Source organism: Janthinobacterium lyxosi, from assembly GCF_051380665.1.
Classification (GTDB): Bacteria; Pseudomonadota; Gammaproteobacteria; order Burkholderiales; family Burkholderiaceae_D; genus Janthinobacterium.
The window spans coordinates 1-50301 of sequence record NZ_JBNYXM010000036.1; the positions used below are offsets into that span (position 1 = coordinate 1).

43 protein-coding genes and 1 pseudogene are annotated in these 50301 nt (G+C 60.1%); 16 read left to right on the forward strand and 28 right to left on the reverse strand.

The window, feature by feature from the left end:
* Positions 1–159: 159 nt before the first annotated feature.
* The 7 genes and pseudogenes from ACQ4WP_RS25090 to ACQ4WP_RS25120 form a co-directional block, all read right to left on the reverse strand.
* Entirely contained in the window at positions 160–1260 is a 1101-nt protein-coding gene (locus ACQ4WP_RS25090) for a hypothetical protein (protein ID WP_436525388.1), read from the reverse strand.
* A 98-nt stretch (positions 1261–1358) separates the two neighbouring features.
* Positions 1359–1760: a flagellin gene (locus ACQ4WP_RS25095; protein ID WP_436525466.1), complete on the reverse strand. Its 402-nt coding sequence runs from the start codon at positions 1758–1760 to the stop codon at positions 1359–1361.
* A 330-nt stretch (positions 1761–2090) separates the two neighbouring features.
* A pseudogene (locus ACQ4WP_RS25100) lies at positions 2091–2522 on the reverse strand (flagellin N-terminal helical domain-containing protein); the annotation flags it as partial.
* 113 nt (positions 2523–2635) lie between these two features.
* Positions 2636–5524, reverse strand: coding sequence for an O-linked N-acetylglucosamine transferase, SPINDLY family protein (locus tag ACQ4WP_RS25105; RefSeq protein ID WP_436525390.1), 2889 nt, complete (start codon positions 5522–5524; stop codon positions 2636–2638).
* Positions 5525–5936: 412 nt separating this feature from the next.
* Positions 5937–7034, reverse strand: coding sequence for a class I SAM-dependent methyltransferase (locus ACQ4WP_RS25110; RefSeq protein WP_436525392.1), 1098 nt, complete (start codon positions 7032–7034; stop codon positions 5937–5939).
* A gap of 55 nt (positions 7035–7089) precedes the next feature.
* Positions 7090–8205, reverse strand: coding sequence for a DegT/DnrJ/EryC1/StrS family aminotransferase (locus tag ACQ4WP_RS25115; protein WP_436525394.1), 1116 nt, complete (start codon positions 8203–8205; stop codon positions 7090–7092).
* Positions 8202–8441, reverse strand: coding sequence for a hypothetical protein (locus ACQ4WP_RS25120; RefSeq protein WP_436525396.1), 240 nt, complete (start codon positions 8439–8441; stop codon positions 8202–8204). The genes ACQ4WP_RS25115 and ACQ4WP_RS25120 overlap by 4 nt, the downstream gene beginning before the upstream one ends.
* A gap of 123 nt (positions 8442–8564) precedes the next feature.
* Here ACQ4WP_RS25120 and ACQ4WP_RS25125 point away from each other — a divergent pair, with 123 nt between their 5' ends.
* Positions 8565–9329, forward strand: a complete 765-nt coding sequence (locus ACQ4WP_RS25125; protein ID WP_436525398.1) for an SDR family NAD(P)-dependent oxidoreductase — start codon at positions 8565–8567, stop codon at positions 9327–9329.
* Between the two features lie 71 nt (positions 9330–9400).
* Here the strand turns inward: ACQ4WP_RS25125 and ACQ4WP_RS25130 are convergent, their stop codons facing one another.
* The 6 genes from ACQ4WP_RS25130 to ACQ4WP_RS25155 all read right to left on the reverse strand — a co-directional run bounded on the left by ACQ4WP_RS25130 (position 9401) and on the right by ACQ4WP_RS25155 (position 17439).
* Positions 9401–10078, reverse strand: a complete 678-nt coding sequence (locus ACQ4WP_RS25130) for a metallophosphoesterase family protein (RefSeq protein ID WP_436525400.1) — start codon at positions 10076–10078, stop codon at positions 9401–9403.
* Positions 10056–11033 carry an ATP-grasp domain-containing protein gene (locus ACQ4WP_RS25135; protein WP_436525402.1) on the reverse strand — a complete coding sequence of 326 codons (978 nt, stop codon included), beginning with the start codon at positions 11031–11033 and terminating at the stop codon, positions 10056–10058. The genes ACQ4WP_RS25130 and ACQ4WP_RS25135 overlap by 23 nt, the downstream gene beginning before the upstream one ends.
* Before the next feature lie 63 nt (positions 11034–11096).
* Complete coding sequence (locus tag ACQ4WP_RS25140) at positions 11097–11819, reverse strand: class I SAM-dependent methyltransferase (RefSeq protein WP_436525404.1); 723 nt, start codon at positions 11817–11819, stop codon at positions 11097–11099.
* 320 nt (positions 11820–12139) lie between these two features.
* On the reverse strand, positions 12140–12841 hold the full coding sequence (locus tag ACQ4WP_RS25145; protein WP_436525406.1) for a WbqC family protein: 702 nt from the start codon (positions 12839–12841) through the stop codon (positions 12140–12142).
* A 97-nt stretch (positions 12842–12938) separates the two neighbouring features.
* Positions 12939–15500, reverse strand: coding sequence for a tetratricopeptide repeat protein (locus tag ACQ4WP_RS25150; protein WP_436525408.1), 2562 nt, complete (start codon positions 15498–15500; stop codon positions 12939–12941).
* Positions 15501–15762: 262 nt separating this feature from the next.
* Positions 15763–17439 (reverse strand): electron transfer flavoprotein-ubiquinone oxidoreductase, encoded by a 1677-nt coding sequence (locus tag ACQ4WP_RS25155; protein WP_436525410.1) that lies wholly within the window; start codon positions 17437–17439, stop codon positions 15763–15765.
* A gap of 251 nt (positions 17440–17690) precedes the next feature.
* Here ACQ4WP_RS25155 and ACQ4WP_RS25160 point away from each other — a divergent pair, with 251 nt between their 5' ends.
* Complete coding sequence (locus ACQ4WP_RS25160; RefSeq protein ID WP_034752351.1) at positions 17691–18467, forward strand: SDR family oxidoreductase; 777 nt, start codon at positions 17691–17693, stop codon at positions 18465–18467.
* A gap of 22 nt (positions 18468–18489) precedes the next feature.
* Here ACQ4WP_RS25160 and ACQ4WP_RS25165 read toward each other — a convergent pair whose 3' ends face one another.
* Positions 18490–19056 (reverse strand): LuxR C-terminal-related transcriptional regulator, encoded by a 567-nt coding sequence (locus ACQ4WP_RS25165; protein ID WP_436525412.1) that lies wholly within the window; start codon positions 19054–19056, stop codon positions 18490–18492.
* Between the two features lie 147 nt (positions 19057–19203).
* Between ACQ4WP_RS25165 and ACQ4WP_RS25170 the strand changes: the two genes are divergently transcribed.
* Entirely contained in the window at positions 19204–19902 is a 699-nt protein-coding gene (locus ACQ4WP_RS25170; protein ID WP_436525414.1) for a CoA transferase subunit A, read from the forward strand.
* Positions 19903–19923: 21 nt separating this feature from the next.
* Positions 19924–20574 (forward strand): CoA transferase subunit B, encoded by a 651-nt coding sequence (locus ACQ4WP_RS25175; protein ID WP_436525416.1) that lies wholly within the window; start codon positions 19924–19926, stop codon positions 20572–20574.
* 50 nt (positions 20575–20624) lie between these two features.
* Here ACQ4WP_RS25175 and ACQ4WP_RS25180 read toward each other — a convergent pair whose 3' ends face one another.
* Both ACQ4WP_RS25180 and ACQ4WP_RS25185 read right to left on the reverse strand, forming a co-directional pair.
* Positions 20625–21035 carry a DoxX family protein gene (locus ACQ4WP_RS25180; RefSeq protein ID WP_436525418.1) on the reverse strand — a complete coding sequence of 137 codons (411 nt, stop codon included), beginning with the start codon at positions 21033–21035 and terminating at the stop codon, positions 20625–20627.
* A gap of 235 nt (positions 21036–21270) precedes the next feature.
* Positions 21271–22608: a dicarboxylate/amino acid:cation symporter gene (locus tag ACQ4WP_RS25185; protein ID WP_436525420.1), complete on the reverse strand. Its 1338-nt coding sequence runs from the start codon at positions 22606–22608 to the stop codon at positions 21271–21273.
* Positions 22609–22822: 214 nt separating this feature from the next.
* Between ACQ4WP_RS25185 and ACQ4WP_RS25190 the strand changes: the two genes are divergently transcribed.
* Genes ACQ4WP_RS25190 through ACQ4WP_RS25200 form a run of 3 tightly spaced genes read left to right on the forward strand, consistent with a single transcriptional unit; the run spans position 22823 to position 26401 of the window.
* Positions 22823–23704 carry an alpha/beta fold hydrolase gene (locus tag ACQ4WP_RS25190; RefSeq protein WP_436525422.1) on the forward strand — a complete coding sequence of 294 codons (882 nt, stop codon included), beginning with the start codon at positions 22823–22825 and terminating at the stop codon, positions 23702–23704.
* A gap of 53 nt (positions 23705–23757) precedes the next feature.
* Complete coding sequence (locus tag ACQ4WP_RS25195) at positions 23758–24108, forward strand: RidA family protein (RefSeq protein WP_426072924.1); 351 nt, start codon at positions 23758–23760, stop codon at positions 24106–24108.
* Positions 24109–24148: 40 nt separating this feature from the next.
* Positions 24149–26401 (forward strand): RelA/SpoT family protein, encoded by a 2253-nt coding sequence (locus ACQ4WP_RS25200; protein WP_436525424.1) that lies wholly within the window; start codon positions 24149–24151, stop codon positions 26399–26401.
* 35 nt (positions 26402–26436) lie between these two features.
* Here ACQ4WP_RS25200 and ACQ4WP_RS25205 read toward each other — a convergent pair whose 3' ends face one another.
* From ACQ4WP_RS25205 to ACQ4WP_RS25215, 3 genes are all read right to left on the reverse strand, one after another.
* A complete protein-coding gene (locus ACQ4WP_RS25205) occupies positions 26437–27387 on the reverse strand; it encodes a cation diffusion facilitator family transporter (RefSeq protein WP_436525426.1) in 951 nt (316 codons plus the stop codon).
* 131 nt (positions 27388–27518) lie between these two features.
* Positions 27519–28394, reverse strand: coding sequence for a pirin family protein (locus ACQ4WP_RS25210; protein ID WP_436525428.1), 876 nt, complete (start codon positions 28392–28394; stop codon positions 27519–27521).
* A gap of 57 nt (positions 28395–28451) precedes the next feature.
* Positions 28452–29051 (reverse strand): FMN-dependent NADH-azoreductase, encoded by a 600-nt coding sequence (locus ACQ4WP_RS25215; protein ID WP_436525430.1) that lies wholly within the window; start codon positions 29049–29051, stop codon positions 28452–28454.
* A gap of 124 nt (positions 29052–29175) precedes the next feature.
* Between ACQ4WP_RS25215 and ACQ4WP_RS25220 the strand changes: the two genes are divergently transcribed.
* Positions 29176–30081: a LysR family transcriptional regulator gene (locus tag ACQ4WP_RS25220; protein WP_436525432.1), complete on the forward strand. Its 906-nt coding sequence runs from the start codon at positions 29176–29178 to the stop codon at positions 30079–30081.
* Positions 30082–30233: 152 nt separating this feature from the next.
* Here ACQ4WP_RS25220 and asd read toward each other — a convergent pair whose 3' ends face one another.
* Positions 30234–31082, reverse strand: a complete 849-nt coding sequence (gene asd / locus ACQ4WP_RS25225; RefSeq protein ID WP_436525434.1) for an archaetidylserine decarboxylase — start codon at positions 31080–31082, stop codon at positions 30234–30236.
* A gap of 373 nt (positions 31083–31455) precedes the next feature.
* On the opposite strand from asd, the gene ACQ4WP_RS25230 reads away from it, so the two are divergent.
* From ACQ4WP_RS25230 to ACQ4WP_RS25250, 5 genes are all read left to right on the forward strand, one after another.
* Positions 31456–33537, forward strand: a complete 2082-nt coding sequence (locus tag ACQ4WP_RS25230) for a TonB-dependent receptor plug domain-containing protein (RefSeq protein ID WP_436525436.1) — start codon at positions 31456–31458, stop codon at positions 33535–33537.
* 118 nt (positions 33538–33655) lie between these two features.
* Positions 33656–34894, forward strand: coding sequence for a DEAD/DEAH box helicase (locus ACQ4WP_RS25235; protein ID WP_436525438.1), 1239 nt, complete (start codon positions 33656–33658; stop codon positions 34892–34894).
* Positions 34895–34947: 53 nt separating this feature from the next.
* Positions 34948–35565, forward strand: coding sequence for an LON peptidase substrate-binding domain-containing protein (locus tag ACQ4WP_RS25240; protein ID WP_436525440.1), 618 nt, complete (start codon positions 34948–34950; stop codon positions 35563–35565).
* 141 nt (positions 35566–35706) lie between these two features.
* A complete protein-coding gene (locus tag ACQ4WP_RS25245; RefSeq protein ID WP_436525442.1) occupies positions 35707–36450 on the forward strand; it encodes a DNA-binding protein in 744 nt (247 codons plus the stop codon).
* Positions 36451–36676: 226 nt separating this feature from the next.
* Positions 36677–37624 carry a cupin-like domain-containing protein gene (locus ACQ4WP_RS25250; protein ID WP_436525444.1) on the forward strand — a complete coding sequence of 316 codons (948 nt, stop codon included), beginning with the start codon at positions 36677–36679 and terminating at the stop codon, positions 37622–37624.
* A gap of 26 nt (positions 37625–37650) precedes the next feature.
* On the opposite strand, the gene ACQ4WP_RS25255 is transcribed toward ACQ4WP_RS25250, so the two are convergent.
* The 4 genes from ACQ4WP_RS25255 to trpS all read right to left on the reverse strand — a co-directional run bounded on the left by ACQ4WP_RS25255 (position 37651) and on the right by trpS (position 42454).
* Positions 37651–38382 (reverse strand): class I SAM-dependent methyltransferase, encoded by a 732-nt coding sequence (locus ACQ4WP_RS25255; RefSeq protein WP_436525446.1) that lies wholly within the window; start codon positions 38380–38382, stop codon positions 37651–37653.
* Positions 38379–39632, reverse strand: coding sequence for a voltage-gated chloride channel family protein (locus ACQ4WP_RS25260; protein ID WP_436525448.1), 1254 nt, complete (start codon positions 39630–39632; stop codon positions 38379–38381). The genes ACQ4WP_RS25255 and ACQ4WP_RS25260 overlap by 4 nt, the downstream gene beginning before the upstream one ends.
* Positions 39633–39668: 36 nt before the next feature.
* Positions 39669–41258: a pyridoxal-dependent decarboxylase gene (locus ACQ4WP_RS25265; RefSeq protein WP_436525450.1), complete on the reverse strand. Its 1590-nt coding sequence runs from the start codon at positions 41256–41258 to the stop codon at positions 39669–39671.
* A gap of 119 nt (positions 41259–41377) precedes the next feature.
* Positions 41378–42454 (reverse strand): tryptophan--tRNA ligase, encoded by a 1077-nt coding sequence (gene trpS / locus ACQ4WP_RS25270; protein WP_243420194.1) that lies wholly within the window; start codon positions 42452–42454, stop codon positions 41378–41380.
* A gap of 317 nt (positions 42455–42771) precedes the next feature.
* Between trpS and ACQ4WP_RS25275 the strand changes: the two genes are divergently transcribed.
* Positions 42772–44709, forward strand: a complete 1938-nt coding sequence (locus ACQ4WP_RS25275) for a CocE/NonD family hydrolase (RefSeq protein ID WP_436525452.1) — start codon at positions 42772–42774, stop codon at positions 44707–44709.
* On the opposite strand, the gene ACQ4WP_RS25280 is transcribed toward ACQ4WP_RS25275, so the two are convergent.
* The 4 genes from ACQ4WP_RS25280 to ACQ4WP_RS25295 form a co-directional block, all read right to left on the reverse strand.
* Positions 44706–45563, reverse strand: coding sequence for an EamA family transporter (locus ACQ4WP_RS25280; RefSeq protein WP_436525454.1), 858 nt, complete (start codon positions 45561–45563; stop codon positions 44706–44708). The genes ACQ4WP_RS25275 and ACQ4WP_RS25280 overlap by 4 nt on opposite strands.
* 10 nt (positions 45564–45573) lie before the next feature.
* Positions 45574–46395 carry a substrate-binding periplasmic protein gene (locus ACQ4WP_RS25285; RefSeq protein ID WP_436525456.1) on the reverse strand — a complete coding sequence of 274 codons (822 nt, stop codon included), beginning with the start codon at positions 46393–46395 and terminating at the stop codon, positions 45574–45576.
* A 100-nt stretch (positions 46396–46495) separates the two neighbouring features.
* The gene (locus tag ACQ4WP_RS25290) at positions 46496–47779 is read right to left on the reverse strand and encodes a TCR/Tet family MFS transporter (RefSeq protein ID WP_436525458.1); all 1284 of its coding nucleotides are present in this window, start codon (positions 47777–47779) and stop codon (positions 46496–46498) included.
* 119 nt (positions 47780–47898) lie between these two features.
* Entirely contained in the window at positions 47899–48549 is a 651-nt protein-coding gene (locus ACQ4WP_RS25295; RefSeq protein ID WP_436525460.1) for an HD domain-containing protein, read from the reverse strand.
* A 333-nt stretch (positions 48550–48882) separates the two neighbouring features.
* Here ACQ4WP_RS25295 and ACQ4WP_RS25300 point away from each other — a divergent pair, with 333 nt between their 5' ends.
* Positions 48883–49374, forward strand: a complete 492-nt coding sequence (locus ACQ4WP_RS25300) for a chemotaxis protein CheW (RefSeq protein WP_436525462.1) — start codon at positions 48883–48885, stop codon at positions 49372–49374.
* 215 nt (positions 49375–49589) lie between these two features.
* On the forward strand, positions 49590–50301 hold a 712-nt coding region (locus ACQ4WP_RS25305), incomplete at its 3' end, for an MCP four helix bundle domain-containing protein (RefSeq protein WP_436525464.1).

Sequence of the window (50301 nt, forward strand, 5' to 3'; positions counted from 1 at the left end):
TAATTTGCCAGGAAATGGAGAGTGTCATCGAGCATAGCCATACAGGTTAACAGCTGGTCCGGGCGTTTACAAGCCCCAAAATAAAAATGCCGTCCAGTCTTAACTGAACGGCATTACGCATCGGGCGCAGTTTTTTTATGTTGCATCAATCCTGCCGCATCAATCCTGCTCGTCGATGGGCGGCAGCAGGTCGTGCTCCTGGCCGTCGGCCAGCAGCAGCACGGTGCGGCCTTGCGCCGTTTCTTCCTCATCGCCATAGTCGTAACCGAGCGGTGCCGCCACTTCCTTCGAGGCGATGATGGTTTCCTCTTCGGTTTCGGCCGGGGGAGTCGCGGGCGCATCGGGATCGGCCGCCACTTCTGCTTCCGGCTGCGTCAGCAGCAGTGCCACTTCGGCCATGGCGCGGAACAGGGCCAGCGATAGCGAGGCGGCACCCGCCTGCATCGGGTAATTGCCGTGCACGCGCTGCGCGTGCAGCTGACGGTTCAGGCGGCAGCGCACCACGCGCAGACCTGCGCGCCGCACGGCGTCGGCAATCTCGGGCAGGGCCAGGCGCAAGTGGCGCAGCGCGGCTTCTTCATCGGCCGCCAGTTCCAGCAGCACGCCGTCGCCCGCCGGCTCCATCTGGATCACCACCCGGCCGATGCCGAGGATGATCAGTTCGACGCGCAGCGCCACCTTGCCGCGCCGCCTGGGCGGCGCATCCTCGTCCTCGTCGCTGGCCAGCACGCGCAGCAGCAGGCGTTGGCCGCCCCAGCCATACACGGCAAAGCGCCATGCTTCGCTGTCGACGCTCAAGGGGGGGCGGGTGCCTTCGCGCAGCAGGGCAGGTTGCTGCTCGGCCATGAACAGATTGCCCGGCACGCGCTGGCCGCGCGCCTGTTCCTGCAGGGCGGCGTATTGCTCGCCATACGTCTTGACCATCACGCGCCACGAGGCGGCCAGCTGCGCCGCGTCGGGCGGCTGCCAGACCAGCTGGCGCGTGAAGAACAGTTGATTGACTTGCATCGCGCTGCTGTCGCGCGGCATGGCGCCGCCCGTACCATCGGCATTCGGTTTGATAAGGGATGCCAGGCTGTCCTTGCCTTTTTGCGCCAGTTGCGCGGGCAGGGTGCCGGCGTCGGGCGCGGGCGCCATGTAGGGCCCGATGGGCACCAGCGGCTGCACCACGCCCGGTGTCATCGGCGTAGCAGGGCTGACGTCGAAGCGCTGGGTAATCAGGGGCAGGGGATTGCCTGCGGACACACGCTCTATCGCCATTGCTGCTCCTCCCGCATGGGATGAATAAAAAAAAGCCAACTGCTTGCGCAGTTGGCTCTGGTCGGCCTGACCTGAGCCAGGTCAGGACGCGCTTACTATTATTGCAGCAGGGACATGACCATCGAGGACATGCTGTTGCTTTGTTTCAGCATGGCGGTACCAGCTTGCAGCAGCATTTGCGAAGCGGTCATGTTCGAGCTTTCGGTCGCGAAGTCGGTGTCCATGATGCGGCCCGAAGCAGCTTGCGTGTTGGTGCTGACGTTGGCCAGATTGGTGGCAACGTGGTCCAGACGGTTACCAGCGGCGCCCAGTGCCGAACGGGTCGTGCCGACGGCATCGATGGCGGTTTGCAGTTTGTCGATGCTGGTCGAAGCAGAGCCGGCGGCCGTCAGTTCGCTGCCTTTCAGTGCCGACGCCGCGCCGAACGAGTTGTACTCGGCCGTAGCGCCACGCAGTGCGGTGTGCAGTGCGCTCAGTTCAGTCGTCAGGTCCAGGCCCATTTTTTCGCTGGTCGAGGCACCGATCTGGAAGCTGATGACGTCGCCGAACTTGCCGGCGGTGCCACCGGTCGACGAGGCCAGAGTTGCTTCGGCGTAAGCTTGCGTGGTGTTTTTCGTTTTCAGAGCGTCAGCGCGTGTTGCCAAGCCTGTTTCCAGGTTGGCTTTTGCTAATGCCAGGGCTGCGATGGTGCCGGCGGTTGGCGTCGCATTCGCGGTAACTGCCGTATCATACACTGCCTGCAGGCCGGTGGCGGCTGTCGTGATTGCAGTATCGGCATTGGTGTAGGCGGTGCTGGCCGTACCAAAGGCGCCGGTAGCGGCGGTTGCATCGGCTCCAGTAGCCTTGGCATTCAACAGCTTGGCGCCACCGAACGAGGTATTGCCGACGATGTTGGTCAGCTCTGCCGTCAGGGTGTCGAACTCGGCTTGCATGGCTTTTTTGTCGTCAGCGGTCGACGATGCATCAGCAGCTTGCGTGGCCAAGTCTTTCATGCGGACCAGGATGTTGACGGTTTCGCCCAGCGCGCCGTCGGCGGTCTGGATCATCGAGGTGGCGTTCTGGGTGTTGCGCATGGCCATGGCCATACCGCTGGTTTGTGCTTTCAGGCGGGTTGCAATTTGCAAGCCGGCAGCGTCATCCATTGCCGAATTGATGCGGTAGCCGGTGCTCAGGCGCGTCATCGAGGTCGACAGCGATTGTTGGGTTTTCGAGATTGACGATTGGGCGGACAGGGCCGCTGCATTGGTGTGAAGGCTCAGCATGAAAGATACTCCAGTTAGTTTGTTTGGTTCGGAGCAGCAGTTTTTGCGCTCTCCCTAGTACAAGACGACCGTTGCCGTGAATAAATTAAATGCATATGAGAATTTTTTTTAAATTATTTTTCAAGTCCGTGAACCTTGCTCGCATCCGCCATGGACAATCGAACTAATTGTTGCTGTGCAATCTCGTTTGCCGGATCGATGGCAAGCGCCTGCTGGTAGCTCTGCGCCGCTTCCGCCAGCAGGCCCAGTGCCTGTTGCGCGCTGGCCATGTTGCAGTATGCCTCGGAGAACGTGGTATCGAGCATGATTGCCTGCTGATAGCTGTCGATGGCCAGGGTATGTTGTCCTGCCGCCTGCCATGCATTGCCCAGATTGCCGTGTGCCTGAGCGTCATGCGGCGCCAGTTCCACCGCTGTTTGCAGTGTACCCAGCGCGTCTTTCCCTTGTACCTGCAGAGCCGTGCCGAGCACGCTCCAGGCAAAGCCCGAACGGGGGTAGCGCGTCACCACTGCACGTGACGCCGCTTCGAGTTCGACATACTGGCCAGCCTGGTATAGAGCAAAAATATGCTCTGCCTCCACCTCCGATGGCTGCTCATCCTCACTGGTCGCCTGTATCTGTGCGTGTAGCGATCGCAGCGCGTCGTTATCACCACCACGCGTCATCGCCGCCGTCAGTACATCGAGCGCATCTTTTGCCTTCCCGTTGCGATGAAGGGCTTGTGTGTAGGACACGCAAAACTCTACTTCGGCTGGCGCTGCGGCATGGGCGGCCGCCAGATACAACAGTGCTTCGGCTGGATAGCCCAGCTGGCCGGCCAGTAAACCCATATTATGGTTGGCGATGGCATGGGCTGGTTCTTTGTGCAGTATCGCCATATACAACGTTTCGGCTTCGACCAGGCGGTTGGCCTGATGGTGTTCGATGGCCAGCAGCAGAGCGGTATCCACTTTTACCTCATGTAGCGATTGCATGCTGGCCGCGCGCTTGCTGAGTGAACTTTGTGTCGGATCAGCGTCAAACGAGACAGCAGGCAAACCAGCGCACCAACGTTGCCAGATCTGTCGCAGTGCGTTATCAAGGCCGGCGGCGATCAGGGCTGGCTGACCTAGTGCTGACTTGCTCATGCGCATGCGCATGCCGCTGCGCAGTGCGGCCAGATGATCGAGCTGACTGGCAAGAGCGATGCCCTTCTGAATAAACTCGGTTTGGTTCTGTGCGATAAAATCGTGCAATTCAGCATGGCCAAGAATAGTGGCGCCAACGCGGCCAGGCAGTGTATCGCCGGTCATGGTCAGTGTAGGCACGCCCATCCATAAAGCGTGCGAGGTAGTGGTTCCGCCAGCGTAAGGAAAGGTATCAAGGCAGACATCAACGAGCCGATGCAGCGCCAGATAGTCATGCATTTTGGTTTGCAGATAAAAGCTTAGCCGGTCGCTGGCGATACCTTCCTTTATGAACGCCTGGCGCAGACTGTCACACACCTGATCGCTAGGCATGCCACCGAGGACCATTCTGGCTTCAGGTACCGCCTTGAGCAAGTTGGCCCAGTGTTCGATAACGGCCGGGCTGATTTTGTTTGGGCGGTTAAAGCTGCCAAAAGTGATATGACCGTTGTGCAGGCATGGCGCGATGCTGACTGCGGGGGCATTCTGTGCCGGCATAAATGGCGCGCTGGCCGGCAAACGCAGCAATTTTTCCGTGAATTGCGCGTCGAACATGCCCGGGGGGGAGTAATAACGGTCCGTCAGGTAGTAATCCATTGCCTGCAAGCCTGAAGTCATGGGGTAGCCCATCCATGTCAGTTGTAACGGGGCAGGCTTGCGTGCAAAAACTGGTAGCCGGTTAAATGCGGTGTGACCAGAAAGATCGATCAGGATATCGATGCCATCGTCTTCAATCTGTTGTGCCATTACAGTATCGGATAAATGCTGTACATCATGCCAGTGTGGCATGGTTTCACGCAATTGAGCGGTCACCACATCGTTAATGTTATTGTTGCAGTAGATCACCAGTTCAAGCGTATTGGCGTGTCGCAAATGCTCCAATATTGGCTCGAGGAAATTCATCACTGCGTGGCTGTTCAAATCGGCCGAGACAAATCCGATGCGCAATTGCCGGTCTGGATCACGCTGGTTGCCATGTTGTGCCCAACTGCTACGCCAAGGTGCTTCGAACTGCTGCGCAAATGCCTGATGGGCGCGAAATTGGCCCTCTGCATCAATACCCGCCTTGTGGCTTTGGACGAACAACTTACTGCTGTGGATTTCTGCGAGGTTGGGATTGATTTTCAGTATTTGTTCGCAAGTAACGAGTGCTTCCTCCAGTAGTCCCAATTTGTTTTGCATAGCGGCCAGATTGATATATGCCGGCAGCAAGGCGGGATTGAGTTTGATTGTATCCTTGAAAATGGCCATGGCAGCGTCGTACCAGCCTAAATGCATCAGACAACTACCTGCGTTCAAATGCGCCAGATCGAATTCCGGTTTGGCAAGTAATGCATGATGATAGCTTTGCATTGCCTCTTGGAAGCGGTTTTGTGTCTGTAGCAGGGAGCCAATATTGTTGTAGGCCACTGCATTACCTGGTGAAAGGCGCAACATCTGGCGATGGGCAGCGAGCGCCAGATCAAGCTGGCCTGTTTCCTGATACGCCAGTCCCAGGTAATTGTAGATGGCGTGATTGTCGCTGTCATCAATCAAGGCCTTCTGCCACAGGTCAATTGCCTCGGTGTGGCGGTTTGTCTTGGCCAGTAATTCACCATAGGCGCATATGGTGTCGCTTGTGGGCGCAAGCTCAATGGCTCGGAGGAAGGCAGCTTCCGCCTCCTTATACTGCTCCAATATTGCCAAGTTGGTCGCCAGTTCATCATGCAAGGATGCTACGTCAGGACGATTCGCCAACGCCTTGCGGCAGCGCGCTATGGCGGCGCTGGCCGCCGCTTTCTGTTGCTCAGTTGCGGAAGGCGTGTGAACAGCCAGTTGGACGAAGGATTTTGACATAAATAGACGCGGGAATTGATTAGCGGCAATTGTAACGGCTGACGCCACAGGGTGGAAATCTTTCGTGGCATGGCAGATGCTTCATTGCTCGTTTGGTAATGGGCATGCTAGAGGTCAACACGAAGCTAGTGGCCGCAGCGCACCACTTCAGCTCTGATTGCTTCGTGCTGCTTGATCTCTGGTTGCCGTATCTTGGAAGAGAATCGCACTGTCGCCGGAGAGGTTGCTGGCATGGAAAATAGTAGGAGGCTGTATTGGTAACGATTGTAACCGGTAACGATTACTCAGAAAGCTATCATGCTTGAAGCACACGATGGATTGTCAGGCTTCTGGTTTTTGATAATCAGGTTGAACTGACGGGCGCCGCAGGTTGAATCCATTTGCGATGTATCCAGCCGTGCAAGCCTGTGCTTTAGCTTATCTGTAAAAAAAGTGCTGTACCCATTACGAAAGCCGAACTGATGCGTGAGTGATTTTTGGTCAAGAATTCATCACCTACCCGCTGCGGACCATCGCCATATGGCCAGACGTAATCGTCGATGATGATCCAGCCGCCCGGCAGCACATGACCGCTCCAGGCTTCGACATCGGCGCGCGCCGCTTCATAACTATGGTTGCCATCGATGTGTAGCACTGCAATGTTTCCACAATATTCGGTCGTGCCGAAGCTTTCCGTACTCACCGCGCGCTGCGCGTCATAATGCAGCGCCGCCTCGGTCGATGGCAGGCGCATGTAATTGATATCGCCATTGCTGTAAGGTAGCAAATTCATTTCAAACACGCGCAGCGTTTCATCGATGTCAAAATACTGGACCGAGTCGTCAACCAGGCCGCCGGCATCGTTTTGCACCATGTATTCTCTTTTCCATGGATCGATGCACAAGGTCTTGCCGATTCCGTACAAGCGCGCCAGTCGGGACAGCACAAAAGCGGACTTGCCATACGCGCTGCCGATTTCGACAATGTCGCCAGGCACGCTGTAGCGGCCTATTTCACACAGGGCGCCGATCTTTTCATCGTCGCACATGCCTGGAATGATATTGGCATGGCGGAACAGGGCGCTCAGTTGCACTTCCGGCATGGCTGGTTTTGCGCTCACGCAGGAGGCCAGCGACAGCGTTTGAGTCAACAATTGATGGCCCAGTTTGCTGGCCGTGCGGTAGCCCGTCAGCTCTTCCTGGGCCGGCGAAGCATTAATGAGCCCAATGCCAGGCGCGATCAGGGGCAGGGACTTGTTCAGATAGGCCCAGGCAACGGGATTCGGTGTGTAGATGCCGCCGATATCGCGCTGCTTGATCAGTTCGCCCAAGGCTTGGTCAAAGCCGACTTCCGTAATATAGGGCAGTACCTCCCATTGGGAATATCGGGTTTTGCTCACATCGTAAGCCAGCGACGAAGAGCCGATCACGGCCTGCCCGTTGCGCTGACATTGTTCAAGATACTCCAGCGAGCGCACCATGCCTGCTGGAAAGATAAGGACGGGTTTTCCTGCGGGGGAGAACTGGCTCATGGAAGTTTTTCGTACTAAAGGATGAGGGGGAGGGACATGACTGGGCGGCATGCCGTCAGGCTGTCCGTATCAATTGCACAATCTGTTCGAGCTGCGCTGTACTCAGGCCAGGATACATGGGCAGGCAGATGACCTGACTGGCCATGCGCGATGCGTTTGGCAGATTGGCGCTGGCTGCCGAAGGCATGCCGCGGTACATCGGGAAATCACTGATGAGCGGATAGAAATAGCGTCGCGCGTAGATATGATTTTCACGTAAAGTCATGAAGAGCTGATCTCGACTGAGTGGAAATTCCGGTTTGACCAGGATCGGGAAATAGGCATGATTAGGCGTGACGTCGGGAGCGGGGCATATACAGTCTATGCCGCGCACATGCGCCAGCTCGGCCCGGTAACGAGTGTCGATTTCCATGCGCCGCGCCAAGGCCATATCGATAGTTTTGAGCTGCAGCAGGCCAAAGGCGGCATTGATTTCGCTCATCTTGCCATTGATGCCTGGGGCCACGACAGTCACTTCATCGACAAAACCGAAGTTTTTCAAATGGTCGATGCGCTGCTTGCTCTTTGCGTCGGGCGAAATGATCGCGCCTCCCTCAAAGGTGTTGAACACTTTGGTGGCGTGGAAGCTTAGTACGGACAGGTCGCCGTGATTGAGGATGCTGCTACCCGAATGTTTGACGCCAAAGGCATGGGCAGCATCGTAAATGACTTTCAAGCCATAATTGTCAGCAATTTTCTGGATGCGTTTGACGTCGCAGGGATGGCCGTAGCAATGCACAGGCATGATCGCTGTCGTTTGCGGAGTAATGGCGGCTTCGATCTTGGCGGGATCGAGGTTGAAAGTCTGCGGATCAATGTCAACAAAGACTGGCTTGATGCCATTCCATAGCAGCGAGTGGGCCGTAGCCACAAACGAGTACGGCGTGGTGATGACTTCGCCAGATATGCGCAAGGACTGCAGTGCGGTCATCAATGCCAAGGTGCCATTGGCGAACAGCGAAATGTACGGTATCCCTAAATAGCTGGCCAGCGCCTGTTCCAGTTGCTGGTGAAATTGACCGCCGTTGGTAAGTATCTTGCTATCCCATATCTGCTGCAGATATGGCAGGAATTCCTCAAGCGGCGGCAAGGTCGGCTGGGTGACGTAAATGGGCATGGCATCGGGTTTCATGCCTGCGCCGTTTCATGGGCGCATTGCCACGTCTGTGCGATTGCCCCGCCGTGTAATGGGTTGTGGTTGGCAATGGCACTCTGCAGTTCCGTGTCGATGTTCACTGCTTCAGGACTGATCGTGCTCATGGTATAGAGGGAAAATGTGCCAAAGAGAATTGTAACTGCTCCACAAGGAAATAGAAAATTTCCTTGTGGAATTTTTTTGCGACGTTCATTCCGCAACAACGATATCATGGCGGCTTGCCACTAGCAGGCAAAACGCGAGAATTTAGCATTGCGAATGCATACCGCAAGCGCACCTAAGCTGATAAGCTGACGTTGGCCTTCTTCGTGAATAGCAGTCCTATGAAGGCCTTCATGAATTTTAACTTACGTTTGACAAATATGTCCCAAAAGTCTGTTGTTAAAGTTGTGCTGACTGGTCACACAAGTGGCATTGGTCAGGCGCTAGCGTCCGAGTTGCTCGGACGAGGCATGCATGTTCTTGGCATTGCGCGGCGGACGAACGTCGATTTGGGGCGTCGCTTTACAACGCACCTCAGCCAGGTTGCGGTCGATCTGGCCGACAGCCGGGCCGTGCTGGAGTGGCTTGCGCTCGATCCCTTGCGCCCCTTTGTGCTCGACGCCACGACCCTTATATTAGTTAATAACGCCGGCATGGTGACGCCTCTCGGTGGTCTGGCCATGCAAGATCCTGAGGATATTTCGCGTGCTGTGCAATTGAATGTCGCAACCCCCATGATGATCTCGGCGGCATTCGCCCTAGCTGCAGCCTGTGCAGACCGTCGCATCATGCATATTTCAAGTGGTGCGGGTTCGGTGGCGATCGATGGGTGGAGCGTGTATGGTGGATCCAAAGCTGCTCTCGACCATCATGCGCGGACATTGTCGATGGACACCGCAGCATCAATCCGTATCGCAAGCGTTGCTCCGGGGGTCGTCGATACAGACATGCAAAACCAATTGCGTTCAACTGCTGCAGAGCGATTCCCATCCTTGCCGTATTTCACTTCGCTGAAACAGGGCGGCCATCTTGCTTCGCCGAATGCTGTCGCCAGCAAGCTTGTTGACCTTATGCTGAGTGAAGAATTCGGGCAATCGCCCGTGACACGCTTGCCCTGAACACAGCTCGTATTAGCCTGCCGTTTGTCAGGCAGGCAGCGTTGCTGCTGGTCCCATAAGAGGCGCAGGCATTAGCTTTCCAGGCGTTTCAGCGTTTTTGATCCTGTCTTCAGGCCACCATAATAATAATCATTGAATCCAGCAGCTTCCATTAACCTGAATACGGGTTGCATGTCATATTCCACGCGGTGCAAGGTAAATTGTCCCTCATCATATGAGGCGAATGCGGCGCGGGGGTCACCATCTCTCGGTTGGCCCACGGAGCCTGGATTGCAGTATGTTTTGCCGTCGAAAATATCTTGCCGCTGCACGTGCGTGTGCCCGGAGACGAAGGTGCTGCCTTCGACTTGGGCAAAATACTCGGCACTGGGTTTAAGGTATTCATCGACAGGGTCGCCCCAGCCGCCATGCACCATGCGTACGTCACCTGCCTGTAACTGTACTGGCAAGCAGCGCAACCACTGCAGGTTTTCTGCGCTTATGACGGTGCGTTGATAGGCGAGGCAGTCATTCACACTTTTTGAACGCGGACAGAAGCCGCCTCCGGCCATGTACCAGTCGTGGTTGCCCATCACGGTGGGAATTTCGCGCGCGCGCAGTACATCACAACACTCATTAATCTGCGTGTAGTAGCCTACGACATCGCCGGCACAATAGATTTCACTGATACCCAAGCGGTCTATTTCTGATAAAACCGCCTTTAGTGCCTCAAAATTACCATGGATATCAGAGATGAACGCCATCTTCATAACAAATATGCTCCTCTATATAGCGGACTGCGCGTCCGCGCCGGATGCTAGGTTGCGTGGGTGTATTGCCGTCCAGGAAAAAATCGACAGCCATGGCGCTTTCGTTGTAGCCGAATGCCGTTCGTATGGATGTAGATGATGATATGCGCGGGTTGATTTCTAATAATTTGATCCCGTCAGAGCAAATCCTGAACTGGAAGTTTGTCGGGCCAAGTGGAGAAAAATGCTGACACAGGCCGGTGAGAGCTTCCTCGAATTGATCGCTGGCGACCACTTCCGCCCGATCGGTAAAGCCGTCCTTGGACAGTTTGCGACGCAAGGTCATCTTGGCGGAAACTCCGCCATTTCCGTCGCAAAAAGCCGATGTGGTGTACTCCTCGTCATCCGTGCCAATAATAGGTTGTGCCATCAGCACTGATCCGATGTCATGCCGATGTTGCTCGAAGGTCGCTTCGTCATTGACCCGCACGATGCCCTTGGAGCCAAAGCCATGCCGCGGTTTCAGCAAGAAGGGCAAGCCGAATTGCTTTTTCAAGGTGTCGAACGAATTTTCCATGCTGCTGGCAATCGTCCATGGCAGGCCTGCAGTACCTAAATTTTCATAAAAGGCCCATTTGTCCTGGCATAACCGGACGAGATCAGGCCTGTTCAGCGCAGCCCTTGCCCCATTGCGTTCAATTTCAGGGATATGGTTTATCCAGTGATAAAGGTCTATCTCTATGCCAGGAATGACCAGGTCAATCTCGTGTTTATCAATAAGACTGCTCAGCCAATCGATATAGTGTGGTGCAGTCGTGAGCGGTGCCGGTTCAAATATGTCGCAAAAATTCGCTGCCACCGAATCAATGTGAATCGAACTGCCGATCAGAAGCAATGGCTGCTGGCTTGTACGCAAAGACCGTAAAATCCCATAGCCGACGATGCCGCTGGCACCAGAAACCAGTATTTTTTTCATTGTAGTCGCTTTCTGTGCTGCGCTTCCATTGTTATGCCAACAGCCAGTGCATGATTCGCTGTATCAGGAAGTGGATATTTTTGCGAGTATGCCGCAGGACAGTTCCGGATAGTCGATACCTACCTCGCAGAGTGCCTGAACTATGCTGTCGGGTAAGTTCAAAGAAATCATCTGGCTGGAAGTAAAGGGCTTCAGATAAATTCCCTCCAGCTTATCGACACGGCAGCCTGCTTGCTCGACATCACGCGTCAGACTGCGTGCGCTGTAATATCGTTTGTGGCCAAGCAGAAAATCGTTTTCACTCAACGCTTCCATGTCTGGAAGCATGCCGGCGAGATGTCCCAACCTTCGGTTGAGTGCTTCCGCGTTTGGTACCGCCACGAACATTTTTCCGTCTGGAGCCAGGAATTGCTTGTAACGGCTGATGATTTCCAGCGGATCATCAACATGCTCGAGAATGAATCCCATGACAATCAAATCAAACTTTTCATCAGTGGAAAATGTTTCAAAATATGTTTCGATGATTTCGGCGCGACAGTCGGGAAAATTCTCTCTGAAGTTTTGGATGACTGCCGCCGATCCCTCCAGAACCTGATGACGAGAAAATGATGTGGAAAATATGCTGCTCGTATAACCGTGCCCCAGCCCCAGTTCAAGCAAGGAGGTCGCACCATTGCTATGGGCCAAAATGCGTTGTGGATACCACGTCAGTAATATTTTGTTATCGAAGTAATAGATGTTGCTATCTTGATAGGCCGCAACGTGTTCATCGAGTTTTCTTTGCATGATATTTTTCAGAGTTGAGGGAGGGGGGGGCAGTCGTTGTCGCATTCCTTACCTGCCACTTTTTTAAAAGCGGTAGATTGATTTTCAGCGCTGGTGCATCACCCTCCCGGTCAGCAGGAAAGCCTGACTCGGACCTCATTGCGCAACATGGCACTTGTCTTTTTCGGCATTTACCTTTGGTGTGCTGGGCAAGCATGGCGAATTTATATCTTCGGCTGAGCGGTAATTCGGTTGTTCCCGGCGTTGACTAAGCGGGAATTGTAACTGCTGTTGCCGTGAAATAGAAATTTCATGCAGCTATTTTCAGGCCAGTAATGAGCTTATAGCAAGTCGTTTTCCTTGAGTAGCCCTGCAATTGCTGCAGTTGAGTTGTGCATCAGCACGTCAACGATAGACAGGCCGGGGACGTGCGCATGCTTGCCCTGATGATAATTGCTTGGACGGGTCTGCAGGAACTGCAGCAGGATGTCCTTTTGTGCGAAATGTTCCCGTTGGTAAAGGGGTATGCCGCCGATCGGATTGATATAGTTGCTGGCATCTTCACGAACGCAAATGTCGATGATGCGGCTCTCGCCGGACAAGGCATGGTTGCCGTAGATGCGGGAGGTGGGTTGTAGTTCCGTTTGCAGTGACAGATAGCGCATGACCTGCTGCAGACTGTTGAGTAAGAAGCGGTCGAGATGCAGCGATGGGAAATGCAGTATTTCATCGAGCATGCTCATCACATGGCGATGATATGGTGCCCGGACATACGCCTGGCTTAGCGAGCGCAGCAATTTTTCGCGCCAGCTGATCTCGCCAAGCAGTGAGATGTCGCAGATGTGGCGGTTCTGGCTGGCACCGAGCAATGGAACCGTAAACAGGTGTGGCTGACCATGTATCAGTATGCGATTGCGATTGATCCAGCCACCCCGAATATAGTTGACGTCGTCGAGCACGACAAATTTATCCACCGCTGCTATCAGCTGGAAATAGCCGAGATAGGGCAGGAAATATGGCTGCATGATGGCAAGGGATTTCATGCTTCTCTGTAAAGTACGCAATATGGGATCATGATTTCAAACAAGCTTGAAAAGGGAAGTACATGCTTTGCAGTGCCAGAGCTGCTTGTAGGGAAGCTCAATTGTCAGCCACTTGGTCAACTTCCATTTGTTCATTGACTCCGAATGATATCGCCGGCAAATCCACGCACCAGCGTTTCCACATGGTGCGCAAGGCAACTTCAAGGCCTCTGGATATCATTGCTGGCTGACCGTTGGCCGAGTTTTTCATTCGCTCACGCATTCCCGCACGTAAATCCGAGAAGAGGGTGGGTTGACTGGCGAATAATTGGCCTTTCTCGAGGAATTCGACTTCGCCAAATGCAATAAATTCATGAAGTCCTGCGTGAGAAAGGATGGTGGAAGTCGCGTATCCAGGCAAGGTTGCTCCGACCATTGTCAAAGTAGGCACGCCCATCCACATGGCGTTCAAGCCTGTGGTGCCACTGGTGTAAGGGTAGGTGTCGAGGCAGATGTCGACCTGGCTGTGCAGCGCTAGATAATCGGGGATGGAGACATGGCCGTGAAAGGTCAGACGCGCGGAAGCTATGCCTTCACTGGCAAACCAGGAACGTAGCATGTTACAGGTCTGTTTGTCTGGCATCGCTGCGAGCAGCATTCGTGCATCGGGCACCATGCGCAATAATTTTGACCAGCGGGCGATGGTTGCCCGATTCAGCTTGCCAGCACGGTTGAAGCTGCCATAGGTGATGTAGCCGTTTTCAAGTGCTGGGGAGGTGCTGATCGGAGGTGACTCCGGGGGGGGGAGAAAAGGCGCTGCAGCTGGCAGGCGCACCAACTTCTCGGTGAATTGATCATCGAGCTTGCCGGGCGGTGAATAATAGCGATCAGTCAAATAGTAATCCATCGCCTGCAAACCGGTCGTACCTGGATAGCCGATCCAGCTGACCTGCAGCGGTGCGGGTTTGCGTGCGAACGCTGGCAGGCGATTGAAGCCGGTATGGCCCGACAGGTCGATCAGGATGTCGATCGCGTCGCTGGTGATGAGCTGGGCCAGCTCCGCGTGGGTCAGCTTTTCGACCTGGCGCCAGATGCTGGCCAGGCCGTGCAAATGCCGGCTGACATGGTCATCGTGGAAGCTATTGGCGTAAATCACAAGCTCCAGGCGCGGCGACAACGCCAGGTGTTCCAGAATAGGGGTGATGAAATGCGCGACCGCATGGTTGTACAGATCGGCAGACACGAAGCCGATACGCAGGCGCCGCTCTGGGTCGCGCGTGTTGCCATGTTGCGGCCAGGAGGCGCGCAACGGCGCCTCGAAATGTTCGGCATACTTCAGGTGTTCGGCAAACAGGGTGGCCGCGTCGATGTCCTGGCTATGCGTCAGGAAGAACAGCAGGTTGCTGTGCAATTCATCCCAGTCCGGATTGATCTTCAGTGCCTTGCGGCAATGCATGATGGCTTGGTCGATGCGGCCCAGGCGGGTCAATGCGGCACTGATATTGACATACGCCCTGCGGTGATGCGGATCGAGTTTGGCCACGGTTTCAAAACTGTTGACGGCTTCGTTCAGGCGGCCCATCTCCATCAGGCAAGTGCCCAGGTTGACATGCGCGGCGGTCGATTTTGGTCCCAGCTTCACGGCGCGCCGGCAGCTTTCCAGCGCGGCTTCCCGCTGTCCCATATCGTTCAGGGCGGCGGCGATATTGCTGTGGCTCACAGGATTGTTCGGTGCCAGCAGGGCCACTTGCCGGAAGGACGCCAGGGCCGCCTCCAGTTGGCCGTCTTCCTGCAGGGCCATGCCGAGGTTGTTGAGGGCGTCGATATTATTGGGTTCCAACAGTAGCGCCGCCTGGTAGATGGCGATGGCTGGCTCCTTGCGCCGGGTTTCACGCAACAGGTCGGCGTAATGCAGCATGGGTGCGGCGAGCGAGGCGTCGAGCGCGATCGATTGCCGGTACGCGCTCTCGGCCTCGGCCGTTGCGCCGAGCGCATGCAAGCTGCGCCCCAGGCCATGGTAGTGTGCCGCGTTTGCCGTCGGCAGCGCCGTGGCGCTGCGATAGCTGGCCGCCGCCTGCGCATTGCGATCCAGTCGGAACAGCACATTGCCCATGCCGCCATGCGCCATGGCGTTTTCAGGATCCATTTCCAGCGCTGCCGCATAACTTTGCAGTGCCGCATCCGGACGGTTCAGGGCGACGTGCACGTCACCCAGCTTGCGATGAATGTCGGCTGCGCCCGGTTCCAGTGTCAGCGCCTGGCGATAGCTCGACTGCGCCGACTGAAATTGTTGCTGCTCCACCAAGACATCACCCTTGCCACGATGCGCCATGGCCAGCGCGGGATCGATGTCCAGCGCGCCGCCATAGCATTCCCCGGCTTCCTTCAGGTGCCCTTGCGCTTGCAGCACGTCGCCCAGGCGGCTGAGCGCTTCGGCAAAGGCTGGCGCCAGTTCCAGGGCGCGCATGAAATACGGCATGGCCAGGTCGGGATGGCCGCCATCCATATGGGCATTGCCCAGGTGCAGATGGGCTTCGGCGTCGTCGGGTGCCAGTTCCAGCGTCTTTTGCAGGGCCGGCAAGGCGTCCTTGCCCTGCAGCCGCAAGGCCATGCCCAGCACGCTCCAGGCCAGCGCCGACATGGGGTAGGCGTCCACCATGGCGCGTGTCGCCTCCTCCATCTGGAGCTGCTCACCGCTTTCATACAGGCGAACGATGTGATCGATTTCCTGTTGACTCGGCTGTTGAACGTCGCTCGGCGGCGATGTTGCGGGATCGGTAGCGTGCATGAGAGGAGGGGAGAGTGTATGCCACCTTCGATTGTAACGGTTGGCAGTGCTTTATAGAAACATCTTCTTCAAAAAGTTCAGTTTGAAAAAAATGGCATGGACATCTTGCGACGTCCACGCCATTCTACATACCAGCGTGCCAGGAATCAGCAGTTTACATATTCGGATAATTCGGTCCGCCGCCGCCTTCCGGCGTCACCCACACGATGTTCTGCGTCGGGTCCTTGATGTCGCAGGTCTTGCAGTGCACGCAGTTCTGCGCATTGATCTGCAGGCGTTCGGCGCCGTCGTCGTTCTTCACGAACTCGTACACGCCGGCGGGACAGTAACGCGCTTCCGGACCCGCATACATGGCCAGGTTGACGTCGACGGGAACGCTGGCGTTCTTCAACGTCAGGTGGATGGGCTGGTCTTCCGCGTGGTTCGTGTTCGAGATGAAGACGGACGACATCTTGTCGAAGGTCAGCTTGCCATCGGGTTTCGGATACACGATCTTTTTCGACTGGGCCGCCGGTTTCAGGCATTCGTGGTCGCCATGCGTGTGGTGCAGGGTCCATGGCGCCTTGCCGCGGAAGAGGATCTGGTCGATGCCCGTCATCAGGCTGCCCAGGTACAGGCCCTTTGACAGCCAAGGCTTGACGTTGCGCGCCACGTGCAGCTCTTCATGCAGCCAGGATTGTTCAAACGCGACAGGGTAGCTGGACAGTTCGTCGTGCTGGCGCTGTTCGCCCAGTGCGCCGAAGGCCGCGTCCGCCGCCAGCATGCCGCTCTTGATGGCGGCGTGGCTACCCTTGATGCGGCTCATGTTCAAAAAGCCCGCATCGCAGCCGATCAGCGCGCCGCCGGCAAACACCAGTTTCGGCAACGATTGCAGGCCGCCGGCCGTGATCGCGCGCGCGCCGTACGAGATGCGCTTGCCGCCTTCGAAGAACTTGCGGATTTCCGGATGCGTTTTATAGCGCTGGAATTCCTCGTATGGCGACAGGTAGGGGTTTTCGTAGTTCAGTCCCACCACATAGCCGACCATGACCTGGTTGTTTTCCAGGTGGTACAGGAAGGAGCCGCCATAGGTCTTCGCGTCCAGCGGCCAGCCGGTCGAGTGAATCACCAGGCCCGGCTGGTGCAGGGCAGGGTCGATTTCCCACAATTCCTTGATGCCGATGCCGTACGATTGCGGATCCTTGCCGGCGTTGAGGTCGTATTTGGCCATCAATTGCTTGCCCAGGTGGCCGCGCGCGCCTTCGGCGAACAGGGTGTACTTGGCGTGCAACTCCATGCCCAGCTGGAAGTCGGGACCCGCTTCGCCATCGCGCTTGACACCCATATTGCCGGTCGCCACGCCTTTCACGGAGCCGTCGTCGTTGTAGAGGATTTCCGCGGCAGGGAAGCCGGGGAAGATTTCCACGCCCAGGTTTTCCGCCTGCTGGCCCATCCAGCGCACCACATTGCCCAGCGAGACGATGTAGTTGCCATGGTTTTCAAAGCAGGCCGGCACGGCGAAGTTCGGTGTCTTGTACGCTTTGGTTTCCGTCAGGAACAGGATGCGGTCTTCCGTCACTGCCGTGTTCAGGGGCGCGCCCAGTTCTTTCCAGTTCGGTATCAGTTCGCTCAACGCTTTCGGGTCCATGATGGCGCCGGACAGGATATGCGCGCCCAGTTCGCCGCCTTTTTCCAGCACGCAGACGGACACTTCCTGGCTCTTTTCAGCGGCCAGCTGCTTCAGGCGGATGGCCGCCGCCAAGCCTGCGGGGCCGCCGCCGACGATCACCACGTCATACTCCATGGTGTCGCGCGGTCCGTACTGTTTAACTAAGTTATTAGGCTGTGTCATGGTCTCGATTGTTAGTCACTAAATGGGTGGGTGAGGAATCTTCGGATAAATTTAAGCACGAGTGTGCTTGTTTTTGGCGAGGATTGCAACTTTGGCGCTATTTTGCGTGACATTGCCCCTCGCCGCAATCTAAATCCGGCCATTTTGTGTAATGATGGCGTTTACCTTTGCTCAAGTGTGACGCAGGGTATTTTGCCCCTGTGCCCTTGGCACGGTGTAAAGTGTTATCTAAAACAAAACAGGAGTAGCTCGTGGGCATAGAAGTCAATTTCGAGGGCAAGATTGCCCTGATTACCGGCGCATCGAGCGGCCTCGGCGCGCGCTTTGCGAAAGTGCTGGCCCAGGCGGGCGCACAGGTCGTGCTGGCGTCGCGCCGCACCGAACGCCTGAAGGAATTGCGCGCCGAAATCGAAGCCGATGGCGGCGCCGCGCACGTGGTGTCGCTCGATGTGACCGACTTCGCCAGCATCAAGTCGGCCATCGCGCATGCGGAAACGGAAGCGGGCCCCATCGATATTCTCGTCAATAATTCCGGTGTCTCCACCACGCAACGCCTGGTCGACGTTACGCCCGAAGATTACTCGTTCGTGATGGACACCAACCTGCGCGGATCATTCTTCGTGGCCCAGCAGACGGCCAAGCGCATGATCGCGCGCGCCAAGGGCGACCCGAAGAAACAGCACCGCATCATCAATATCGCCTCGATGGCGGGCTTGCAGGTGCTGCCGCAGATCGGCGTGTACTGCATGAGCAAGGCGGGCATGGTGCACATGACGCGCGCCATGGCCGTAGAGTGGGGCAAGTATGGCATCAACACGAACGCCATCTGCCCCGGCTATATTTCCACCGAGATCAACGAAGATTATTTCGCCACCGAGCAGGGCAAGAAGCTGATCGAAATGCTGCCGAACAAGCGCCCGGGCAAGCCGGAAGACCTCGATGGCTTGCTGCTGCTGCTGGCGGGCGAGGATTCGCACTTCATCAACGGCGCGATTATTTCGGCCGATGGCGGCATGAGCACGTTTTAATACGCCAGCTTGCGCTGCAGCCCTAGCGCTGCAGCTGCAGTCCTACCAGCTTGTGCACCAGCTCGGACGACGTCGATGCGGCGAATTTTCGCATCAGCTTGGCGCGGTGCATTTCCACTGTGCGGGGGCTGAGGTCAATCTGGCGGGCAATGACCTTGCTGGTCTTGCCTTCCACTAGCAGCGCGGCTATCTCGCGCTCGCGCGGGGTCAACTGGGCCGTCACGGGGCGTTTCTCGCTGACATCCTCGAACGTCCAGATGCCGGCCCCCAGTGGCTGGCCCGGCAGCATGGCGTGGCCCGTTACATGGCACCAGAACAATTCGCCATTGCTGCGGCGCATGATGCGCTCGTCCGAATAGCGGCCTTTGGCATTCATGATGGGGATGATGCGGTCACCCGTGCGCAGGAATTCGTCGTGCGTGGGGTAGAGTACTTCGAACGACTGATCGTCCATCTGGGCGCGCGCATAGCCGAACATGGCTGCCAGCGCTTCGTTGCAGCTGCGCATGATACGGTTTTCCGACATGCACATGCCCACGGGCGCGTGCAGGAAGATGCTTTCATAGTCGATGGCTGACGCGGCGTTCATCTGATACGTATCACTCTCACAGGGGGATTGCTGGCACGGCGCCGGTAGTTCTACGGTATTGTACTTTCCACTCGCGTATTTTATGCTGAGTCGCTGCCTGAGTCATGGACTCAAGATCAAAGCTTAACAAAAGATAGAGGGACACCCATGAATAAAGTTTATCCTGACGCCGCCTCGGCGCTGGCCGGTATCGTCCAAGATGGCCAGACCATCGCCGTTGGCGGCTTTGGCCTGTGCGGCATTCCCGAAGCACTGATCAAAGCCTTGCGCGATTCGGGCGTGACGGGTCTGACGGCCATTTCCAACAACGCCGGCGTGGACGGCTTCGGCCTGGGCCAGCTGCTGACCACGCGCCAGATCAAGAAAATGATCGCTTCCTATGTGGGCGAAAACAAGGAATTCGCGCGCCAGTACCTGGCCGGCGAGCTGGAACTGGAATTCACGCCGCAAGGCACCCTGGCCGAGAAGCTGCGCGCCGGCGGCGCCGGTATTCCCGCCTTCTTCACCAAGACGGGCGTGGGCACCATCGTTGCCGACGGTAAGGAACTGCGCGAATTCGACGGCGAACAATACGTGATGGAGCGCAGCCTGGTGGCCGACGTATCGTTGGTGAAAGCCTACATGGCCGACCGCGCGGGCAATTTGGTTTACCGCAAGACGGCGCGCAATTTCAACCCGAACGTGGCCATGGCCGGCAAGATCACCATCGTCGAGGTGGAAAAACTGGTCGAAGTGGGCGAGATCGATCCGGACCAGGTGCATACGCCGAGCATCTTCGTGCACCGCATCGTGGTCAACGCGAACCCGGAAAAACGCATCGAGCAGCGCACCGTGCGCGCCGACTAAATAAAAGATTGGGAGATGATTATGGCTTGGACACGTGATGAAATGGCCGCGCGCGCGGCAAAGGAATTGCAGGATGGCTTTTATGTGAACCTGGGCATCGGCTTGCCGACCCTGGTGGCCAACTATGTGCCGGACAATATCGAAGTGTTCCTGCAGTCGGAAAACGGGCTATTGGGCATCGGCCCGTTCCCTGTCGATGCGGAAGTCGACGCCGACCTGATCAACGCTGGCAAGCAGACGGTGACGGCCTTGCCCGGTGCCGCCTACTTCAGCTCGGCTGACTCGTTTGGCATGATCCGCGGCGGCAAGATCAACCTGGCTATCCTGGGCGCCATGCAAGTGTCGGAAAAGGGCGACCTGGCGAACTGGATGATTCCAGGCAAGATGGTCAAGGGCATGGGCGGCGCGATGGATCTCGTCGCTGGCGTCAAACGCGTCGTCGTACTGATGGAGCACGTGGCCACGGCCAAGGACGGCACGACGTCGCATAAATTGCTGAAACAGTGCGACCTGCCGCTGACGGGCGTGGGCGTGGTGGACGTCATCATCAGCGACCTGGGCGTCATCGACGTGACGGAAAACGGCTTGAAGCTGGTGGAACTGGCGCCGGGCGTGACCAAGGAACAGGTGCAGGCAGCCACGGGTGCTGAGCTGGATGTTTCCGCCGTATAAACGGATTGTGGTCTGGAATAGAAGGGCGGACAGCGATGTCCGCCCTTTTTTCATGCGCCGGCCTTGCCGCGCAATGCATCCAGGCTGTAGGCGCCGGCGCCCGCAGCGGCGAAGTACAGGAAGGTGAAGCAGTACATGACGGCCATTTCGCCGCCGTTCAGGATCGGCAGGAAACCGCTTGGTGCATGCGCCATGAAGTAGGCGGCCGCCATCTGGCCCGACAGGATGAAGGCGACGGGGCGCGTGAACAGGCCGAGCAGCAGCAGGGTGCCGCCCACCAGCTCGATGACACCAGCCGCGCCCATCACGGACAACAGTTGCAGGCCATCGAACATGGCCACGTGCGGCGCGCCGAACAGTTTTGCGGTGCCATGTTGCAGGAAGAGAAAACCGAGGATGATGCGAAGCAGGCCCAGCAGGCGTGGGCTCCAGGTGGCGTAGAAGGCGGGCGAGAGGGACATGAGGTACTCCATTCAAAGTGTGGATGGTTCGGTGTCAGGCTTGCATTAACGCAATGTCATTATGCGCGAGCCTGGCGGCGAACAGGTGACAGCACTGTAATGCTTTTTGATTCATTGATCATCATGATAAATATTGATGCATGATTTACTGTGTGTTGATGATGCGATAAAACTCGCGCGCAATGCAAAAAGCCCCGCAGATTGCTCTGCGGGGCTTTTCAATGGAGAGTGCGGCTTACTTGACGATACTCACTGCCGGGGCAACATACGCGTCGTCCGTCGGGTGGGTGGGATGGGCCAGCTCGCTGTGCAGCTTGTCCATGTCCAGTTCTTTTTCCCATTTCGACACGACGATGGTGGCCACGCCGTTGCCGACGAAGTTGGTCAGCGCGCGGCATTCGCTCATGAAGCGGTCGATGCCCAGGATCAGCGCCATGCCGGCCACGGGAATCGTCGGCACCACGGCCAGGGTCGCGGCCAGAGTGATGAAGCCGGCGCCCGTGATGCCGGACGCGCCTTTCGAGGTCAGCATCGCCACGCCCAGGATGGTCAGTTCCTGCCAGATGGTCAGTTCCGTGTTGGTCGCTTGCGCTACGAACAGAGCGGCCATGGTCATGTAGATATTGGTGCCATCCAGGTTGAACGAGTAGCCGGTAGGCACGACCAGGCCGACCACCGGTTTCGAGCAGCCCAGGCGTTCAAGTTTCTTCATCAGGGCCGGCAGGGCCGATTCCGACGAGCTGGTGCCCAGCACGATCAGCAGTTCTTCCTTGATGTACAGCAAGAAGCGGCCGATGGAGAAGCCCGTGTACTTGGCGATCAGGCCCAGCACGACGAAGACGAACAGGAAGCAGGTCAGGTAGAACGAGCCCATCAGTTTGGCCAGCGGGATCAGCGAAGCCAGGCCGTATTTACCGATGGTAAAGGCCATCGCGCCGAACGCGCCGATGGGAGCGACTTTCATGATGATGTTGACCATGCCAAAGATGGCATGCGACAGGTCGTCGATCAGCTTGGTGACCGGACGGCCGCGCTCGCCCAGCAGGGACAACGAAAAGCCGAACAGGATGGCGATCAGCAGCACTTGCAGGATGTCGCCCTTGGCGAAGGCGTCAACGAAGGTCTTCGGGATAATGTTCATCAGGAAGTCGACGGTGGTCAAGCCTTCGGCGTGCGTGTATTGCGCGATCGACTTGGCGTCGAGGTGGGCCGGATCGGCGTTGAAGCCGGCGCCCGGTTTCAGGATATTGGCAACCAGCAAGCCGATGGCCAGCGCGAAGGTGGAGACCACTTCGAAGTACAGCAGCGCCTTGCCGCCTACTCTGCCGATTTTCTTGACGTCCTGCATGCCGGCAATGCCGGAGACCACGGTACAGAAGATCACCGGGGCGATGATCATCTTGATCAGTTTGATGAAGCCGTCGCCCAGCGGTTTCATGTCGACGGCGTTTGAGGGGTAGAACACCCCCAGCAGCACGCCTGCCACGATGGCGAACAGCACCTGTACATACAGGATTTTATAGAATGGTTTTTTCACGAGTGGTCTCCTCTTGCGGGTTGATGCTGCGATCATCCGCGCATTGCCAGGCCGGCTCAATTGTGGATAACCGCAGATATGCATTTTCGCTATATCGGGTATTGCGCCATGACTGGCGTGCTGCGGCGCAGCATTTCAGGCGTGCGCTTGGAGCATTGCCCGCGCTGCGCTACACTGCCGTAGCGTCGCGCGCGGGACACCCCATGACAGGCAGGAAGCGGTGCTCTTTTTATATCAAATAAGGAATGGCATGATCGAAACGAGCATCAAATCCGTCCAGTGCATCTCCCCCGCAGGCTTGCATACCATGTCGTACAAGGAATGGGGCGCGCCCGACAATCCGAACGTGCTCGTCTGCGCCCATGGCGTGACGCGCGTGGCGGACGACTTCGACAACCTGGCGCGCGCCATGGCCAGCGATTACCGCGTCATCTGCCCCGACGTGGTGGGGCGCGGGCGCTCGGGCTGGCTGGCCAATCCGCAGTTCTACCGCGTGCCGCAATATGTGAGCGACATGGTGACCCTGCTGGCGCGCGTGCTGGCCCATGGCGAGCGCCAGACGGTGGACTGGTTCGGCACGTCGATGGGCGGCTTGATCGGCCTGGGCCTGGCATCGTTGCCGAACAGCCCGATCAGCAAGCTGGTCTTGAACGATATCGGCCCGACCCTGGCGCCGGAAGCCTTGCAGCGCATCGGCGACTACATCGGCCAGGACTTGCGTTTCGAGACGTTCGAGCAGGGCGCCAAGTTTGTGCGCGATGTGTCCGCCAGCTTCGGCCCGCATACGGACGCGGAATGGCATAAACTGGCAGTCGATGTGTTGCGCCAGGATAAGGATGGCCATTGGCGCCGCCATTATGATATGGGACTGGCCATGCCGTTCCGCTCGGCTACGCCGGAATCGGCGGCCAGCGACGAAGCCATGCTGTGGGCCGCATATGATGCCGTGCGCTGCCCCACCTTGCTGGTGCGCGGTTCGGAGTCCGACCTGCTGTCGCACGCGACGGCGCAAAGTATGCTGAGCCGCGGCCCGAAGGCGCAGCTGGTGGAAATTGCCGGCGTGGGCCATGCGCCCACTTTTGTCCATGACGACCAGATCGTCATCGCGCGCAAGTTTTTGCTGGGCAAGTAAGTAGTGGTAAGTACTAACGCTGTACAGATTTTGAAACAACCGAAAGAAGAAGCATGGAAATTACACGACTGCACGTAGGCAAACGCCTCTCCGAAGTAGCGATACACAACAACACCATCTACCTGGCTGGCCAGATTGCCGAAGACACCACGCAAGACATCGTCGGCCAGACGCGCGAAGTGCTCGCTCACGTTGACCGCCTGCTGATGGAAGCGGGCAGCGACAAGACCTGCATCCTGTCGTGCCAGATCTATATCGCCGACATGAAAGACTTCCCTGGCATGAATGAAGTGTGGGATGACTGGGTCGCGTCCGGCCACACGCCGCCGCGCGCCACCGTGGAGGCGAAGCTGGCCAATCCGGCATGCCTGGTTGAAATCGTCATCATCGCTGCAGAGCGCTAGGTTATTCAGTTATTTAGTTTTTAAGTTGATAAGGCATCACATGGTTTCCATCTCGGCCCCGAATAGCGTCACATCGGAACAACTGGTAGAGGGCTTGAGTGCGCCGGACAGCGCGCGCGTGCTGGACGCGCTCGCGTATGCCACCGAAGCGTATGGCGACAAGCAGACCTTTGCCGGCCGCGCTGCGCTGGACTTCGCCATCGGCGTGGCCACCACCCTGGCTTTCCTGCGCAGCGATGCGGAAACGCGCATTGCCGGCCTGATGTTCGAGCTGACCATGCTGGAGCCCGATACGGCGGCCGATATCGAACCGCGCTTCGGCAAGCAGGTGTGCGACCTGGCGACAGGCGTGCGCCAGCTGATCCGCCTGCGCGCGCTGACCCAGGCGCAGCACGGCAGCGCTGCCGGTCGCGGCAAGAATGCGGCACAGCAAGCCGTGGCCCAGGTGGAAACCTTGCGCAAGATGCTGCTGGCGATGGCTTCCGACATGCGCGTCGTGCTGGTGCGCCTGGCCGCTTGCGTGACGACCTTGCGCTATTTCGCCGAATTAAAGCTGTTCAATGACATGACGCGCGAATATGGCAAGGAAACGCTGGATCTGTACGCGCCGCTGGCCAACCGCCTCGGTATCTGGCAACTGAAGTGGGAACTGGAAGATTTGTCTTTCCGCTTCATCGAACCGGAAGCGTATAAACGCATCGCCAAGATGTTGGAAGAAAAGCGCATGATGCGCGAGGGCTTTGTTTCCTCGGCGATCTTGCGCTTGCAGACGGAACTGGCTTCGGCAGGCATACAGGCGGAAGTATTTGGCCGCCCGAAACACATTTACAGCATCTGGAACAAGATGCGCGGCAAGGAACTCGATTTCACGGCCCTGTACGATGTGCGCGCCTTCCGCGTTATCGTCGCCGACGTGAAAACTTGCTACACGGTGCTGGGCGTGGTGCACAATATCTGGACCCCCATCCCGAAAGAATTCGACGATTACATTTCGCGGCCGAAACCCAATGGCTACCAGTCGCTGCACACGGTGGTGACGGCCGAGGATGGCCGCCCGCTGGAGGTGCAAATCCGCACGAATGAAATGCACAGCTTTGCCGAATACGGCGTGGCCGCGCACTGGCGCTACAAGGAAGAGGGCGGCTCGAACTTTGCCGGCCAAAAATACGACGAAAAGATCGCCTGGCTGCGCCAGCTGCTGGCCTGGAAAACCGAGGTGGCCGACGCCGTCGTGGGCCAGGAAGAAATCCAGCGTGAATGGGTGGAAAAGCTCAAGTCCGCCACGCTGGACGACCGCATCTTCGTCATGACGCCGCAGGCGCGGGTGCTGGAATTGCCCGTCGGCGCCACGCCCGTCGATTTTGCCTATCACCTGCATACGGACGTGGGCCACCGCTGCCGCGGCGCCAAGGTCGACGGCATCATGGTGCCCCTGAATACCCAGCTGAAAAACGGCCAGACCTGCGAAATCATCACGGCCAAGGGCGCGCCGGGTACGGCCGGGCCGTCGCGCGACTGGCTGGGCGCCGGTTACGCCGTCAGCACGCGCACGCGTTCCAAAATTCGCGCCTGGTTCCATGCCATCGACATGCAGGAAACCCTGGCCCACGGCCGCGCGCTGGTGGAGAAATCCTTGCAGCGCGAAGGCAAGACGGCCGTCAATCTGGAAGCGCTGGCGCAAAAGCTGGGCTTTGCGAAAGTTGACGAGCTGTTCCTGTCGGTCGGCAAGGATGAATTCAGCCTGCGCCATGTGGAGCAGGCGCTGCACGACAATGGCGAAGTGGCGGTGCCGGAAGACGCCGTGCTGGTCGGCAAGAGCCGCGCCTCCAGCGTGGAGCAGGGCGCCAAGTCTGGCGTGCTGGTGGTGGGCACGGAAGGCTTGATGACGGTGCTGGCCAAGTGCTGCAAACCGGCGCCGCCGGACAGCATCGTCGGCTTCGTCACGCGCGGCAAGGGCGTCTCGATCCACCGCGCCACTTGCAAGAATTTCGAGGAAATGCGCGCCAAGGCCCCAGAGCGCGTGATCTTTACCGAATGGGGCAGCACGGGCGGCCACGACACGGTGTATCCGGTCGACGTCTTCATTCTGGCCGGCGACCGCCAGGGCTTGCTGCGCGACATCTCCGAAATTTTTTCGCGCGAAAAGATCAACGTGATCGGCGTCAACACCCAAAGCACCAAGGGCCAGGCCCGCATGACCTTTACGGCCGAGATCAGCTCGACGGCGCAGTTATTAAAAGCGCTGAATGTGATCAAGGATGTGAGTGGGGTTCTAGAGGCTCGCCGGAGTTAGCATTGTTTCACCCCAGTACTTGCTGTGGGGTTCAATCAGTGTGTCTTGTCACCCGCATGCAAGCCCGCCATCGCCGCCGTCTCCGGCTGCAAGGTGATGTGATCGATGCCATGTTTGACCAACAGCATCTTCTTGATCGCGCGCAAGACCTTGGGCCAATGGTCGAGGTGCTCGATTTCCACGTGGCCGATCAGGGCCGGCTGGCCCGGCGACATGTCCCAGACGTGCAAATCGTGCACGGCAATCACGCCGTCGACCTGTTCCACGTCGGTGCCCACGGCGATATAGTCGATGTGCACGGGCACGCCTTCCATCAGGAAGTGATATGACTCGCGCAGTACGCCGAACGTGGATTTCAAAATCAGCAGGGACACCAGCACGGACAGCAACGGGTCGATCTGCATCCAGCCCGTAAAGTAAATCACGGCGCCGGCGATGATGGCGGCGACCGAACCGAGCAAATCGCCCATCACGTGCACGAGGGCGGCGCGCGTGTTGACGCTTTGCTTGTCTTTCGACAAGACCCACGCTACCACCACGTTGATCGCCAGGCCGATGAAGGCGACGATGAAGACCATGCCCCCCTTGACTGGTTGCGGGGCGGAAAAGCGCAGCACGGCTTCATAGCAGATCCAACCCACGACGCACAGCATGGCCAGGCCGTTGACGAAGGCCGCCAGCGCCTCGGCGCGGCCAAAGCCGAACGAGTGGCGCGGCGAAGGAGGGCGGCGTGCGATGAGCTGCGCCAGCAGGGCCAGGCCCAGCGCGGCCGCGTCCGTGACCATGTGGCCCGCGTCGGAAATCAGAGCCAGCGAATTGGACAGGAAGCCGGCCGCCACCTCGATGCCGGCAAACGACAGGGTCAGCCCCAGCGCCCACGCGAGGATGCTCTGGCTGCGCCCCTCGAACGAATGGGTGTGCTTGGCGTCGCCCTTCAGGTGGGCGTGCAAATGGGTGGCGTCGTGTTCGGTGTGCGTCGGCTGCATGGAATGCTTTGTGGAATGAAGTTGCCGTCAGTGTAATTGAAAAGCAACAAGCTAGTCGGCGCGTAAAAAAACCTGCAGGCTTGACGGCACTGCAGGTTTTTCCTGAAGCAAACAACCTTGCTGCGACAAGCTTACTGCGCCGCCGTCTCGCCAAACTTGCCTTCGCGGAAATCCTGCACGGCCTGGAACACTTCGGCCTGAGTATTCATGACAAACGGGCCGTACTGCGCGATGGGCTCGTTCAAGGGCTGGCCGGCGACGAGGATCACGCGGCCGCCTTGCGGCGCCTCGATGCGCACGCCGTCGCTGCCCGGCGTGTTGGCGAAGATCGCCATGCGCAGGGCGGGCACGGCCTTGCCGTCGACCTGCACTTCGCCACGGAAAGTGTACAGGAAAGCGTTATGGCCTGGCGGCAAGGGCTGCTCGAAGCTGCTGCCCGCCGGCAAGTCGATGTCCAGGTACAGCGGCTGTGTCAGCTCGCGCTGCACGGCGCCAGCCACGCCATGGCTTGCGCCGGCGATCACTTGCACGGCCACGCCCGCGTCCGTCTTATAGCGGGGGATTTCGCTGCTCGTGAAATCGCGGTACCACGGCGTGCGCATCTTGTCGCGCGCGGGCAAGTTCAGCCACAATTGAAAACCTTCCATCACGCCTTCTTCCTGCTCCGGCATTTCCGAGTGGATCACGCCGCTGCCGGCCGTCATCCATTGCACGCCGCCCGAAGTCAGCAAGCCTTCGTGGCCTGCGCTGTCCTTGTGGCGCATGCGCCCCGTGATCATGTACGAGACCGTTTCGAAACCGCGGTGCGGATGCTCGGGGAAGCCTGCGATATAGTCGTTCGGCTGGTCGCTGGCAAAGTTGTCGAGCATCAAGAACGGGTCGAGACGGCGCTGCAATTGCTGCGTCAGCACGCGGTTGATCTTCACGCCGGCGCCATCCATGACGGCCTGGCCGGCGATCACGCGCTCGACGGCGCGTGCTTGCGTGACGGTGGTGGTATCGCTCATTGTTCTCTCCTGTTTGGGGTCAGACCCGCCGGGTCTGACCCCAGCTTGGTACGTGCATTACACCAGGATCGCGTTGATCTCGGCATCGGCTTGTACCTGCGCCTTGGCCACGGCGTCCGGGCCCATGCCCATGCCTTCCGAGTACACGTATTGCACGTCGGTCAGGCCCAGGAAGCCAAACATGGTGTTCAGGTAAGGCACCTGGCTATCGTTGGCGCTGTCGCGGTGCAAGCCGCCGCGCGACAGGCCTACGTAGACTTTCTTGCCGGTCAGCAGGCCAACGGGGCCGTTTTCCGTGTACTTGAAGGTGACGTTGGCGCGGGCAATCGCGTCGAACCAGCTTTTCAGTTGCACGGTGATGCCGAAGTTGTACATCGGCGCACCGATGACGATCACATCCGCTGCTTGCACTTGCGCAATCAGCGCGTCGTCCAGGGCGATGCGGGCCGCTTGCTCCGGCGTGCGCTTGTCGGCCGGGGTGAACAGCGCTTGCAGGGTCGGCTCGTCGAGCACGGGGTGCGGCGCGGCGGCCAGGTCGCGGCGCGCCAGGGTGGCGCCAGGGTTGGCGGCTTGCACGCGGGCAACGATGGCGTCAGCCAAACGGGTCGAGGCGGAACCGGTGCTGCGGGCGCTGGAATTGATTTGCAGGATGTTCATCTTGTTTCTCCGTGTGAGGTGTCTTGCGATGGATGAACTATAGCAATTCCAAAAATGATGCGGAAGCCGTTAAAATGGATAACATTAATCCACTGGTGGAACAATCGAGTGTAAAGGTAAATATATGGATATCGATCCCGGAGATCTGCTGCTGTTTGCGCGCGTCGTCGAATGCGGCAGTTTCAGTCGCGCCGCCGTGCGCGTGGACTTGCCCAAGTCGACCCTGTCGCGGCGCATTTCGCTGCTGGAGGCGAAATTGGGCGAACGGCTGTTGCTGCGCACCACGCGCAAGCTGGCGCTGACGGAGTTTGGCGCCAGCCTGCTCGAGCATGCGCGCAAGGTGGTGGAAGAAACGGAGGCGGCCGGCGCCCTGGCGCAGCACCGCCAGGCGGGCCCCAGCGGCTTGCTGCGCATTTCCATGCCGGCCGATTTTGGCGATGCGCTGATGCGCCAGGTGCTGGCCGAGTTCGTGCGCCGCTATCCGGCCATTTCGCTGGAGCTGGACTTGTCGGCGCGCCGCGTGGATTTGCTGGAAGAAAATTTCGACCTGGCCATCCGCATGGGCAACTTGCCCGACGACGCCAGCCTGTCCGCGCGCCGCGTGGCCTTCAGCAGCCTGTCCCTGTATGCCTCGCCGCAATACACGAGCGTGCACGGCTTGCCCGAGCATCCCGACGATTTATACGGCCATGATCTGCTCAGCTTGCCACGCGCCGTGCATGGCCTCGTGCACTGGACTTTGATGCGCGGCAAGACGACGTGGGAGCGCGACTTGCCCGTGCGCTTGCTGGCGAACTCGCCGGAATTGCTGGTGCGCATGGCCTGCACGGGCGTGGGCATCGCGGCCAGCACGGACCGCTTTGCCAAGGCGTATGTGGCGACGGGGGAATTGGTGCGCGTGCTGCCGGAGTGGAGTTTTCCGCTGGTCACGGGCTGGGCCGTGTTTCCCGGCCGGCGTTTGATGCCGGCCAAGACGCGGGCGTTTCTCGACTTGATGGAAGAAATGTACCAAACAGACGCGCCTGTTTAGTAACGCCTGTCAAAACCTACTGCGCGTCGTGATCTATGGCCTGCGATGCTCACTGTACCTTCGTACAGTTGCGCTTCTCGGCCACAGCTCCCTTCCGCTCGCTACGGTTTTGTCAGGCGTTGACAGGTCAGGGAAGGCAGAGGAGCCTCGATCTACTTGGGCAGGTTGCCCATGACTTCGCCCAGTTGCACGGGACCGGCCGGTTGCCAGTTGGCATTGAAGTCCACGGTGCCTTTCGGGAACAGCATGACGACGGTGGAGCCGAGCAGGAAGCGGCCCAGCTCTTCGCCCTGTTTCAGCATCACATTGTCGTTGGCATAGCTCCAGTCGCGCACCTGGCCCGTGCGAGGCGGGTTGACGACGCCGTGCCAGACGGTGGCCATGCTGCCGACGATGGTGGCGCCCACCAGGGTCATGACGAAGGGGCCGTTGGCCGTGTCGAACACGCAGACGACGCGCTCGTTGCGGGCGAACAGGCCGGGAATGCCGCGCGCCGTGGTCGGGTTGACGGAGAACAATTCACCAGGAACATAAATCATGCGCGTCAAACGGCCGTCGCACGGCATGTGGATGCGGTGGTAGTCGCGCGGGCTCAGGTACAGGTTGGCGAAGCTGCCGTGTTCGAACTGGGCCGCCAGGGCCGCATCGCCGCCCACCAGGGCCGTAGTGCTGAAGTTGTGCCCCTTGGCCTGGAAGATCTGGTCCTTGTCGATCGTGCCGAACTGGCTGATGCGGCCATCGACCGGGCAGACGTAGTCGGCCTTGGCCAGCGGACGCGCATCGGGGCGCAGCGCGCGCGTGAAAAAGTCGTTGAAGCTGGCGTAGTGCGTGATGTCCGGGTCCAGTGCCTCATCCATGTTGACGTTGTAGCGGCCAACGAACCAGCGGATCAGGCGCGTGGTCATGGCGCCGCCCTTGGCGCCGGCGATCCGGCCGGCAAAATTGGTCAACGCTCCCTTGGGCAGCAGATATTGAGGCAAAACGGCAAGACGGTCAGACACGATGGGAAGCCTTTGACGGGGTGATGGGAATCGGCGAAAACGCATTATAGCGGCGATGTGGCGCGCAATGATATGTACCGTATGCAAGGGTGCGTATCACAGTCTGTCACCGAATTTAATTTGCCATAGGAAATATTTTCAGGAAACTGTGCCACTCGGAAAAAATTGCAGCACAATACAGCGGCCTGTTTTTTAGCTTTTAGCCATTTTTATTCAGCCAACTTTTTTCAGCCAGGTCATGATGCCACGCCGTTGCCTTCGCCTTACCGTTGTTTGTTCCGCTGTTTTGTTTGCCTGGAATGCCCAGGCCCAGCAATCCGAAACGCCAGCCGCCGCCGAGGCCGCCGCCGCGCCGCTGAAGGCAGAAAAGCCCATGCAAACGGTCGAGGTCAAGGGTAGCGGCTATGATCCGCGCCGTGACGATACGGCCAGCAAGATGGTCGTGGGCAGCGAAGAAATCCTCAAGTATGGCGACAGCAATGTCACCGACGTGCTCAAGCGCTTGCCCGGCATTACCGTTTCCGGCGCGGCAGGGCGCTCGGGCGGCGAAATCCGCATGCGTGGCCTGGGCAGCGGTTACACGCAGATATTGCTCAATGGCGAACGGGCACCGGCCGGCTTTTCGCTCGATACCCTGTCGCCCGACGTGATCGAGCGCATCGAGATTTTGCACGCGGCCAGCGCCGAGTACAGCACGCAGTCGATCGCCGGCACCATCAACGTGGTGCTGAAAAAGGCCGTCAAAACAGCGCAGCGCGAACTCAAGCTGGGCGTGCAGGGCAGCGACGTGAGCTTTTCACCCAGCGTGAATGTGCAGCTGTCCGACCGCGACGGCAATTTCTCGTATTCGCTGGCCGGCTCGCTGTTCCGCTACGACTACCACTATGATAATCCGGGAGTGGAACTGGGCTACGCGCCCGATGGCCGGCAAAACCTGCTGCGCCGCACCAACGGCACGGGCGATGGCCGCCCGGAAGGCATCAATCTGTCGCCGCGCCTGAACTGGGTGCTGGCCAACGGCGACAATGTGACGGCGCAATTCTTTTTCAATGGCGGGCGCTCGAACCACCGCAATTTCAGCCGCGCGGAAACAGAGCAGGGCTTGCGCCCTGACTACGACGCCAATACGGGCAGCTCCAGCAACCACAATGCCTTCGGCCGCAGCGACCTGACGTGGATGCACAAGCTGGCCGGCGGCGCCCGGCTGGAGCTGAAAGTTGGCGCCTCGGCCGCCCGCAATACGTCCGACAGCCTGCAGCAAGGCTTTATCGATGGCAGCGGCCTGGCCCTCGAGCGCAAGGTGGGCGTGAAGGCGACGGAAAACGGCGTCAGCTCCACCGGCAAGTATTCGACGCCCTTGTTGCCGGGCCACGCCCTGTCGATGGGCTGGGATGGCGCCTATACCGAGCGCGAGGAATCGCGCCGCCAGCGCGAAGCGGCCCTGGGCGCCTTGGGCGCGCGTCCGCCCGTCAACAGCGACGAAGGTTTCGACGCCACCATCCAGCGCCTGGCCCTGTACGTGCAGGACGACTGGGAAATCACGCCGCGCTGGTCCATGTACGCAGGCGTGCGTTGGGAGGGCATCGATACGCGCAGCGCCGGCGATACCTACGACGAAGTGCAGCAGCGCACCAGCGTGTGGAGCCCGCTGCTGCAAACCCTGTGGAAGTTGCCCGATACCAAGGGCGACCAGGTACGCCTGGCCCTGACGCGCACCTACAAGGCGCAACCCACGTCCAGCCTGATTCCGCGCCGCAATACCTCGACCAACAATAGCCAGACGGACCCTGACCGCGAAGGCAATCCGTATCTGAAACCGGAGCTGGCGCTGGGCATCGATGCCTCGTACGAGCACTACTGGGCCGAAGGCGCCTTGCTCAGCGCGCGCGCCTCGGCCCGCCGCATCGATGGCTATACGCGCCAGGGTTTGCTGTTTATCAATGAGCGCTGGGTGTCCACGCCCGTCAACGATGGCCGCGCGAATACGCAGACACTGGAACTGGAAGCGAAGTTCCCGCTGCGCGCCGTGCTGGCCGGACCCGTGCCGGCCATCGACTTGCGCGCCAGCGTCAGCCGCAACTGGTCGCAGGTGGAGCAGGTGCCGGGGCCGGATAACCGTCTCGACCAGCAAACGCCCGTCAGCGGCAATTTCGGCCTCGATTACAAGACGCCCGATGGCATGCTGACCACGGGTGGCAGCTTCAATTTCCGCAATGGCGGCCCCGTGCGCATCACCGAACGCCAGAGCGCCTACACGTCGCCGCGGCGCGACCTCGACATTTATGCGCTGTGGAAGTTTGATGCGAAGAATCAATTGCGCCTGGCCGTGTCGAACTTGCTGGCGCAAGACTTCGAAAGCACCACCACGTATGCGGACGCCAGCGGCACGATCGTGCGCAACAGCATTTCACCGAGTTCGCCGCAGGCGCGCGCGACCCTGGAAATGAAGTTCTGACGGGTCTGTTTTCGCGGTGAAACCCCGGCTGGCATTCCCGCTGGCCTATAATCTCGGCAATTGCGCGCACGGCCAGTCCGTGCGCGCCACCTTTTCATTTGCCAAGATTGCTTTCCCCATGACGTTTTCCTCCCTCGGCCTGATCGATCCCCTGGTCCGCAAACTTGACGAGCTCGGCTATGCCAAGCCCACGCCCGTGCAGGCGCAAGCGATTCCCGCCGTGCTGGCCGGGCGCGACCTGATGGCCGCCGCCCAGACGGGCACGGGCAAGACGGCCGGCTTTGCCTTGCCCCTGCTGCAGCGCCTGACTTTGGAAGGTGTGGTGGCGCCCCAGTGCGTGCGCGTGCTGGTGCTCGTCCCCACGCGCGAACTGGCCGAGCAAGTCTATGCCAGCTTCCGCAGCTATGGCGGCAACTTGCCGCTGCGCAGCTTTGTCGCCTACGGCGGTGTGCCCATCGAACCGCAGATCAGTAAATTGCGCAAGGGCCTCGACGTGCTGGTGGCCACGCCGGGCCGCTTGCTGGATTTGCAGACGCAGGGCGCCGTCAAGTTCGAGCAAGTGCAAACGCTGGTATTGGACGAGGCGGACCGCATGCTGGACCTGGGCTTCGAGCGCGAGCTGGATTTGTTGTTGATGACCATGCCCAAGCAGCGCCAGACCCTGCTGTTCTCGGCCACCTTCTCGGACGCCATCCGCGCCATGGCCAAGACCATGCTGAAAGACCCTGTCTCGGTGGAGGTGAGCGCGCGCAACAGCACAGTCAAGGCCGTCAAGCAATCGGTCATCGTGTGCGACAAGAAACGCAAGCCGGAACTGTTCCTGCACTTGCTGAAGAAAAAGCGCTGGGGCCAGGTCCTGGTCTTCGTCAAGACGCGCAAGGGAGTCGAGTTACTGGTGAATACCTTGCTGGAGCAGGGCGTGCGCGCCGATTCGATTCATGGCGACAAGACGCAGCCGAACCGCCTGCGCGCGCTGGCCCGTTTCAAATCTGCCGAGGTACAGGTGCTGGTGGCTACCGACGTGGCCGCCCGTGGCCTGGATATCGATCAATTGCCCGTCGTCGTCAATTTCGACTTGCCCTCCGTGGCGGAAGACTATATCCACCGCATCGGCCGCACTGGCCGCGCGGGCGCCTCGGGTGTAGCGATTTCCCTTGTCTGCGCCGATGAAGTGGAATTGCTGTCGGCCGTGGAAGCGCTGACCCGGCAAACCCTTAAACGCGGCGAAGAACCCGGTTTCGAGGCAGAACACCGCGTGCCGGGCACGTCCGCCGGGGGCACGATCCAGAAGAAGGTCGTCAAGGTGCTGGCGCCGAAGGCGGCCGAGCGGGCCAAGAAAAGGCGCTTCTACAAATAATCGGGGGGCGCAAGGCGCGCTGCATGGATATGGCATTTGTGCCATCATGCGCTATGACCTCGATACCTTTGTTCCCGCTCAATACGGTGCTGTATCCCGATGGCTATCTGCCCCTGCAGATCTTCGAGGTACGCTACCTGGACATGATACGTCGGTGCATCATGGGCGAGCAGCTGTTTGGCGTGGTGCAGCTGCTGGACGGCGCGGAAGTACGCAAGCCGGGCCAGCACGAAACCCTGGCACCCGTGGGCACCCTGGCGCGCGTCATCGACTGGGCCGCGCCCCTGTCGGGCTTGCTGCAAATCAAATGCATGGGCATGCAGCGTTTTCATATCCTTTCCAGCGAGCAGTTGAAGCACGGCTTGTGGATGGCGCAGATTGACACCTTGCCGCCCGATAAAACCATTCCCATCCCGCAAGAGCAGCAGAACGTGGCCGACGCGCTGGGCGCGCTGATACGCACTTTGCAGGAGCAAAAGATCCCGCCTGAGCAAATGCCCCTGCAGCCGCCGTACCGGCTCGACGAGTGCGGCTGGGTGGCGAACCGCTGGTGCGAGCTGCTGTCCCTGAGCGCCATGCAAAAGCAATTACTGCTGAGCCAGGACAATCCCGTGCTGCGCCTGGAACTGGTGCAGGATATGCTGACCGAAAACGGTCTGCTCGAGGAATAAGGCGCCAAGCCGCATGTATGCACATGGTTCCGTTGTGTAATTGCAATTTCAATTGAGAAATACTTTACGCTTTGCCGCCGCTGGCATAAGATAATGCCCCTGGGCAAGATTGCCCTGAGCAACATTCAAGAGTACACGATAATGGCAAAAGTAAGCGCGGAACAGATCAATGCGGCAATGGAAGCGATGGCGGGCGAAGGCCAGGCCATCACGGTGCGCGCCTTGCGCGAACGGCTGGGCAACGGCGCCTGCCTGGGCACCATCAGCAAGCTCTTGCTGCGCCGCAAGGCAGGCGCGCAGCGTCAGATCGCTGCCGCCGCCGAACTGTCGCCTGTGCTGCAGCAAGCCATCCTCGATTATGTAGGACAGGAATTAAGCGCCAGCCACAGCGCGCATGAAGCCGAGATGAACGACAATCAACAGGAATTGATGGACCTTGCCAGCGAGAACGAGCGCCAGCAAGAAATGCTCGACTTGCAGGCGGGTGAACTGGAAACTTTGCGCGAGGAACTCGAACGCGAGCGGCAAGTGGCCAACCAGGCCCGCACGGACCTGGCCAAGGCGCAGCTGCGCCTGGAAGGCTTGCCGCGTCTGGAAGAGGCGGCCGAGCAGGCGCGCATGGACCTGGCCAAGGCGCAATTCAAGCTCGAAGGCGTCCCCCGTCTGGAAGAAGCCGCCGAAGCGGCGCGCGCCGAATTGATCCAGGCCCAGCTGAAGCTGGAAAGCCTGACGCGCGTGGAAACGGAACTGGCGGCCGCCCGCCTGGAACTGGAAGCGGAACGCGAAGAGCTGGGCGAAACGCGCGCCGAGCTGGACGAAGAGCGCACCTTGCGCATCAAGGCGCAGCAGTTCATCGTCGATCCCATCTTCAAAACCCCGGTGTAGGAACACCTGACAAAACCTGCTGCGCGTCGGTATAGGTAGCCTGCGATGCTCGTCGTGCTTCAGCACGGCTGCGCTTCTCGGCCACCTCTCCCTTCCGCTCGCGACGGTTTTGTCAGGTGTCGATGCGCCGGTGGGGATGTGTTAGGCGTGCTGAAACGGGCCTTGCTGGCTTAAAATGGCGCACTGTCGCGCCATGTCGCGCGGCGCCTGATCGCAAAGAAGGTTTATGTCCGTAGAAAAAGAAGTGCCGCTCCCGCTTGCGGCCACCCCCATTTCGCCGCGCGCCTTGCCGCCCAGGCCGCCAGCCGAATTCAGTTCGCCCGAAGCGGCGCTTGCGCGCAAGCAGGCACGTGAAGACAAGGATGCGCAGGTGCGCGGCGTCACGTCCATCGATGCCATGCGCGAGGCCATCAAGCAGGCGGCGCGTGACTTGCCGGCCATCAGCGCCGTGCCGCGCCTGGGCATGCTGGACGCGGCCGCCTTCCGCGCGCGCGCCGCGCTGGGCCTGCCATTCCTGATGCGCGGGCTGGTGCAGCGCTGGCCCTTGTCCAAGCTGGAGCCAGACATCTTGTGCGCGCAGTTCAGCCACGTGCCCGTGCGCGCGCGGGTGGGCGACTACATCAACACGGCGTTTGCGGCCGACCGCGCCATGCAGGACATGTCGATGGGGCAATATCTAGACCTGGTGGCAGAGGGCAAGTACGCGTTGCCACCATACCTGGGCAACCTGGAATTGCGCGAATTGAACCGCCTGTGCCACTGGCCCACGTATTTCGACAAGATGGGCCCGCCACGCTTCTGGGTGGGGCCGGCTGGCACGGTAACGCCTTTGCATTGCGATTACGACGACAATATCTTCGCCCAGGTGTGGGGCCGCAAGCGCATTTTCCTGTCGCCGCCGCACCACGACGCCTTCCTGTACCCCAGCGAAGCGAACGCCATCCTGTTCGGTTCGCCCTTCGACCCGGAAACGCCCGATTTCGAACGTTTTCCCCTGGCGCGCCAGGCCACCATGATCGAATGCCTCGTCGAGCCGGGCGACATGCTGTATGTGCCCGCCGGCTGGTACCACCAGGTGCGCGCGCTGACGTTTTCCCTGTCGTCGAATCGCTGGGCCAGGGCCGTGCCGCTGGCCCTGCATGGGGATGTGGCGCTGCGGCGGAGCGCGCCGTAAAGCGTATCGCCGCGGCCCTCAGGGGGCTAGCGCAGGCCGCACCCCACCAGCAACAGCATCGGTCGCTCGCGCTCTTCCGCCAGGGCCGGCTGCTGCGCGACCTGTTCGTCCGTCGGCCCCCATTCTTCCACATGTTCCAGCTGGAAACCGGCGTGTAGCAACGCATTGATGGTCGTGCCGAGGGTGCGGTGCTGCTTGATCACGCCTGGCGCCAGCCAGTCCGACACGCGCGGGCCTTGCTGCTGGTAGCTGTCGACGGGCCAGCACTTGCGGCCTTGCGCATCCGTCAGCCAGCCGGGCCGGCGCGGCGCCATGAAGATCGGGTGCTCGATGGAAAACACCAGCTTGCCGCCAGGCATCAAGCCGTGGCGGATGGCGGCCAGCAAGGTATCGAAACCTTCGATGTAGTGGAACGTCAGTGAACTGTAAATCAGATCGTGACTGGCGGGCGGCAAGGCCAGTTGTTCCAGGTCTAGCCGGACATACTTGACCGCCGCATGGTTCCCCATGCCACGCGCCTGCGCCAGCATCTTTTCCGACACATCCACGCCCAGCACCCGCGCCGCGCCGGCGTCAGCCGCCCAGCGGCAGAACCAGCCATAGCCGCAACCCAGGTCCAGCACGCTTGTTCCCTTTACCTCGGGCAGCATGGCGCGCAGGGCCGGCCATTCGGGGGCGCTGTCGAGGCCGCCGATGGAGCGGGGCAGCTGGCTGTAGCCGGTAAAAAAGGCGTCGTTGTCGTAGATATTCTGTGTCATGTGTCTGCATCCTTAGGGGGTGTGCGCTTGGCGTGGCCGCTGCGTTGCGCCCGGTAAATGCCTGCGTGGCCGGAAAACAGATAGGCGACGACGCAGGCGATGGCTGCGTACACGCCGATCTCGGCGCCGAACAGTTCCATCGCCATCAGGGTCGAGGCGATGGGCGTGTTGGCCGCGCCTGCAAACACGGCGACAAAGCCGATGGCGGCCAGCAAGGTGACGGGCTGGTGCAGCAGCGGCCCCAGCGCGTTGCCCAGGGTCGCGCCGATGAAGAACAGGGGCGTCACTTCGCCGCCCTTGAAACCGGTGCCCAGCGAGACGATGGTAAACGCCATCTTGCCGAGAAAATCCCAGGCGGGCAGCGGTTCCTTCAGCGCGTCGACGATGGTGGGGATGCCCAGGCCGATGTACCGGTCCGTACCGATCATCCACACGGCGACGGCGACGACGAGGCCGCCTATCAGCGGGCGCAGCGGGGCATAGCTGATCCAGCGCTTCATCAGTCCGCTCAAGCCGTGCGTGGCTTGCGCAAATATGTTACCGGTCACGCCGAACAGCATGCCCGCGATCACCATGGCGCACAAGGTCCAGGCGGAAATGGCGGGGATTAGCGGCATGGCGTAATGCGTATGCTGGACGCCCCACAGCAGGCCCACCTGGTCGGCGATGACGGCGGCGGCCAGGCAAGGCAGCATGGCTTCATAGCGCAGGCGGCCGATGGCCAGCACCTCCAGGCCGAAGAGGGCGCCTGCCAGCGGCGTGCCGAAGACGGAGGCAAAGCCGGCGCTGATGCCGGCCATCAGGATGATGCGCCGGTCTTCATTGTTCAGGCGAAACATGCGGGTTAGCTGGTCGGCCAGCGCGCCACCCATCTGCACGGCCGTGCCTTCGCGCCCGACAGACGCGCCGAACAAATGCGAGACGACAGTGCCGCCCAGCACCAGCGGCGCCATGCGCAAGGGGACGATTTTTTTCGGGTCGTGGATTTCATCGATGAGCAGATTCGCACCGCCTTCGACACTGCTGCCGTAGCGCAAATACAGCCAGCCGACGGCAAAGCCCGCCACAGGTAGCAGCCAGATCAGCCAGGCGTGCGCCAGGCGCGTGCGCGTCGCCCAGTCCAGGGCGAACAGGAAAGCGGCCGAGGCCGACCCTGCCAGTGCGGCCACAACAAAGGCGAGCAGCAGCCATTTCAACAGATGGCGTAAGAGATCGGTGAGGGCGGCGAAGGTGGCGCGGGGGCGCTGCATCGGGCATCCAGTCAAGGCTGATGGGTGGGAGGTTTCTTACAGGCCCAGTTCGGCCACCAGCGTCTGGCCGATGGCCCGCTGCTCGGCCAGGATGGCGCGCAGGTGGTGGGGACGCGTCTTGACATTTGTCATGACCACGCGCAGCACATTGGTCGGGCCAGGATAGCGCGTCGATTCCAGTACCGTGCGCGACACAAAACTCTGGCCTTGCGCTTTTTGCCGGTTTTGCAGCTTGGCGTTGAGCGTGTTCAGTTGCTTGTTCAGTTCGGTCGCCGCGTCCACCTGGTCGCCGGCCAGCAAGCTTTCCATGCGCTGGCGCAAGTGCGCGGGCACGTAGCGGTAGGTCAGAATGAAGGTGTCGGAACGGGTGAGCAGTTCGAAGTCCTGCTGGTCGGCCAATAACTGCTGCAACTGGCCGGACAGGGTGGCCGCCTGCTGCAGCAAGCTCGTGTAGCCGGACACGCCCAGCACCTTGAACGAGGTCCACAGTTTCAAGGCGTCGAAGCGGCGCGAGCCTTCCAGTGACGTCTGGCCCAGGTCGCCCGAGTTGTCGCGCAAAATGTAGTTGGCGTTGTGTTTCAGCAAGTTCAGGCTGGCGCTATCCTTGAACAGCACCATGCTTTGCGCCATCGGCACCCACAGCAGTTTATGCCCGTCGATGACGACGGAGTCAGCCAGCGCGATGCCGTCGTACAGCGCGCGGTATTGTTCCGCGATCAGCAGGGCACCGCCCCAGGCTGCATCCACATGGAACCAGATGGATTCGCGCGCGGCAATGGCCGCCATGGCGGCCAGCGGGTCGATGGCGCCCGTCTCCGTCGTGCCGGCGATGCCGATCATGGCGACGACCTTGATCTTGCGCAATTTCAAGTCGGCAATGGTCGCTTCCAGCGCGGCGACATCGATGCGGTTGTCGCGGTCGACGGCCACCAGGTGCAAGGCGTTTTCACCGAGGCCCAGGGTCGCCAGCGCCTTTTTCACGGAATAATGGCTGCGGGCCGAGCCGATGACGGCCAGCCCCGCATGGCCGGATGCCTGCATGGCGGCAAACAGGCCCTGCTTGCGCGTGCCGGGTAATTGTTTTTCCAGCGCCACGGCCAGGGCCGTCAAGTTGCCCATGGTGCCGCCATTGACGACATTGCCCAGCGCGCCGCTGGTGGCGGCCATCGCCTGCGTGTAGACATGTCCGGGCTGCTGGTAGACTTGGCGGTGCAGCCAGCCGAGGATCTGCTTTTCGATCAGGGTCGAGACATACGCCGTCTCGATCTTGACCTGGTTCTGGTTCAGGGTGGCTGTAAACGCTTCGGCCAGCACGCTGATCCAGGGCAAGGCCTGCGTCATGTGGCCGATGTATTGCGGATGGTTCAGCTGGGCCGTATTGGCCAGCACGGTGGTGTCGAGTTCTTGCAGGAAATCCGCCACGGGCATGCCGTGCGCGGGCAGGCAAGTGTCGGACAGTTGCGTCAGCAGTTCCGCGTACGGCGTGTGCGGATACGGCGTGTCGCGTTCGGCGGCCAGCCAGCCGCCCAGCATGCCCAGCGCCTGCTGCAGGGGCGCGGGCGAGCGTTGCAGCGCATTGATGGAAAAATGCTGCTGCAGCAGCTGTTCGATAGGGGTATCGGTCATGGCGCGTTGTCTTCTCTACGGATTGCTGATGCCACGGTGACAAACGAATTGCGCCCAGGCGAAAGCGGGATTTTACCCGACTCCGCCTGGGCGCATCAGTTTGCTATTCCTGTCTGTGATCAGAAGTAATTGAGACCCAGCGCCGACTTGACTTCATCGGCCGTACGGGCCGCCACCTCGCGCGCCTTGAAGGTGCCTTCTTTCAGCATCTGGATGACTTGCCCCTTGTCCTTGGCAAACTCTTCGCGGCGGGCGCGGATCGGCGCCAGCATTTCCTGCAAGACCAGGTCCAGGCGCTTCTTGACGATGCTGTCGCCCAGGCCGCCACGCACGTAATGGGCTTTCATTTCGGCCAGCGCCGCTTTTTCCGGGTCAAACGCATCCAGGTAGGTAAACGCGATGTTGCCTTCCAGGTGGCCCGGGTCTTCCACGCGCAGGTGCAGCGGGTCGGTATAGACTTTTTTCACGGCGGCCGTGATTTCGGCCGAGGTGGCGCCCAGGTTGATGGTGTTGCCCAGCGACTTGCTCATCTTCGCCTTGCCGTCGATGCCGGGCAGGCGGCCGATGTCCGGCACCAGCGCCTTGCATTCCATCAATACTTCACGGTTGTACATGCGGTTGAAGCGGCGCACGATTTCATTCGTTTGTTCGATCATCGGAATCTGGTCTTCGCCCACGGGCACCACACCCGCCTTGAAGGCCGTGATGTCGGCCGCCTGGCTGGCCGGGTAGGTCAAAAAGCCGGCTGGAATGTCGCGTTCGAAGCCGCGCAAGCGGATTTCTTCCTTGACGGTGGGATTGCGCTCGAGGCGCGCCACGGTAACGATGTTCAGGTAGTAAAAGGTCAGCTCGGCCAATTCCGGGATTTGCGACTGGATGAACACCGTGGTTTTCGTCGGGTCGATGCCGACGGCCAGATAATCGAGCGCCACTTCGACCACATTGCGGTGCACCTTGTCGATGTCATCCATATTGTCCGTCAGCGCCTGCGCGTCGGCCAACATGATGAATTGCTTGTAGCTGTTCTGGTAGCGGACGCGGTCGCGCAGGCTGCCCACGTAGTGGCCCAGGTGCAAGGGGCCGGTCGGACGGTCGCCCGTCAGGATCACGGATTGCGAAGCGATGGCGGCGGCGGACAATGGCGCGGCCGGGGCGTTGTCGGTATCGGGAGTATCGGGAGTGTTAGGCAAGCTCATCAAGTTTCCTTTTGAGCCGCCTGCATCGGGGATGATCCAGGCTGGAGCCTGTTACGCCACCGATCGAGGCGGCGTGGATCAAATTCACATCACTATAGAGTGGCCGCGCGAAAGTGAGCGGGACCACCAATTCAAGCAGGCGTGTTGTGACGGGATAAATTTCATGGCGTTATGGTTGCAGTTCGTGCGCGTTCTGTCAAGTTGCGTGCCGATTTATCTGCTGCGCTGCGTCAGAGACGGGCCTACTGCAAAACTTGCTTTCCGGGTACTATTGCCGTTCGGCCACTTTTGCTTGGCATGAATCATTGGAGAACAGTATGCGCGTGTCGTCCCCCGCCCGGCTCACCGGCCTGGCCCTGGTTATCAGTTCCCTCTTTGCTGCACCCGTGCTGGCGCAAACACCGCCCATGACGCCCGATATCGGCGCCAAGCTGGTCATGCCCGACATGAATGACTACGTCAAGCGCGTGGTGATGATCCCCATGCGCGACGGCGTCAAGCTGTACACGGTGATCGTCGTGCCGAAAGACGCCAAACGGGCGCCGATCATGCTCACGCGCACGCCGTACAATGCGGCCCGTCGCGCCCAGCGCGCAACCAGCGCCAGCATGCTGGCCACCTTGCCGCAGGGCGACGATACCCTGGTGGAAAACGGTTATATCCGCGTGTTCCAGGACGTGCGCGGCAAGCATGGCTCGGAAGGCGATTACGTGATGACGCGCCCCGTGCGGGGGCCGCTGAACAATACCAAGGTCGATAACGTCACGGATGCGTGGGACACCATAGCCTGGCTCGTGAAAAACGTGCCGGAAAGCAATGGCAAGGTGGGCATGCTGGGTTCCTCGTACGAGGGACATACGGTGCTGATGGCCCTGGTCGACCCGCATCCGGCGCTGAAAGTGGCCATTCCCATGAGCGCCATGGTCGATGGCTGGCGCGGCGACGACTGGTTCCATAACGGCGCCTTCCGCATGCCGAGCTTGTCTTACCTGGCGTGGCAGACGAGCGTGCGCGGCAGCGGCGAGGCGCCCGTGACGGGCGTCTACGACGACTACGATGCGTATCTGCGCATCGGCTCGGCCGGCGATTACGCGAAGAAATTCGGCATCGACAAGCTGACGTACACGAAAAAGCTGTTCGAACACCCGGCCTACGACAGTTACTGGCAGGAACAGGCGCTCGATAAAATCCTGGCGAAGCGCCCGCTGATCGTGCCCACCATGCACGTGGTGGGGCAGTGGGACCAGGAAGACATCTATGGCCCCTATGCCAGCTACACGGCGATGGAAGGGCGCGACAAGCGCAACAATCTCAATTACCTGGCCATTGGCCCGTGGCGTCATAGCGGCGTCAACTATGACGGTTCCAGCCTGGGCGCCTTGAAGTTTGACGGCGACACGGCGCGCCAGTTCCGTGAAAAAGTCATGCAACCATTCCTCAATCAATACCTGAAGGATGGCGCGCCGGACGCGAACACGGCGCCCGTGGTGTCGTACCAGAGCGGCACGAACCAGTGGCAGCGCCTGCAGCAGTGGCCGCTGGCCTGCGACACCTGCGAGACCAAGTTGACGCCGGTCTACCTGCAGGATGGCTACAAGCTGGGCTTTGCGCCAGCGCAAACAGATGCGGCCGGCGGCGCGTTCGATGAATACGTGGCCGATCCTGCGAAACCCGTCCCCTTCGTCGCACGTCCCGTGCGCCTCATTGACGCCGACGTGTGGAAGCCATGGCTGGTCAGCGACCAGCGCGGCTATGCGGACCGCACGGACGTGCTCAGCTATGTTTCCGAACCGTTGAAGACGGCCGTGCGCATCGCCGGTGCGCCGATGGTGAACCTGTTCGCCGCCACCAGCGGCACGGATGCCGACTGGGTGGTGAAACTGATCGATGTGTATCCGGACGAAGTGCCGTCGCAGCCGGCCATGGGCGGGTATCAATTGGGTGTGGCGATGGATATCTTCCGTGGCCGCTACCGCGACAGCTTCGAGCACCCGACGGCCATTCCAGCGGGCAAGGTGGAACGCTACCGCTTCGCCTTGCCGAATGCGAATCACGTCTTCTTGCCCGGTCACCGCATCGCCGTGCAAGTGCAGTCGAGCTGGTTCCCCCTGTACGACCGCAACCCGCAAACCTTCGTGCCGAACATCTTCCTGGCCCAGCCTGGTGATTACAAGAAGGCCACGCAGCGCGTGTACCACGCGGCAGGCGCGGCCAGCGCAATCGAGTTGCCGATAGCGCCGCTCGACGCCCGCTAGCCGGCGCGCATGAGGATGGCGCCCGCCGCGATCAGGGCGATGGCCAGGTAGCGGCGGGGGCTGATTTTTTCGCGCAGGAACAGGGCCGCAATGGCGATGGCGAACAAAATCGACGTTTCGCGCAGGGCCGCGATGGCGGCCACGGGCGCCTGCGTCATGGCCCACAAGGCCAGGCCATATGAAGCCAGGGTGCCGAAGCCGCCAAAGGCGGCCAGGCGCCATTGCGTTTGCGCATAGGCAAGCAAGTCGGCGGGGCGGCGCAACGCCGTCCACAGCAGCAGTCCGGTGCCGTTCAAGACAAAAATCCACATGGTGTAGGCGGCCGGTGCGTCGGACAGGCGCACGCCGATGCCATCGATCAGGGTATAGCTGGCGATGACGCAGGCGTTGCCCAGCGCAAAGGCGGTGGCGCGTCCCGTGTTTTTCGGCGTGCTGCCGATGGCGGGCAGGCGCGCGGCGAAATACAGGCCGAAGATACCCGCGCAGATGCAGGCGACGGCGCCCATCTGCAGGGAAGACAGGCGCTCGCCGATCAGCGGCCAGCTGGCCAGCGCCACGAGGAGCGGCGCGCTGCCGCGCATCAGGGGGTAGGCATGGCTCATGTCGCCCGCCTTGTAGGCGGCCGCCAGCAGAGAGTAATAGGCCAGCTGCGCCACGGCCGAGGCGGCCAGGTAGGGCCAGCTGGCGGGCGCGGGAGCATCGACAAAGGGCAAGACTGCCAGCGAGATCAGGGCCGCGCCCACGGAGACGAGCACCGTGCTGAGAAAGCTATCCTTGCCCGACTTGACGATGGCGTTCCAGCTGGCGTGCAACAGGGCGGCAAATAAAACGACGGCGACGACCAGACCCGACATGTGTATGTCCTTAGCGCGGACGTATGCTGAGCGAGAGCAGTTCCTGGCGGTGATGGCGCTGGAAGGCGTCCATCACGGTGCCCGAGCGGCCCGCCTTGTCCAGCAGTTCGCGCAGGGTCGCCTGGTCTTCCGCCGTCAGCGTCTTGCGCGACAGGTAGACGCCGCTCATGCCCCACGGTAGCTCGGGCAGCGCTTCCAGGCGCAGGCGGTCGGCCAGGCCGTACACGCGCGCATCGTTCTGCGCCACGCCGGCCAGGATGGTGGGCGCCATGATGGTGGCATCGATGAAGCCGCTTTGCATCAGGCGCGCCACGGAGAGCGCATCGACTTCGTAGAACAGGCGTCCCTGGCTGCTCAGCTCCTTCGCCAGCGCCTGGTATGGTGCGCCATAGTCGTAGCCGCGCACCAGCGCCACGCGTAATTCGCGCCGCTCGAGCAATTCCTGCATGGTGTTGATGGGTCCGCGCGTGCCCTGTAGCGAGATCAGCAGGGGACGGCTGCCCATCATGGGGATGAACAGGCCATGCTGGTCGCGCCGCAAGGTGCTGCTGGCCGGGATCAGCAGGTCGGCCTTGCCCGTCTCGAACATCGCCTCCAGGCGCGCGCGGGGCACGGCCGTGAAGATGAAATTGCAGCCGAGCTTGGCACCCAGGCTGCGCAGCAAGTCAGGGTAGATGCCGCTGATCGTGGCGCCGTTGACCACCACGCTGGCGCCGATGGCCGAGACGGGCACCTGGATGTCGCGCGAGCATTGCGCGCCGGCCAGCGACGGCAGCGCCAGCATCAGCATGGCCACGGTTCGGCGCCAGGCGCTGGAATAAAATTCAGTCATACCCATCCTTGCTCACCATCGAATGCCGGGCGTCGGTAACGCGCGGTTGATTATCCCATTCTCGCCTATTTATTTCTCAAATGCAATATTATCCCGCCGACTACTTTGTGGTGGAAACCACAAGTCTTGCCTGGCGTTGCGCCTTGAAGTAGCGCCAGGCCACCAGGATGCCCAGGGTTTGCATGATGGCGCACAGATAGAAGGTGCTGCCGATGCGCCAGTCTTGCGGCGGCAAGTGGCTCACTTCGCTGAGGATCATGCTGCCGAGCAAGGGCATGATGATGATGCCGAGGCTGCTGATTGATTGCAGGGAACCCATCAGTTCTCCCTGCTCGCTGGCGGCGGACGCCTTCGAGATGATGCCTTGCAGGGCGGGGCCGGCGGCAAAGGCCAGCAGGTTGCACAAAATCAACGCATACATCATCCAGCCTTGCGTCGCCAGGCCGTACAGCAGGTAGGTGAGGGCGCCCGAGGCCATGCCCAGCAAGGACAGCCGCACTTCGCCAAAACGCTTGATCAAAATACCCAGCAAGCCCGCCTGCACCACGGCCGCGCACAGGCCCACGCAAAACAGGGCGATGCCGTTCTGGCGCGGCGTCCAGTCGAAGCGAAAGTGCGTGTACAACACCCAGGTGGTGTTGAGCATCATTTGCGCAAACGTCATCAGGCCGAAGGCCAGCACCAGGCCACGGATCTCCACGCGGCGCACCAGTTTCAGCAGGGCGGAAAACGGATTGATGCGCGCCAAAGTAAATGGCGCGCGCGGACCTGGCTGCAACGATTCGGGCACGAAGAAATAGCCGTAGATGAAATTGGCTGCCGACAGGCCCGCCGCCACGTAAAACGGCAGGTGCAGATTGATCTCGCCCAGCAGGCCGCCCAGCATGGGGCCGCAAATGAAGCCCAGGCCAAAGGCGGCGCCGATCTTGCCGAAGCTCTTGGCGCGGTTGTCCGGCGTGGAAATGTCGGAGGCATAGGCGGACGCGACCGACATGCTGGCCGACGACACGCCGCCGATGATGCGGCCGATGAACAAACAGGCCAGGTTCGGCGCCCAGCCCGTGGCAAGGAAATTGATGCCCATGCCGGCCATCGAGTACAGCAGCACGGGACGGCGTCCCACACGGTCGCTGATGGCGCCCAGCATGGGCATGAAGATGAACTGCAGCAAGCCGAAGACGGCCGCCATGATGCCGTACCAGAACGCTTGCGCCTCCTTGCCGTTGACAAAGTCGCCGATCAGGATGGGCAGCACGGGCACCACCAGGCCGATGCCTAGCATGTCGATGAAGACGCAGACGAGGATGAAATTGAGGTTGCCGGCGCGCGCGGGCGCGGCGGGGGAGGACGGGGAATGGCTGTCGTGGCTGGTTTTATCGGACATGCATGCTTTCGGCGCGTTGGCGTTGCGCCGGCGCGTTGCAGGTTTCTGCTGACGCGCGGCGCGATAGCTGAGGCTTGCATTATAGACAGCATGCGCGCTGCTGGCTATCGCCACCCATGCTAGAGCGTAATTCCCCATTCCGAGGCAAAGGCGGCGCGGAAATCCGTCAGCACGGCCAGGCGCTGTTCGGCCAGCGCGCGGCCCGCCGCCGTCTGCATCTTGCCGGGCAGCTTGTCGAGCTTGGTGACGATATGGTCGAGCGCGTACGCCTTGTCGTCCAGTGCGCGATGTTCGGCCAGCGGATCGCTGCCATGCGCCAGTGCGCTGTCCATGCGCGCCGCCGTATAGAACAGGCGTGCCAGTCCCACGGCGCCCAGCGCGTCGATGCGGTCGGCATCCTGCACGATTTGCGCTTCGATGGTGTGCGGCGGCAGATCGGCAGAAAAACTGTGCGTCTCGATGGCGTGGGCCACGCCGGCCAGCTTGTCCGCAGGAAAATCCAGTTCGGCCAGCTGGCGGCAAGCCAGGGCTGCCGCCTGGCGCGAGGCCAGGTGACGCTCGGGGTGGTTTTTCGGCAAGTTGACCAGGTCGTGCAGATAGCAGGCGGCCATCACGGTGAGGGCATCGGCTTGCGCATGGTCTTGCAGCAGGACGCTGGCATTGCGCCAGACGCGCTGCAGGTGGTTGATGTCGTGGGCGCTGTCGTGGCCCAGGCCGGCCGTGGCCAGTGCCAGCAGGCGTGGTTGCCATTGGGAAAGCAAAGAATGCATGGTGTAAAGTTGTAAAAAGCAGGGGCTGCCAGTGTGGCATAAAACGCCGCCGCATGTGGCCCGGAGCCTGGCGCCCCAGCGTGCCGCATTTGCCACATAAGTGCATTTTGGAAAAGCATCAGCCCGGTGAGCGCTCTTTTTTAGTGCATGTAAAATTTACATGGGTTAATATTGCCGCACGGAAATTAGAGACATAAGCTAATTGCTAGAAAGTATTTGCAAAAACATACAATTGGCAGCCATTTTATTGCATTCTGGATGGCTCGTCACGTCCAGGACCCGCGTGCAGCGTGTCTTGGCCTGCGCCCCAGGCGAGTTAACGAAAGGATTATCATGAACACCATTTCCAGCGACACTGGCGCAACCGTTGCCAAGGCTGCCGAATACCTGGCCTTTACCCTGGGCCAGGAAGAGTATGGCATCGACATCCAGAAAGTCAGCGAAATCCGCAGCTATGAAACGCCGACCCGCATCGCCAACGCACCCGAGTTCGTCAAGGGCGTGGTCAACTTGCGCGGCATCATCGTGCCAATCGTCGACATGCGCATCAAGTTCAACCTGGGCACGCCCAGCTATGACCAGTTCACCGTCGTCATCATCCTCAATATCGGCAACCGCGTGGTCGGCATGGTCGTGGACCGCGTGTCCGACGTCACTACCTTGCTGCCGGACCAGATAAAGCCGGCGCCGGACATGGGCCGCTCGATCAACACGGAATACGTGATCGGCCTGGGCACCATCGACGAGCGCATGCTGATCCTGGTCGATATCGACCAGCTGATGTCCAGCGCCGACATGGGCTTGATCGAGAAACTGGCGGCGTAATGCTGCAGTGAAGAGAATTTCCCTGCATATTGTCAAAAACTATTGACATTAAGTATTGCATATCGTTTCTGCAGGGAGCACGCTAGCGCATTTTACTGGCGCACGGTTCAACCGAACCGTGCGCCAGTTTACTTGGCGGGACAGATTTGGCGGTGTCCGCCATGCTGTCCCTGGCGCTGGCTGCAGGGCCTCTTCTGGATATTAGGATAGTTCACATGAATTTGTTAAGAAACGTCAGCATCGGGGTGCGTCTGGGATCGGGTTTTGCCGTCATTTTGCTGTTTTCCATACTCATCACCGGCATCAGTGTCTGGCGTCTGCATGACGTGGCCAGCGCCACGCGCGTCATGATGGAGCAGCCGCTGGCGAAGGAACGCCATATTTCCGACTGGTATGGCCGTATCGACAGCGCCGTGCGGCGCACCATCGCCATTGCCCGCAGCAGCGACACTTCGCTGAGCGGCTATTTTGCCGAAGAATCAAAAGTTTCGTCGTCCAGTTCGGCCGAGCTGCAAAAGAGGATCGAGGCACTGATCGACTTGCCCGCCGAAAAAGCCATGTTCGCGGGCTTGCTGGAACAGCGCAAGGTGTACATCAGTTCGCGCGACCAGGTCTACAAGCTGAAGGGCGAAGCGCAGGTCGACGCTGCCAATGAAGTGTTTGAAAAGACCTTCGTGCCGGCCGCCGCGAGATACCAGAAGATGGTGCAGGACTTGCTGGAATACCAGCGCGCCAGCATCGACACGACGGCGCGCGAGATCGACGCCGTCGCCAGTACCAGCCGCAATCTGCTGCTGGTGTTGGCCGCGCTGGCGCTGGCTTTTGGCGTCGTGTGCGCCTGGGTCTTGACGATGGGCATCGTTCGCCCCCTGCGCACGGCCGTGGAAATCGCCCGCAAGGTGGCCGATGGCGACTTGACGGCGCAGA

What these genes read in the sequence shown, in the direction of transcription:
- ACQ4WP_RS25090 (WP_436525388.1), bottom strand. Translation starts at nt 1,260, where the DNA reads ATGGCGATAGAGCGTGTGTCCGCAGGCAATCCCCTGCCCCTGATTACC.
- ACQ4WP_RS25095 (WP_436525466.1), bottom strand. Translation starts at nt 1,760, where the DNA reads ATGGGCCTGGACCTGACGACTGAACTGAGCGCACTGCACACCGCACTG.
- ACQ4WP_RS25105 (WP_436525390.1), bottom strand. Translation starts at nt 5,524, where the DNA reads ATGTCAAAATCCTTCGTCCAACTGGCTGTTCACACGCCTTCCGCAACT.
- ACQ4WP_RS25110 (WP_436525392.1), bottom strand. Translation starts at nt 7,034, where the DNA reads ATGAGCCAGTTCTCCCCCGCAGGAAAACCCGTCCTTATCTTTCCAGCA.
- ACQ4WP_RS25115 (WP_436525394.1), bottom strand. Translation starts at nt 8,205, where the DNA reads ATGAAACCCGATGCCATGCCCATTTACGTCACCCAGCCGACCTTGCCG.
- ACQ4WP_RS25120 (WP_436525396.1), bottom strand. Translation starts at nt 8,441, where the DNA reads ATGATATCGTTGTTGCGGAATGAACGTCGCAAAAAAATTCCACAAGGA.
- ACQ4WP_RS25125 (WP_436525398.1), top strand. Translation starts at nt 8,565, where the DNA reads ATGAATTTTAACTTACGTTTGACAAATATGTCCCAAAAGTCTGTTGTT.
- ACQ4WP_RS25130 (WP_436525400.1), bottom strand. Translation starts at nt 10,078, where the DNA reads ATGAAGATGGCGTTCATCTCTGATATCCATGGTAATTTTGAGGCACTA.
- ACQ4WP_RS25135 (WP_436525402.1), bottom strand. Translation starts at nt 11,033, where the DNA reads ATGAAAAAAATACTGGTTTCTGGTGCCAGCGGCATCGTCGGCTATGGG.
- ACQ4WP_RS25140 (WP_436525404.1), bottom strand. Translation starts at nt 11,819, where the DNA reads ATGCAAAGAAAACTCGATGAACACGTTGCGGCCTATCAAGATAGCAAC.
- ACQ4WP_RS25145 (WP_436525406.1), bottom strand. Translation starts at nt 12,841, where the DNA reads ATGAAATCCCTTGCCATCATGCAGCCATATTTCCTGCCCTATCTCGGC.
- ACQ4WP_RS25150 (WP_436525408.1), bottom strand. Translation starts at nt 15,500, where the DNA reads ATGGAGGAGGCGACACGCGCCATGGTGGACGCCTACCCCATGTCGGCG.
- ACQ4WP_RS25155 (WP_436525410.1), bottom strand. Translation starts at nt 17,439, where the DNA reads ATGACACAGCCTAATAACTTAGTTAAACAGTACGGACCGCGCGACACC.
- ACQ4WP_RS25165 (WP_436525412.1), bottom strand. Translation starts at nt 19,056, where the DNA reads ATGAACGCCGCGTCAGCCATCGACTATGAAAGCATCTTCCTGCACGCG.
- ACQ4WP_RS25170 (WP_436525414.1), top strand. Translation starts at nt 19,204, where the DNA reads ATGAATAAAGTTTATCCTGACGCCGCCTCGGCGCTGGCCGGTATCGTC.
- ACQ4WP_RS25175 (WP_436525416.1), top strand. Translation starts at nt 19,924, where the DNA reads ATGGCTTGGACACGTGATGAAATGGCCGCGCGCGCGGCAAAGGAATTG.
- ACQ4WP_RS25180 (WP_436525418.1), bottom strand. Translation starts at nt 21,035, where the DNA reads ATGTCCCTCTCGCCCGCCTTCTACGCCACCTGGAGCCCACGCCTGCTG.
- ACQ4WP_RS25185 (WP_436525420.1), bottom strand. Translation starts at nt 22,608, where the DNA reads ATGATCGCAGCATCAACCCGCAAGAGGAGACCACTCGTGAAAAAACCA.
- ACQ4WP_RS25190 (WP_436525422.1), top strand. Translation starts at nt 22,823, where the DNA reads ATGATCGAAACGAGCATCAAATCCGTCCAGTGCATCTCCCCCGCAGGC.
- ACQ4WP_RS25195 (WP_426072924.1), top strand. Translation starts at nt 23,758, where the DNA reads ATGGAAATTACACGACTGCACGTAGGCAAACGCCTCTCCGAAGTAGCG.
- ACQ4WP_RS25200 (WP_436525424.1), top strand. Translation starts at nt 24,149, where the DNA reads ATGGTTTCCATCTCGGCCCCGAATAGCGTCACATCGGAACAACTGGTA.
- ACQ4WP_RS25205 (WP_436525426.1), bottom strand. Translation starts at nt 27,387, where the DNA reads ATGCAGCCGACGCACACCGAACACGACGCCACCCATTTGCACGCCCAC.
- ACQ4WP_RS25210 (WP_436525428.1), bottom strand. Translation starts at nt 28,394, where the DNA reads ATGAGCGATACCACCACCGTCACGCAAGCACGCGCCGTCGAGCGCGTG.
- ACQ4WP_RS25215 (WP_436525430.1), bottom strand. Translation starts at nt 29,051, where the DNA reads ATGAACATCCTGCAAATCAATTCCAGCGCCCGCAGCACCGGTTCCGCC.
- ACQ4WP_RS25220 (WP_436525432.1), top strand. Translation starts at nt 29,176, where the DNA reads ATGGATATCGATCCCGGAGATCTGCTGCTGTTTGCGCGCGTCGTCGAA.
- ACQ4WP_RS25230 (WP_436525436.1), top strand. Translation starts at nt 31,456, where the DNA reads ATGCAAACGGTCGAGGTCAAGGGTAGCGGCTATGATCCGCGCCGTGAC.
- ACQ4WP_RS25235 (WP_436525438.1), top strand. Translation starts at nt 33,656, where the DNA reads ATGACGTTTTCCTCCCTCGGCCTGATCGATCCCCTGGTCCGCAAACTT.
- ACQ4WP_RS25240 (WP_436525440.1), top strand. Translation starts at nt 34,948, where the DNA reads ATGACCTCGATACCTTTGTTCCCGCTCAATACGGTGCTGTATCCCGAT.
- ACQ4WP_RS25245 (WP_436525442.1), top strand. Translation starts at nt 35,707, where the DNA reads ATGGCAAAAGTAAGCGCGGAACAGATCAATGCGGCAATGGAAGCGATG.
- ACQ4WP_RS25250 (WP_436525444.1), top strand. Translation starts at nt 36,677, where the DNA reads ATGTCCGTAGAAAAAGAAGTGCCGCTCCCGCTTGCGGCCACCCCCATT.
- ACQ4WP_RS25255 (WP_436525446.1), bottom strand. Translation starts at nt 38,382, where the DNA reads ATGACACAGAATATCTACGACAACGACGCCTTTTTTACCGGCTACAGC.
- ACQ4WP_RS25260 (WP_436525448.1), bottom strand. Translation starts at nt 39,632, where the DNA reads ATGCAGCGCCCCCGCGCCACCTTCGCCGCCCTCACCGATCTCTTACGC.
- ACQ4WP_RS25265 (WP_436525450.1), bottom strand. Translation starts at nt 41,258, where the DNA reads ATGACCGATACCCCTATCGAACAGCTGCTGCAGCAGCATTTTTCCATC.
- trpS (WP_243420194.1), bottom strand. Translation starts at nt 42,454, where the DNA reads ATGAGCTTGCCTAACACTCCCGATACTCCCGATACCGACAACGCCCCG.
- ACQ4WP_RS25275 (WP_436525452.1), top strand. Translation starts at nt 42,772, where the DNA reads ATGCGCGTGTCGTCCCCCGCCCGGCTCACCGGCCTGGCCCTGGTTATC.
- ACQ4WP_RS25280 (WP_436525454.1), bottom strand. Translation starts at nt 45,563, where the DNA reads ATGTCGGGTCTGGTCGTCGCCGTCGTTTTATTTGCCGCCCTGTTGCAC.
- ACQ4WP_RS25285 (WP_436525456.1), bottom strand. Translation starts at nt 46,395, where the DNA reads ATGACTGAATTTTATTCCAGCGCCTGGCGCCGAACCGTGGCCATGCTG.
- ACQ4WP_RS25290 (WP_436525458.1), bottom strand. Translation starts at nt 47,779, where the DNA reads ATGTCCGATAAAACCAGCCACGACAGCCATTCCCCGTCCTCCCCCGCC.
- ACQ4WP_RS25295 (WP_436525460.1), bottom strand. Translation starts at nt 48,549, where the DNA reads ATGCATTCTTTGCTTTCCCAATGGCAACCACGCCTGCTGGCACTGGCC.
- ACQ4WP_RS25300 (WP_436525462.1), top strand. Translation starts at nt 48,883, where the DNA reads ATGAACACCATTTCCAGCGACACTGGCGCAACCGTTGCCAAGGCTGCC.